Below are 57671 nucleotides of genomic sequence, written 5' to 3'. Positions count from 1 at the left end.
GTCGAGATGCACGTGGGCGTCGCTGAACGACGGCAGCAGGATCCGGCCGCGCCCGTCCACGATCTCGCCCGCGGCGCGCCCCTCTCCCGCGGGGCGGATCGCCGAGATCCGCCCCGCCGCGATCTCGACGTCGGCGAGCTCCCTGCCCCAGGGCCGGACGCCGGAGATGACCTGCGCGCTCACTCGGCGCTCGTCTCGCGGAACTCGAACAGTCCGTCGGCGCGCGGGGTGAAGTCGAGCGCCGGGTCGGCGGCGAAGCTGTTCATCGGGACGTACAGGGGCACGAAGTAGCCCATGTCGTTGCTGTACTGCAGCAGCTCCTGGAACACCGCCTCGCGCTCGTCGCCGACGACGGCGCGCTGCGCGACCGCCAGCTCGGCGGTGCGGGGATCCTGCGCGTAGTTGTTGTTGCCGTCGGGCTCGTAGAAGTCGGTCAGCGGCAGGTCGCCGTCGACCGTCGAGGGCGCCCACGTGTTGAGGTAGATGCCCTCGAACTCCCTGCCACGCACCTTGAGGGTGTGGCTCTCCTGATCGGCGCCGTTCATCCGCACGGCGATCCCCACCTCCTCGAGGGCACCCTGCACCGTCTGCGCGACCTCCGAGGAGAGGGGGATGCGCCCGTCGGTCGCGTAGTCGAAGTCGATCACCTCGCCGTCGTATCCGGCCTCGTCCAGGAGCTCCCGCGCGCGCTCGGGGTCGTAGCCCGTGTCCGTGACCTCCGCCGAGAATCCCTCGACCGCCGGCGCGAGCATCGCAGTGGCGGGCTCCGCGAGCCCCATGAGCAGCCCATCGGCGATCGCCTGCTTGTCGATCGCGAGCGACACGGCTTCGCGAACGGCGGGATCCGAGAGAGGCCCGGCCGTCGAGTTCACGCCGAGGAAGACGACGCCGTTCGAGAGCTCCGAGAAGACCTGGGCCTGGTCGCCGCCCTCGACGCTCGCCACCTGGGTCGGCCCGATCTGCGCGATGTCGAGGCTGCTCGACAGGACGCCGTTCACGCGCGACTCGTCGGATGCGACGGGTCGCAGCGAGATCGACTCGATCGCGGGAGCCTCCCCCCAGAAGTCGTCGTTTCGCACGAGGTCGTAGGCGACGCCCTTCTGGATGTCGTCGAACAGGTACGGGCCGGACCCGACCGGATCCTGGGCGAATGCGGCCGCCCCCATGTCCTGGTAGGTGTCCGCCGGCACGATCGAGATGAGCGATGTGTTGCGGGGAAACGCCGAGAACGGCGCCGAGAGGTGGAACCGGACGGTGAGGTCGTCGACGGCCTCGACCGACTCGACCGAGCTCAGGTAGGCGTGGTTCTCGCTCGTCGGATCGCCGAGGATCGTCTCGAAGGTGAACACGACGTCGTCGGCGGTGATCTCCTCGCCGTTGCTCGCCGTGACGCCCTCGTTCAGCACGAAGTCCCACTGCGTGACGTCGTCGTTGGGGATCCACTCCCGCGCGAGACGCGACGCGAGCTCTCCGTCCGGTGTGATCGTGACCAGCTGGTCGAAGGTGTGGAAGAACACCGACAGCACCACGAGTGCGCCCGACTGGATCGGGTCCATCGATGTCGGGTCGGTCGGCAGAGCGGCGACGATCGCGGTCGGGGTCGCCTCCGGCCCCGATCCCCCCGCCGAGTCGTCGTCGGAGAAGCCGCCGGCGCACCCGGCGAGTGCGACGCCTCCGAGGGCGATGAGGGATCCGGCCGCGAGGGTGCGGCGTCGTGTGCGGGGCATGAGGCCTCTTTCGTGAGCGGGGGCGTTGAGGGATTCGGCCGCGAGTGTGGGGGGGCATGGGTTCGCTTTCGTGAGATGGATCTGGGGTCAGGTGGATCACGTGCGTTCGGGGATGCGGGGAATCGCGTCGAGCAGCATGCGCGTGCACGCGTGCGCCGGGGCCTCGAAGATCTGCTCCACGGGGCCCTCCTCCACGACGCGCCCGTTCTGCATCACGACGACGCGGTCGGCCGCATTGCGCACGACGCCGAGGTCGTGGGAGATGAACAGGTAGCCGAGCCCGTGCTCGTCCTGGAGGTCGTCGAGCAGCTCGAGGACCTGCGCCTGGATCGAGACGTCGAGAGCCGACACCGGCTCGTCGAGGACGAGCAGGGCCGGGTGCAGGGCGAGCGCCCGCGCGATTCCGACGCGCTGGCGCTGTCCGCCCGACAGCTGCGACGGCGTGCGCGCCGCGAAGCTCTCGTCGAGCCCGACGTCGGCGAGGAGGCGCCGTACGCGATCCGGTCGGTACGAGCGCCGGATGCGCAGCGGCTCGGCGACGATCTGCTCGACGGTCAGGCGGGGATCCAGCGCCGAGTACGGGTCCTGGAACACGAGCTGGGCCCCCTCTCGCTGGCGCCCGCTGCGGCCTCGGAGCGACGGCGCCACGAGTTCGCCCCCGAGGCGCACCGTGCCCGACACCGCGGGCTGGATCCCGAGGATCGCCCGGGCGAGCGATGACTTGCCGCACCCCGACTCGCCCACGACGGCGACGGTCTCGCCGGCGCGGACGCGCACCGACACCCCGTCCACAGCGCGCATGCGGGCTCTCCCGACCCCCGGGTATTCGACGACGATGTCCTCGGCGCGCAGGGCGTCGGCGGAGCTGTCCGAGATCGCGGCGCGCGACGGCGCGATCGCCTCCGGCCGCGCCGCGAGCAGCCGACGCGTATACGGATCGGCCGGCTCGTGCAGCACCCGCAGGGCCGCCCCCTGCTCGACGATCCGCCCGCCGTTCATCACGGCGATCCGATCGGTGTGCTCGGCGACGAGCCCGAGGTCGTGCGTGATGAGCACGAGAGCGCTTCCGGTGCGCGCGCGGACCTCGTCGATGAGGTCCATGACCTGCGCCTGCACGGTGACGTCGAGAGCGGTGGTCGGCTCGTCGGCGATCAGCAGAAGCGGGTCGTGGGCGATGGCCATCGCGATCATCGCCCTCTGCCGCATGCCGCCCGACCACTGATGCGGCCGCGTCGCCGCGCGCTCGGCCGCGTCGCGCACGCCGACGGACTCCAGGAGCTCGACCGCGCGGATCCGCGCCCCGCGGCGCGACAGCCCCGGCCGATGCACCCGCACCGCGGAGGCGACCTGCGCGCCGATCGAGCGCAGCGGGTTGAGCGCCGACATCGGGTCCTGGAACACCATGGCCGCGGCGCGGCCGCGGATCCTGCGCATCTCGCGCGCGCCGAGGGCGGTGATGTCGCGCCCGTCGAGCAGGATCCGCCCCCCGGTTCGTCGGACGCCGAGGGGAAGCAGTCCCATCGACGCGAGCATCGTGAGGCTCTTGCCTGACCCGGACTCGCCGACCACGCCGAGCGCCTCTCCCGGCGCGACCTCGAGCGAGATCCCGTGTACGAGCGCCTGCGAGGCGCCGCGCCCGTCGGCCTCGATGACGAGGTCTTCGACGCTGAGCACGTGCGTCATGACATGCCTCCCCTGCGCAGGAGGGCACCGCGGCCGTCGGCGGTGAACTGATGGCTGAGGAACTGCGCGCCGGCGACGGCGAGGAACATCGCGAGGCCCGGGAGGATCGCGATCCAGGGGTTGGCGCCGAGGTACTTCTGGCCTTCGAAGATCATTCCGCCCCAGCTGGGGATCGGCGGCTGGACGCCGAGCCCCAGGTACTCGAGCGACGATTCGAGGAGGACGATCGTCGCGAGGTCTGTGACCGCGATGATGAGCGTGTGCGGCCACACGTTCGGCACGATGTGCCGGACGAGGACCCACGAGGTGTCGGCCCCCTGCGTGAGGGGCGAGATGACGAAGTCCTGCTGGCGCAGCGCGCCCGAGACGCTGCGGGTGACGCGTGCGTATCCGACCCACCACGTGCACCCGAGCACGATGATCGTGAGCGCCGCGCTGGGGCGCAGCACCGCGCAGATCGCGATCATCAGGAGCACGACGGGCATCGCGAGCGTGACGTTGCCCACGACCGAGGCGACGCTCTCGAACCGCCCGCCGACGTATCCGGAGAGGATCCCGATCGTCGTCCCGATGATCGCGTTCAGGCACACGATGGCGAGGGTGATCCCGAGGGTGACCGATGTCGCGAGCGAAAGCCTGTCGAGCAGATCGCGGCCGAGCGCATCGGTGCCGACCGGGTGACGGATGTCCGCGAACGGCGCGAGGAGGGCCGAGCCGAGATCCTGCCGGAACGGAGCGAAGTCGGGCGTCAACGGCGGTACGGCGGCGAGGAGCAGGACCGCGCCGATCATCGCGATCCCGATCGCCGCCGACGGCCGCAGGCGCGAGCGCGCCGGCCTGCCCGTGGATGCGGACGCTGTGGGAATCTGCACGGTCATGCGGCTGCCGTTCTCGGGTCGATGCGGAAGACGAGGACGTCGACGAGCGTGTTCACCACGATGAACATGAGCGCGACGAAGAGGAGTCCGGCCTGGACGATCGGGAAATCGCGCTGGCTCACCGCATCGGTGAGGAGCTGACCGAGCCCCGGCCATGCGAAGACGACCTCGACGACGACGGTGCCGCCGAGCAGGCCGCCGAGGTTCAGACCGGCCATGCCCAGCACGGGAAGGAGCGCGTTGGGGAGCATCTGCGTGAGCAGGATCGACTCGCGTCGATGTCCCTGCGCGAAGGCGGTGCGGACGTAGTCGAGGCCCGCCTGCTCGCTGAGCGCGGAGTCGAGAAGTCGCAGGTACATCACGAACTGGCCCGTCGTGAGCGTGATCACGGGGAGCACGAGGCTCTCGGGGCTCGTTCGACCCAGCGAGGGGAGCGCGCCGAGCAGCACGGAGAAGACGAGCACGAGCAGCAGCCCGAAGAAGAAGTCGGGGATCGACTGTCGGAGCGCCCCGCACCAGTTCGCGATCGATCGCAGCAGCCGGCTGCCGGTGAGCTGGATGAGCAGGGCGACGACGAGGGCGAGGGCGAAGCCGGCGACGAAGGACCAGATCGCGAGTTCGAACGTCGCGGGGAGCCGCTCGAGCACGAGGCCGAGCGCCGATTCCCGCAGACGGTAGGAGTCGCCGAAGTCGCCGATGAAGACGCCTCCGACGGTCGCGAGGTACTGGACGATCAGGGGCCGGTCGAACCCGAGTGCGCGATTGAACTCGGCGACGTCGTCCGCGGTCGCGTTGTCCGGCAGGAGCAGAGCTGCGGGCTCTCCCGTCGCACGCCCGAGCACGAAGGCGATCGTCACGACGAGGAAGAGCGTGACGAGGGCCAGCGCCAGGCGTCGGAGGAGGAAGGAGGTCACGAGAAGCGACGCTAGGCGACCGTGAAGGCCGATCGAGTGCGCGTAATCCGTTCGTCATGGAGTCCTTACCGCCACGTCACTTTGGAATACCAAACCTCGCCGTTTGTGTCAGCTTCGGCAACATTCACGCCCATTTGGCATGCCATACCGAGGATTCCACCCGGTGCTGAAAGGATGCGGACATGACCTCCGAGAGCGCCTCAGGGCTGCCGGCCCGCGTGGCCCATCACCTTCGAGAGCAGATCATCACGGGCGAGATCCCCATGGGGTCGAAGCTCAACGAGCGCGAGATCGCCGAGCGGCTCCAGGTCTCGCGCGTCCCCGTGCGCGAGGCCCTGCCCCTCCTCGAGGCCGAGGGGTTCGCGGTCTCGCGCCCGCGACGAGGCTCGATCGTGCACACCTTCACGCTCTCCGACGCGCGGGAGGTGTTCGATCTGCGCCGCCAGCTCGAACCGCTCGCGGCCGGGTTCGCCGCGGCGCGGTCTCGCGACGGTGCCGACACCTCCGCGATCCGCGATGCCCTGCAGAGCGCCCAGGTCGACGCGAGCGATCTGCCGCCGTCGACGCGCAACTCCGATCTGCACGACGAGATCATGTCGCTGTCCGGACACGCCCTGCTGCAGCGGATGAGCGGCCTCATGAGCGGCCGCGTGCGATGGCTGTTCCGCCTGACCCCCGAGCGCGACACGCCGTCGATGTGGCAGGAGCACAGCGACATCGTCGACGCGATCGTCGCCGGGGAGCGGGATCTCGCGACCATGCTCATGGCGGCGCACGTGGAGCGGGCCGCGATCGAGTCGCTCCCGCTGCTCGTGGGGCGGCTGCCTGAGGTCGAGCCGTCGCCGCGCCGCCGCGGCCCCCGCACGCCGACCCACTGACGCCGACCGACGCATCCCGACCTCACGGGCCCGTCGTAACCATCGTGAAACGGTGCGGGCCTAACGTGGCGACATGCGCATCGCGGACTTCGATCGAGCCCCCGACTCCGACGCGGAGACGACGGCCCGGCTCTGGGCGGACGTCCCCCAATGGGTCGGCGTCGTCGTCGACGAGCGGCCGTACGGATCCGTGGATGCTCTCGTCGACCGCGCGCGCCGCGCGTCCGCTCGATGGGGCGCCGCCGAGCTCGACGCCGCGCTCGGGCGGCACGCACGCATCGGCGAGGCGCCGCGCGGAGACTCCGCGGAAGCGGCGGCGTCACGCCGCGAGCAGAGCGCGGTGACGCGGGCCGGATCCGGCGTCGCGGCCCGCCTGGCCGACGCGAACGCCCGCTATGAGGCGCGCTTCGGGCGCGTATTCCTCATCCGCGCGGCCGGACGCTCGCCCAAGGAGATCCTCGGTGAGCTCGAGCGCCGACTGCGCAACGACGACGAGACCGAGGTCCGCGAGGCGTGCTCTCAGCTCGCCGAGATCGCGATCCTGCGGATCCGGTCGGCGTTCGAGAACGAGACGAGCGCGAACGAGACGAAGGAGTCCTGATGCCGCACCTCACCACCCACGTCCTCGACGCCGCAAGCGGTACGCCCGCCACCGGCATCGAGATCGCCCTCGCCGACGCTGCGGGATCCCCCGTCGCGACCGCCGTGACCGACGGCGACGGCCGCGCGGCGCTCGGCCCCGATCTGCTGGCGCCGGGCGACTACACGCTGCGCTTCGAGACGCGCGCGCATTTCGCCGCGCGCGGCGTCGACGCCTTCTATCCGTTCGTGACGGTCACCTTCACGGTGACGGACGACCGGCACTATCACGTGCCGATCCTCCTCAGTCCGTTCGCCTATTCCACCTACCGAGGGAGCTGACATGAGCGACGTATCCGTTCGCCTGGGCCCGAACAAGTACGGCAAGGCCGAGGTGCGCCTCGTGCGGATCACGCGCGACAGCCCGCGCCACGAGATCGAGGACCTGTGCGTCACGTCGCAGCTGCGCGGCGACGTCGACGGCTCGTTCCTGACGGGCGACAACTCGCGGATCGTCGCGACCGATACGCAGAAGAACACGGTCTTCGCCTTCGCCAAGACGCACGGCGTCCGCTCGCCCGAGCAGTTCCTGCAGGCCCTCGCGGGGCACTTCACGACGGAATTCGACTGGATAGACGGCGGCCTCTGGCAGGCGGAGCAGTACGCGTGGGATCGCATCGCCTCCGGCGGGCCGGGTGAGGACCACTCGTTCGTCCGCAGCGGGCGGGCGACCCGTCTCGCGGCCGTGCAGGTCTCAGGCGGCGAGACGCACGTGACGGGCGGGGTGAAGGATCTCACGGTGCTGAAGTCGACGGGATCCGAGTTCTGGGGTTACCCGAAGACCGAGTTCACGACGCTGCCCGAGACGACCGACCGCATCATGGCGACGAGCGTGACCGGTCGCTGGCGGTACCTGCCGGAGGCCGTCGAGGCCGGCATCGACTACAACGGCGTCTACGACGAGGTGTGCCGGGTCCTGCTCGACCGCTTCGCCGATGTGCACTCGCTCGCCCTTCAGCAGACGCTCTACGAGATGGGCAAGGCGGCGATCGCCGCCCGCCCCGAGCTCGCCGAGGTGCGCTTCGCGATGCCGAACAAGCACCACTTCATCTACGACCTCGCGCGCTTCGGCCTCGAGAACGACGGCGAGGTGTTCATCGCCGACGATCGCCCCTACGGCCTCATCGAGGGCAGCGTCATCCGCGACGGCGTCGCCGACGCACCGGGCGCCTGGCTCGAGCTGCCGAGCTTCGTATGACCGCTCCGGCGCCGCGGAGGCGCGCATGGACCTGAACACGGTCGCCGCGTACCGGGCCGCACGCACGCGGGCTGACCTCGCACTCGCCCCGGGCGAACGCCTGCTGGGCGGCGGCACGTGGCTCTACTCCGAGCCGCAGGTCGACACGACGGGGCTCGTCGACCTGACGACGATGGGCTGGCCGGCACTCGAACGCGTCGGAGACGGCCTGCGGATCGCGGCGACCTGCACGATCGCCGAGCTCGCGCGGATCCCGCCGGAGCCGGGCTGGGGCGCGCACGCGCTGTTCCTGCAGTGCGCGAACGCGCTGCTCGCCTCATTCAAGGTGTGGAACGTCGCGACGGTGGGCGGGAACGTGTGCCGTGCATTCGCCGCCGGCGCGATGGTGTCGCTGTGCACGGCACTCGATGCCGAAGCGGTCGTCTGGACGCCCGACGGGCGCGAGCGCCGCCGCGCCGTCGAGGAGCTCGTGACGGGAAACGGCACGACCTCGCTCCGCGACGGCGAGGTGCTGCGCGCCCTCGAGATCCCCGCGCACGCGCTGCGTGCGCGCACGGCCTTCCGGAAGATCGCGCTCGCCGAGCTCGGGCGCTCCGGGGCCGTCGTGATCGGTCGCGTCGACGCGGATGGGCGGGCCGTGTTCAGCGTCACCGCGGCGGTCGAGCGCCCGGCCGTCCTCCGCTACGAGACGCTCCCCGAGGCGGGCGCCCTCGCCGCAGACATCCGCGCACTCGAGGGCTGGTACTCGGATCCGTTCGGCGCGGCCGACTGGCGCCGTCACGTGAGCGGCGTGCTCGCCGCGCAGGTCCGAGAGGAGCTCGCCCGATGAGGTTCCGCATCAACGGCGCCGAGGTGGACGGCGAGCCCGCCCCCGGCCAGTGCCTGCGCACGCACCTGCGCGATCACGGCCGCACCGAGGTCAAGAGGGGGTGCGACGCCGGAGACTGCGGGGCGTGCGGCGTGCTCGTCGACGGCGAGCCCGTGCACTCGTGCATCTTCCCCGCGCAGCGGATCGCGGGGCGGGAGGTGACGACGGCCGCGGGCCTCGGCACCCCCGGCGATCTCTCGTCGATGCAGGCGGCGTTCGTCGACGGCTTCGGGTTCCAGTGCGGCTACTGCACCCCGGGGATGGTCGTCACGGCGTCGGCACTCGAGGACGATCCCGACGATCTCGCGCGCCTCATGAAGGGGAACCTGTGCCGCTGCACGGGCTACCGCGCGATCCGCGAGTCGATCCGCGACGGCCAGCGGCGCGGCGCGGCGAACCTCGGCAGTACGGGCGCCGAGGCGCGCATCGGGTGCTCGACCCGCCCTCCCGCGGCGGAGCGGGTCGTCTCGGGAACCGAGCCGTACACATTCGACCTCCCCGCGCCGGGCACGCAGGTGCTGCGGGTGCTCGGGTCTCCGCACGCACACGCCCGAGTCGTCTCGATCGACACGGCCGAGGCCGAGCGGGTGCCCGGGGTGACGCTCGTGCTGACACACCGCGACGTCGCCGACCTGCCCCGGTTCTCGACGGGGCGGCACGAGCACCGGGAGGACGACCCCGATGACACGCGCGTGCTCGACGACCGCGTGCGCTTCGTCGGTCAGCGCGTCGCGGCGGTCGTCGCGGAATCGGCGGTGGCCGCCGAAGAGGCGTGTCGGCTGATCCGCGTCGAATACGAGCCGCTGCCGGCCGTCTTCGATCCGGACGAGGCACGACGGCCGGGCGCGCCCCTGCTGCACGCCGATCGCACGACCGAGGACCGAGTGGACGAGGCCGAGCGGAACGTCATCCTCTCCGTGCACGACGGCGTCGGCGACGTCGACGCCGCGCTCGCGGAGGCGCACGCGCGCGTCTCGGGGACGTGGAGCACCTCGCGCGTCTCGCACGCCCAGCTCGAGACGCGCGGGGCCGTCGGGTGGATCGCCGACGACGGTCGCCTCACGATCCGGTCCAGCTCGCAGGTGCCGTTCCTCGTGCGCGACGAGCTCGCGCGGATCCTGTCCCTCCCCGGCGACCGCGTGCGCGTGCTGACGGCGCGCGTCGGCGGCGGATTCGGCGGCAAGCAGGAGCTGCTGTGCGAGGATCTCGTGGCGATCGCCGTCCTGCGCACGGGGCGACCTGTCGCGTACGAGCTGAGCCGCAACGAGGAGTTCGTCCGCACGACGGTGCGGCACCCGATGCGGGTGTCCGTCGACCTCGCGGCCGATTCGGGCGGCCTCCTCACGGCGATGCGGATCGACGTGCTGTCCGACACGGGCGCCTACGGCAACCACTCCCGCGGTGTGCTGTTCCACGCCTGCGCCGAGTCGATGAGCCTGTACCGCTGCCCCGCCAAGCGCGTCGATGCCGAGGCCGTGTACACGAACAACGTGCCGTCGGGCGCGTTCCGCGGCTACGGTCTCGGCCAGGTGATCTTCGCGCTCGAATCCGCGATGGACGAGCTCGCGATCGAGCTGGACATCGACCCGTTCGAGCTGCGCCGCATCAACGCCGTGACGCCCGCGGACCCGCTGCTTGCGCACGGCGCGGAGCCCGAGCCGGGCATCGTGTGGGGCAGCTACGGTCTCGACCAGTGCCTCGACCTCGCGCAGCGGGCGCTCGGCGAGGGCGCGGATCCCGCCCCCGAGGGCGACGGCTGGCGCATCGGCGAGGGGATGGCCGCATCGATGATCGCCACGATGGCGCCGTTCGGGCACGTCGCGCGCGTCACCGTGACGCTGCGACCGGACGGATCCGTCGACGTCGGCGTCGGGACGAGCGAGTTCGGCAACGGCACGACGACGGTCCACACGCAGATCGTCGCGACGGATCTGGCGACGACGGCCGATCGGATCCGCCTGCACCATTCCGACACCGACGCCGCCCCATACGACACGGGCGCGTTCGCCTCGGCGGGGACGACCGTCGCGGGCAAGGCCCTGCACGCCGCCTCCCTCGCCCTGCGCGAGGTGCTGCGCGAGGCGGCATCGCAGCTCACGGGCGCGGCTGTCGCCGACTGCGTGCTCGAGCGCGACGGCGTCCGCGCAGGCGCGGCGCTCGTGCCGTTCGCCGAGCTCATCGCGGCGGCGCCCGCCGCGTACCGTTTCGAGGACGGGCTGCGCGCCGACGGGAGCGAGCTCGGCGAGCAGCGCAGCCTCGCGTTCGACGTGCAGGCGTTCCGCGTCGCGGTCGACACCGAGACCGGCGCGGTGCGCATCCTCCGCTCGGTGCACGCCGCCGACGCCGGCACGGTCATGAATCCGGCGCAGTGCCGCGGGCAGATCGAGGGCGGCGTCGCCCAGGGAATCGGGGGCGCGCTCTACGAGGAGGTCATGACGGGCGACGACGGATCCGTCACGACGCCCGTGTTCCGCATGTACCGCGTTCCGCAGATGGCCGACATCCCCGACACCGAGGTGCTGTTCGCCGAGACGAGCGACGATGTGGGGCCGTTCGGGGCCAAGTCGATGAGCGAGTCGCCGTACAACCCCGTGGCACCGGCCCTCGCGAACGCGATCCGCCGCGCGATCGGCGTGCGCCCGCGGGAGACGCCCATGTCGCGGGACCGGATCTGGCGGATGCTGTCACGAGAGGAGTCGTCATGAGGGACGTGCTTCCGGTCGCCGCGCAGTGGGTGCGCGAGGGGCGCGAGTTCGCGATCGCGACGGTCGTCGGGATCCGCGGCAGCGCGCCGCGCGAGCTCGGTGCGAGCATGCTCATCGGCGGCGACGGCACCGTCTTCGGCAATGTGTCGGGCGGATGCGTCGACTCGGCCGTGGCCGCGGAGGGCGCGGAGGCGATCGGCGACGGGCTGGCGCGCCTGGGCCGTTACGGCGTGGACGACGACCCCCTGCACGGGATCGCCCTCACGTGCGGAGGCGAGATCGACGTGCTCGTGCGTCCGGTCGCCCCCGACGACGACGCCGCGCGGCAGCTGTGCGCCCTCGCGGCCGCCGATGGGGCGATCGGCTGCGCGCTCGAGATCACCGGCGACGAGATGGGACGCGCCTGGATCGTCGGCGACGGCGTCGCATCGGACGGCGCGGATCGCGCCACGGCGCGCATGCTGGCCGATGCGGGTGCGCTCGTCGGCGGTGACCGCGCCCGGCTGCTGTCCTACGACGCCGATGGCTGCCGGGCGGACGGCGAGGACCGGTCCGTGCTCGTCGTGCCCTTCGGATCCGCGCCGCGGCTGATCGTCGTCGGGGCCGTCGAGTTCGCCGTCCCCCTCACCCGCCTCGCCGCGGCGCTCGGCTTCCGCGGCACGATCGTCGATGCCCGCCCCGCGTTCTCGTCCCCCGAGCGCTTCCCGGATGCGGAGGTCGTGGTGTCGTGGCCGGACCGATACCTCGGCGCGACCGATGTCGACGCCCGTACGGCCATCTGCGTCCTCACCCACGACGACCGCTTCGACGTGCCCGCGCTGCGCGTCGCCCTCGGCGGCCCCGCCGGATACGTCGGCGCGATGGGAAGCCGCGTGACACACGATGATCGCCTGCGGCGGCTCGCCGAGTCGGGCGTCCCGACCGCGCAGATCACCCGCCTCCGCTCCCCCATCGGGCTGGACCTCGGCGGGCGCTCCGCCGAGGAGACTGCATTGTCGATCCTCGCCGAGATCGTCGCGCACCGGAACGGCGCGACCGGCCTCCCGTTGTCCGAACGGGCCGGGCCCGTGCATCTGATCGCCCCGTCGCCATGATCTCCGCCGGGCTCTGCGGGATCGTGCTGGCGGCCGGCGCCGGCACGCGGTACGGCGGGCCGAAGGCGCTCGCCCGCACGGCCGACGGGAGGCCGTGGCTCCGGCTGGCGGTCACGACGCTGGAGCGCGCCGGATGCGGCCAGGTCCTCGTCGCCGTCGGCGCCGCCGCCGACGCGGCCGAGCAGCTCGTCCCGCCGCGCGCGAGCGCCGTGTGGGTGCGAGAGTGGCGGACCGGGCTCGCGGCGAGCCTGCGCGACGCGCTCGACGCCGCCGCGCATACGGCGGCGCGCGCAGCCCTCGTGATCCCCGTCGACACCCCGGCGATGCCGGTGACGGTCTGCCGCCGCGTCCTCGACATCGTCCCACCCGAGCCCCGCTCCCTCGCGCGCGCCGTCTACGCGGGAGAACCCGGCCACCCCGTGCTCCTGGGGCGCGACCACTGGGATCCGATCAGCCGCGAGGCGTCGGGTGACCGCGGAGCCGGCGGTTATCTCCGCTCGCACGGCTCCGCCCGGATCGAGTGCTCCGACCTCTGGGACGGGACGGACATCGACGAGGTGACCTGAGGGTCAGCCGGCGACGTACTCGCGGCTCCAGCCCGCGCCATCGCGCGTGTAGCGCACGCGGCGGCTCGGGCCGCGCTCGGCGCCCTCCCAGAATGCGATCTCGTCCGGCAGGAGCCGGAATCCCGCCCAGGTCGGTGGCATCGGCGGATCGGCGTGCGCGGCGTCGAATCGCGCGAGCGCGGCCTCGCGCTCGGCGCGCGCCCGGACGGCCATGTCGTCGGAGTTGATCGACGCGAGCAGCTGCAGGTAGCGGCTCCGGCGCGCGAAGGCGGCCCGCTCGCCGTCCGCCGTGTCGCGGCGCACCGGGCCGCGCAGCACGATCTGCCGCGCCGTGTCCGGCCATCTCACCACCAGCGCCGCGACCGGGCGCGCGCGCATCTGCCTCGCTTTCCTGCTGTCGGCGTCGGTGTGGATCGCGACGGATGTGTCGTCGATCGCCGAGACGAGCACCGTGCGGGCGTCGGGCACGCCGTCGTCGTCGACTGTGGCGAGCGTCGCAAGAGGGCGATCGGGGTCGTCATCGGCGGGCATCCATGCTCGGAGCAGCGCGGCAGGTTCCGCGGGCGCGCGCCCATCCTGCACCGGGCGGTCCAGCTCGGCGGGCGGGACGTTGCCGGCCTCGACCGACGTCACCTGCGCGGTCACGCCGCGTGCCGGAATCGTGCGGTCTCCGCGAGCGCGGACGCGACGAACGCCACGCCCTCGTCCACGAGGATCCGGCCGTACTCCGCCGTCGCGCCGGTCGGGTCGCCGATCACGCCGCTCGCGCCGAAGTCGTCCGAGGTCCAGCCGAAGCTCACGGGGAACCCGTTGAACCCGATCGACGAGAACTCGGCGAGGTGCTCGGGCACGTTCCGCACCGCGCGGCTCATGTCGACGAGCTCGGGGCGCAGCGCCAGCATCACGCTCGTCTCGGAATGCCCCGCGTGGATGCCCATCCCGAACTCGTCCGGGCCCTGGGTCCCGCCGTCGCCCGCCCGCTGCGTGCCCGTTCCCATCGCGAAGGTCCGCAGCCCGAAGCGGCGTCGGATCTCGCGGTTCACGACCTGCAGGAGGGCCGAGTTGCCGCCGTGCCCGTTCAGGAAGACGAGCGTGCGCGCGGGTGTCGCGGCGACGGAACGACCGACATCGACGAGCGTGTTCCAGATCGTCGACGCCTCCATCCAGATCGTCCCCGGCGCCCAGTGGTGCTCGTCGCTCTTGCTCGCGGTGATCGGCGGCAGGAGCCACGCGTCGACGCCCTCTGCTCGAGCACGATCGACGGCGCGCGCGCCGATCTCCTCCGGGATCACGAGATCGGTGCTGAGGGGCAGGTGCGGGCCGTGCTGTTCGAGCGCGCCGATGGGCTGCACGATGATCGAGTCAGCGGTGAGCGCGTCGAGCGCCGCGGGCTGGGGCAGATCGGTGAGGAGCCTGCTCATCGGATGGATCCCTTCTGAGGCCCCGTGTAGTCGGGATTGAGCTTGCCGGGGTTGAGGAGGCCGAACGGGTCCGTCGTGCGCGCCCGCTCGATCGTGCGGCCCATCTCGAAGTCGACGTTCCACTGATGGCAGTTGTGGACGCCGACCCCGATGGCCGTGAGGCGCTCGATGGCGGCCTCGACGTCCTCGGGCCCCGTGTACTCCGATGCGAGCATGCCGATCGGCACCGTGTGTCCCGCCTCGATGTGGAGCAGGCCGTCGCCGATCGTCGCGTGCACGAGATCGATGTCGTCGGCGAGCACGTCGCCCGCGACCTCGAGGTGGTAGTAGTGGCCCGGACGAGACCGCTGCAGCCACTCGATCGGGTGGTTGTAGCTGAGCGATGAGAGCTTCGCGCCCTCGGTCGCGCCCTCCCGCACGGCTTCGATGCGGCCACCCGCCGCTTCGATGATGCGCGTCGCCTCCTCGACCGCCTCGGGATGCGCGATCGTGCGCAGGCTCGATCGTCCGGGCGGGATCGCGGGATCCTCGGGCAGAGCCGCCGACACCTCGATCGTGTCCGCGGAGACGAGCCGCGGCAGCGGATCGAGGCGCCCGAGCTCGCGGATCACGGACAGCGCCCCGGAGAAGGACGGGAACGACGCGTAGAGCGCGCGCCACGCGACGGCGGGCTCGAGCCGCACGGTCGCGCGGGCGATGATGCCGGCCGTGCCGTAGTTGTGCACGTACAGCTGCGCCTCCTCACCTTCGACGTGCGTCAGGCCCGAGCCGTCTGCGTGGACGACGTCGAGCGCGGCGACGAAGCCCATGTGGTTCGCACCGTGCGCGATCGTGCCGGTTCCGCCGGAGCCGCCCGCCAGGAATCCGCCGATCGACGAGTTCAGCGTCGACGGATACATCCACAGCTGCTGGCCCGACGCGCGCGCCGCCTGCTCGAGCTGCGCCAGGGGGGCGCCCGCGTCCGCCGTGATCGAGCCGTCCGAGACCTCGACGATGTTCCGTGCGCGGGACGTGTCGAGGACGAGCCCGCCGGCCGAGGGGATCGCCTGGCCGTAGTTCCCGGTCCCCTTCCCGCGCGGTGTCACGGGGATCCCGCGGGCGACCGCCTCCTGGACGACCCGCGCGATCTCGGACGCGGTGGTGGGGAACGCTACGATCTCCGCGACGCCCAGCGGCAGCATCTCGCTGATGACCGGCGACATGCGCGCGCCGTCGACGGACGCGCGTTCGAGCATCCGGCGGTCGGTCGATACGCCTCGTGGCCCGAGGAGGTCGATGAGCGCATCGTGCAGCTCGGCGACGGCGGCCCGCTCCGTGGTGACGGCGCTCATTCCGGCAGACCGATCGACGTGTCGAGGAACTCGTTCGTGTAGATGTCCTCCGCCTCGAGATCCGGGTCGACGTCGGCCGCGATCTGCTGGAACAGCTCCATGCCGGTGTCGAAGAATCCCTGCACGCGCTCGGGGTCGAAGTCGCCGATGTATCCGTTGTCGCCGTTCGAGACGATCCCGTCGTCGATCATCGCCTGGACCGCATACGCGGCGACGCCCTCCGAGTAGGTCCAGCCGTTGTTGAACTCCGTCACGGCCTCGAGGACGACGTCGATCGCGTCGGACGGGTCCGCGTAGAAGTCGACCTCTGCCTGCTGCAGGATCGGCACGAGCTCCTCGAGGCACGGCGCCAGGTCGTCCATGCGGTCGGCCCGCACCGAGAGCGCGGATCCGTAGATGTCCCAGCCGGCCTCCGCGATCAGGGCGTATTCGACGGGGCGACCCCAGGCGTCGATCTCGTTGGCGTAGATGTACGGTTCGGCGGAGGCGAAGCCCTGCTGCGCCGACAGGCCGTCGTCGGAGACGAACGCCGCGGGCGTCCCGTCGTATCCGCCGTCGACGACCGACTCGGGGACGATCCCCGCCGCCAGGAGGTATTCCATGTAGGCGGCGCCTCCGAAGTAGCGCCATGCTCCGCCGGATTCCTCGAGCGCCGCGGCGAGGTCCTCGATCGTCTCGACCTCGGGATAGGTCTCGGGATCCCACATCACCATCTGCGGGTTCACGTCCATCTGGGCCATCACGCCCACGACGGGAGTGATGGCCGACGACGAGATCGCCGCATCCGAGTGCACATAGCCGAGCGTGATGGCGTCATCCTGGTACATGACCGAGTTCACGGTCGAGTACCCGATGGCCGGCCCGCCGGAGCGCACCTCGAAGGCGACGCCCGTGTACTCGCCGTCGACGACGAGGGGCGAAGAGACGGACTTCGCGTCGGCGTCGATCGAGTAGCCGTCGCCGATCAGCTGGTAGAGGTGGCCGTGCTCGGCCTCCGGGTTCCAGTCGGTCTGCACGACGATGGTCGAGGGGCATACGGCGGACAGGTCGAGGGATCCGACCTCGAGGTCGCCCGCTGGCGCGGACGCGGTCGTTCCGGGAGCGCAGGCGGCGAGCGCGAGCGCGGCGGTTCCGATCAGTGAGGCGGACGCGAGCGCGCGCCGGCCGGTGGGGTGCAGCATGGGGTTCTCCTCCGGGTGTGGTGGGTCAGGCTCGATCGGCGTCGTACCAGCGGCCGACGACGATCCGGGAGAGCAGGCCGAAGCCCACGAAGATGGCGACGCCGAGAAGCGCGGCGACGACGACGGACGCATACAGCTCGGCGGCGAGCAGGCGCGAGGTGTAGGCGCTCATGAGGGATCCGAGGCCCGGCGTTCCTCGGCGGAAGAAGTAGTCTCCGACGATCGCACCGACGATCGACAGCCCCGCCGAGGTGCGCAGGCCGACGAACATGGACGGCAGCGCGGCGGGGAGCTGGAGCTTCCACAGCGTCGTCAGGCGGCCGGCCCGCTGGAGCTGGAACAGCTCCCGCTGCGATCTGTCGACGGACTGGAGGCCGAACAGCGTATTCGACACGAGCGGGAACAGGGCGATCAGGACGCAGACGATGATGCGCCCGGGCAGACCGTATCCGAACCAGAACCCGATGAGCGGCACGAGAGCGAGGATCGGGATGCACTGCAGGATCACGGCATAGGGATAGAGCGAGCGCTCCGCCCATTTCGCCTGCAGCATCACGACGGCCCATCCCACCCCCACGACGACGGCGATCGCGAGCCCGATGAAGGCGACCAGGGTCGTCTGGCCGAGCGCCTCCAGGATCTCGGGCCCCACGATCGGATCGAAGAGGCCGTCGGTGAAGATCCGATACGGGGCGGGGAGCAGGAAGCTGCGATCGCCGAGGACGGCGCTCGCGAGCGTCCAGGCGACCAGGATGGCGGCGAAGACGATCAGCGGCGGCCATGCGGTCGCCAGCCACGCCGGCGGCGTGCGCCGTCGGGCAGGGGATGCGGTGTCCGCCTGTGCGGTGGCCTCGGCGATCTGGGTCATGCGTGGGCCTCCTTCAGGGAATGGGAGACGCGTCCGACGAGCTCGCCGAATGCGGACGAGTACCGGATGTCGGGGTCCCGCGGCATGTCGAAGGGCACGTCGACGACGTCGACGATGCGCCCAGGGCGGCCGGACATCACGACGACGCGCGTCGAGAGATAGACGGCCTCGGCGACGGAGTGGGTGATGAACAGTCCGGCGAACCCGCGCTGATCGAAGAGGCGGAGGAGCTCGTCGTTCAGCCGCTGCCGCGTGATCTCGTCGAGGGCGCCGAACGGTTCGTCGAACAGGAACAGGTCGGGGTCGAGGGTGAGAGAGCGCGCGAGGGATGCGCGCATCCGCATGCCTCCTGAGAGCTGGCGGGGCATGGATCCTTCGAAGCCCGCCAGCCCGACGAGCTCGATGGCCTCCCTCGCGGCGAGCGCCCGGTCCGCCGCGGGCAGCCCGCCGAGCTCCGCGAGCAGCTCGACGTTCTTCTCGACGCTGCGCCACGGCAGCAGCGTCGCGTCCTGGAACACGAACCCGACGCGATCGGTCTGCGTCTCGCATTCCCCCGCCGTGTGCGATTCGAGCCCGGCGGCGATCCGCAGGAGCGTCGACTTCCCGCACCCGGACGGGCCGACGACGGTGACGAACTCGCCCCGCCGCACGGTGATGTCGACGTGTTCGAGTGCGACCGTGCCGTCGTCATAGGTCATGCCGACGTCGCGGAAGTCGACGAGGGCATCATCCACAGTCGTCGCCCGTGGGATCGTCGCAGTGCTCATGCGTCCTCCTTCTGTGAGCGCGGATGGATCCAGCGCGTGGTGTCGGCGCGGGCGACGACGCGCCCGCGCGAGATGACGATGCGGTCGGCGGGCGCCGAGGCGATGGCGTCTGCGAGCGATCCGCCACGCACCGCCAGCAGGTCCGCGCGCCGCCCCGTCTCGGGGCCGGCGGGCGGGAGCCCCATGACGGCGCGCGCTGACGCGGTCACGGCGTCCCATGCCTCCGCGATCGACACGTGCGCCGCCGTGACGAGCAGCATCGCCGTCTCGAAGGCGTCGGCGCGGCCGAGGGGGTTGAACGGATCGCGCACGTTGTCGCCGCCCGCCGCCGTGACCACGCCCGCCGCGCGGAGCTTCCGGATCGGGGCGATGCCGCGCGGTGTCGCGACGGGGTCGTCCCACCCCTGCAGGTAGAGGTTCGTCATGGGATTCGCGATCACGCCCACACCGGCTCTCGCCGCGTCCGCGAGAAGCGGCTCGAGCTCGGCGTCGTCGAGCATCGACAGCCGCACGCAGTGGCTGGCGGTGCGCGTGACGGACCAGTCGCTCGTGCGCCGCGCGAGATGTGCCAGGGTCGAGCCGCGCCGAAGCGCCTCGTCGGCGTGGAAGTCGACCCCCACACCGCGTCGCTCGGCGATCTGCAGCAGCCGCTCCAGGTCCGCCTCCTCGTCGACCGCGAGATGCGGCGCGCCGCCGACCAGGTCGGCGCCCGCCGCGAGCGCCTCCTCCACGCGGAGCGGGTCGATGTCACGACCCGCGAGGGCGACGATCTCGATGTCGACCAGACCGGCGAACGCCTCGCGCACCCGCACCACCGCGCGCACGGCGCGGGTCGGATCGCCCTCGGCCGGGACGTCGACGTGGGTCCGGATCGCGGTCGTCCCGTTCTGCAGGTAGCGCTCGACGGTCCGCATCGCGCGGGAGTGGATCTCGTCCTCGTCCGCCTGGCCGAAGTACGCCAACCACGACGCGATGGCGCGATCGAGGTCACCCGATGGGGGCTGGATCGCGTCCCACGAGAGCGCCTTGTCAAGGTGCGCATGCGGGTCGGCCGGCGCCGTCAGCAGGAGCCAGCCGTCGAGGTCCAGGTCGTCGGGCGCCATCGGCGCGTCCGACGCAGGGCGGACCGCGCCGACCGTGTCGGCGTCGAGCACGACGTCGACGACGCGGCCGTCGGCGAGTGCGGCGCGGCGGAGGCGGCGGGGGCGGTAGCTGTCCATGTGATACACCTGAGGTCGAGAGAATGTTGATGTGATCAACATCGTCGACGCTAGGCCCGCGATGTTTCCCCAGCGTTTCCATCTCGAACCGACATCCGCACCACCCAGGAGGACACCGATGAGCGAGCCCTCGGACCCCCGCGTCGGCCCCGCGATCCGCGCGCGGCGACGCGCGCTCGGGCTGACGATCGTGCAGCTCGCCGAACGCTCCCACCTCTCCCACCCGTTCGTCAGCCAGGTGGAGCGAGGGCGGGCGAACCCCAGCCTCGACTCCCTCGACCGGATCGCACGTGCGCTGGGGACGAGCCAGGTCGAGCTGATGAGCGGGACGGCCCTGCCGTCGACCCAGCAGGCGACGGGCACGTTCGGCGGCGCTGAGGCGCGGCTGTTGACGAGCGGCGACACCCGGTTCACCGTCATCGACGTCCAGAGCGACTCGACGGAACTCGGCGCGTACCACCGGCACCCCGAAGACGAATTCGTCACGGTGCTCGCCGGACAGGTCCTCATCGACCTCGGATCCGGCCGCCAGGACGTCGTGACGGCGGGCGGATCGCTGTACTACGCCGGCGGGACCCCGCACCGATGGACGAGCGCGGACGGCGCCCCGTTCCGCCTCATCGTCGTGAAGGAGCGCACCGCGGGCGCCCCCTCCGGCGGCACAGGGCGGGAGGACGCACGGTGAGCTTCTTCAGCGACGTCGAACGCGAGCTCGTCGTGCTCGACCGCGCGGTCGTCGCCGACGGGATCGTCGCTCTCGAGCTCGGCGCGGTGAACGGGCGCCCCCTGCCCGCGTGGGAACCCGGCGCGCACATCGATCTGCTCCCCGAGGCGGGTCTCGAGCGGCAGTACTCGCTGTGCGGCGACCCGGAGGACCGGACCCGCTGGCGCGTCGCCGTCCTCCGCGACGACGCCGGCCGCGGCGGCTCGATCGCGGCGCACAGGCTGCGCGCGGGCGCGTTCGTCCGGGCGCGCGGGCCCCGTTCGAACTTCGCCTTCGCCGAGCCGTCCCGCGGCGAGCGCGCCGTGTTCGTCGCGGGCGGGATCGGTATCACGCCGATCCTCCCGATGGTGCGCCGCGCGCGCGAGGCCGGCGCCGACTGGACGCTGCACGTGTGCGTGCGGACACGCACCGCGCTGCCGTTCGCCGACGAACTCGCCGAGTTCGGGGAGCGGGTGCACCTCCACGTGAGCGACGAGGGAACGCGCGCGGACATGGTCGAGATCACCGAGACGGCCGCGAGCGCGCCTGTCTGGGCGTGCGGGCCGGGGCCGATGCTCGACGCGCTGATCGCCGCCGCACCGGCCGCCCTGCACATCGAACAGTTCTCGGCCGCCGACACGGCGCCGGCCCCTCCCCCGGCGCCGTTCGAGATCGAGCTCCTCTCGACGGGGGCGGTGCTCGACATCCCCGCCGAACGCTCGATCCTCGACGTCCTCGAGGACAACGGCGTCTTCGCCGTGTCGTCCTGCCGCGAGGGCACCTGCGGAACGTGCGAGACGGTCGTCGTCGAGGGCGAGGTCGACCATCGCGATCGCGTGCTCAGCGCGGCCGAGCGGGTCACCAGCCCCGTCATGATGATCTGCGTATCGCGGGCGGCATGCCCCCGGCTCGTCCTCGACGTCTGACCGCAGCGCCTCAGCGGCCGACGCGCTCCCGGAGCGCCGCGACGATCTCCGCCTCGTCGGCCGCGACGAGGCGGTGATCGCGCACCACGACGCGACCTCCCACGATGACGTGGCGCGGACGCCGTCCCGGCGACATCCACAGCAGGCCCGCGACGGGATCCGCCGAGCCCGCGTCGGCCGCGCCGGAGACGTCCCAGACGCACAGATCGGCCGATCCGCCCTCGCGGATTCGGCCGAGGTCGTCGCGCCCGAGCCCGCGCGCGGATCCGGCCGTCGCCGCCGACAGCACCTCTCGCGCGGAGAGCTGCGGCCCCACGAGGCCCGAGACCTGCATCGCGAGGCGCGCGTCGGCGAGCAGATGCCCCGCATCGTTGCTCCCGCCTCCCGAGGTGCCGAGCCCGACGGCGATCCCCGCGTCGAGCAGGTCTCGCACGGGCGCGATCCCCCAGCCCATCGGCACATCGCAGCCGGGCGCGTGCGTCGCCGTGACGCCGCGTTCGGCGAGCAGCGCGATCTCCCGGTCGGTGACATCGCAGAGATGGGCGATCGTGACCCCCGGTTCGAGCCAGCCCCACTCGTCGAGCAGGTCGAGCGGCCGGCGGCCGTAGCGCTCGAGCGCGATCGTCGTATCGACCTGCTCGTTCGCCTGCGTGCGCCGACGCAGCCCGCGATCCCGCGCCACCTCCGCGAGCGCGTCGAACGTCGCCCTGCCGTCGCTGTGGACGCCCGCCGGCCCGACGGCGACCTGCGTCATCCCGTCGGCCGACACCCCGCCGGCGTCGGGCGCCACCGCCGCGGCGATCGCGTCGGCGCTCCGTGCCGCGCGATCGGGCGGATCTCCCGCCGTCCCGCGCACGAAGGCGAGCCGACCACCGAGCTCCGCCCTGGCGCGCTCGACGGCGAGCGCGATCTCGACGCCCCCGCCCTCCTCGGGCCAGTTCAGGTGGTGATCCGCGACCGTCGTGACGCCGGAGAGGAGCCCCTCGGCGATCCCGACGCGCGCCGCGGCGAACGCCAGGGTTCCGTCGATCCGCGCCGCTCGGTAAGCCGCGGCCATGGCGGGAAGCCAGTCGCGCATCGCGACACCGCGCGTGCCGGGCAGCGTACGGAAGGCCGACTGCATGAGGTGGTGGTGCGCGTTGACGAGGCCCGGCGTCACGACGCAGCCCGAGACGTCGATGCGCTCCGCACCGGCCTCGGCCTGCGCGGTGACGACGCCGTCCGAGACGTGCACATCGCCCGTCCCCTCGTCGGCCTCGGTCCAGACGGCGAGCGGGTCATGGAGCGTGAGAGCGTTCATCCGTCCACAGCTATCACGCCTCGTGCCGCGACCCGCCCGCCGTGACGAACCGGAAACATGCCGCGGATAGCCTCGCCGCCATGTCGCTCCTCGTCACGTCCGCGCGCCTCATCACGATCCCCGCGGGCACGGCGGATCCGGGGTTCATCGACGGCGGATGGATGCTCGTCGAGGATGGTCGCATCGCGGCGCTCGGCGCCGGCACACCCCCGGCGGGCACGACCGCGGACGAGACGCTCGATGTCGCCGGCGCCTTCGTGGCGCCAGGGTTCGTGTCGAGCCACTCGCACCTGTTCACGAGCGGGCTGCGCGGCCTCGGCGTCGCCGACACGCTCTACGGCTGGTGCGACTCCATGCTCGGCACGACGGCGCAGATGACCCCCGAGCAGATGTACTGGGCCACGGTGCACGGCGCCCTCGACTTCCTCGCGAACGGCGTGACGACCGCCTACAACTTCACCGACCCCCTGCAGGCGTGGGAGCCGATGGTCGCGGGGCGCCGCACGGGCACCGCGCGCCTGCGCGACCTCGAATACCACACGCGCCAGGCCGACGGGTGCCGCGATGCGGGGATCCGCTTCGTCGACGCGAGCGGCATGGACGTCACCTCCGGCGACGAAGACGAGGTCTTCGCGCGCTTCGCCGCCGAGGTCGCCCACGCGCGGGCGATGGACCCCGACCTCGCGCTCGGCAGCTCGATCATGGGCCAGGTGCAGTGGTCGCCCCACCCCGGCGCCGCAGAGTTCGAGGTCGAGGCCATGCGCCGCTACGGGGTCACGAACCAGGCCCACTTCCTCGAATCGCCCGAGGCCGTCGAGCACCAGCGGTCGAAGTTCGCGCTCTACCGCGACGCGGGGGCGCTCGGCCTCGGTCTCGTCTTCGGCCACTTCATCCAGACGACCCCCGAGATCATCGACGAGGCCGTGGCCGGCGGGGCCGCGATGTCATGGCAGCCCGCCTCCAACGGCCGCCTCGCCTCGGGAATCGCCCTCGTCCCCGAGATGATCGACGGGGGCATGCCGGTCGGCGTCGGGCTGGACGACCAGGCGTGCACGGACGTGTCCGATCCGTGGCAGAACATGCGGATCGGGATCTATGCGCAGCGCGCCCGGACACAGGATCCCCTCTCGATGATGCCGGAGCAGATGCTCCGACTGCACACCCTCGGCAGCGCGGAGATCATGGGCGTCGCCGATCGGGTCGGCAGCCTCGAGCCCGGCAAGCTCGCCGACTTCGTCGTCGTCGACCCGACGTCACCCGACGTCGGCCCGCTCTGGCATCCCGTGCGCAGCTACGTGCTCTCCATGACCACACGCAACCTCACCGCCGTCTACGTCGGCGGGCGGCTCGTGAACGCGGGAGGAGGCGCCTCCACGAACCCACTCGCATCCGAAGCCTCCGCGCGCGTGCACGAGCTGCCGGATCTCGTCGCGCATCCACGATGAACCTCGCCGCCGAAAGGGTGACGAGGTTCAGCCGATCGACGCGCGGATCCGGCTCCGCCGTCCGCGTGATCTCACCACCGAAACAGCTGGGAAACACCGTCCTCCTACCCTGAGAACATGGGTGACTCTCCCCGCCCAGGGCGCCCCGATCTCGACCTGCACACCATTCGGCTGCTGCGGGCGATCGAAGACGCCGGCTCGATCACCGCGGCCGCCCGGACCCTGGGATTCAGCCAGCCCGCGGTGAGCCAGAGCCTGCAGCGCGCGGAGGCACGACTGGGCGTCCCGCTCGTCCAGCGGCTCGGCCGACGCGTGCGATTGACCGAGGCGGGTGCGATCGTGAGCGCCGCGGCAACACCGGTCGAGTGCGCCCTCGCCGAGGCGTCCACCGCCCTGTCTCGGCTCATCGACGGACGGGTCGGTCACGTCGCGATCGCCGGGTTCCCCTCGGCATCCTCCACCATCGTTCCGACGCTCCTGTCGACGCTGCGCACCACGAATCCCGGGATCTCAATCGCCTATTCGGAGGCGGAGCCGCCCGACGCGCTCGCGCTCCTGCGGGACAGCGCCGTGCACGCGGCGATCACCTGTTCCTACCCAGGAGACGGATGGGAGGAGCAGATGCAGGCCCTCACGGAGTTGATGGCGCTGACGTTGTTCTACGACGAGATGCTCCTGATCCTGCCCGATGACCACCCGCTCGCCGACGAGGGGACGATCGACATCGCCGACCTCCAGGACGACGAGTGGGTGGCGGGCTGTCCGAGATGCCGAGGGCACGTCGTCACAGCGTGTCACGCGGCGGGGTTCGAGCCCGATATCGCGTTCGAGACCGACAACTTCACCGCCGTCCTCGGGCTCGTCGCCAGGAGCCTCGGCGTCGCCATCCTGCCTCGACTCGCCCTGGGAACGGCGGCGATCCCGCGCGGCGCCGTCGTGCGGCGAACGAGCCCCGGATCGGAGCGCGCGATCCACCTGGTGATGCCGGTCGACGCGCTGCGAACCCCCGCTGTGAACGCCACCGCCGAATCGCTCATGCACATCGACGGCGCACCCTGGAAGCTGCGACGCGCCGCGATCGGCCGGGCCGCCTGAGGATCGCGAGGTCCTCTCGGGTTCTCGGGACCTCGGTCAGCGCGCGACGGCAGGCAGCGCGACGTCGTGCAGTGCGCCCACCACCGGCGCCAGCTCGGGCCGCGTCGCTGCTTCCTCCAGCGCACGCTCGAGCGTCTCGTCGTGGATCGGGCGTGAGCGCTCGTACAGGTCGCGACCGGCGGGCGTGAGCTCGGTGTAGATGCCGCGACGGTCATCCGCGCACAGCACACGAGTGAGCAGCCCGCGGTCCTCCAGCCGCGTCACGAGCCGGGTCGTCGCGCTCGGGCTGAGCGCGGTGGCGCGGGCGAGCTGTTGCATCCGCATGTGCCACCCGTCCTGACGGTCGAGCGCGTCGAGCACCGTGTACTCCACGACGGAGAGCTCGACAGCGTCACTGAGACTGCGCTCCAGCGCCGACTCGATCAGACCGTGCAGCGCCGCGAGCGTGCGCCACCCCTGTGCGCGCACCTGGACGGCATCATCACCGATCCCCATGTTCATCACCTCTCCACATCTACTTGCTTGCGCGTTCTAATTGCGTGTGCAATGATCATTCTCGCTTGCGCAAAATCACGCGCCTGCAACTACTCAACAACTGTAACAGGAGAACCCTCATGCCTCCAGGACTGATCGCCCTCGCCCTCGGTGCGTTCGGCATCGGACTGACCGAGTTCGTCATCATGGGGCTGCTCCCCGAGGTGGCAGCAGACTTCGCCGTCTCAGAGGCCACCGCCGGCTGGCTGATCTCCGGCTATGCCCTCGCCGTCGTCCTCGGCGCTCTCGTGCTGACCGCAGCGACAACCCAGCTCCCCCGCAAGCCCGTGCTGCTGAGCCTCATCGTGCTGTTCATCATCGGCAACGTCCTCACCGCGATCGCCGAGGACTACGGCGTCGCGATGATCGGCCGCATCGTCGCCGCACTCTGCCATGGCGCGTTCTTCGGCATCGGGTCCGTCGTCGCAGCGAGCCTCGTCGCCCCCGAGAAGAAGGCCGGAGCCATCGCCATCATGTTCACCGGCCTCACCGCGGCCAACGTGTTCGGCGTGCCCTTCGGCACGTTCCTGGGCCAACAGCTCGGATGGCGCTCGACGTTCTGGGCGATCTCCGCCATCGGGGTGCTCGCATTCATCGGCATCGCCGCTCTCGTCCCGAAGCTGCACAGCCCCGAAGAGAAGGTCAGCGTCCGCCGCGAGCTCGCCGCCTTCCGATCCGGCCAGGTCTGGCTCTCCCTCACCGTCACGATCCTCGCCTACGGCGGCATGTTCGGCGCCTTCACCTACATCGCCTACACGCTCACCGAGGTCAGCGGGTTCGACACCAGCGCCGTACCGTGGCTGCTCGTGCTGTTCGGCGTCGGCCTCGTCATCGGCAACTGGCTCGGCGGACGTCTCGCCGATCGCTCCATCGATGGCACCCTGCTGCTCTTCATCACCGCCCTCGTCGTCATCCTCGCCCTCTTCGGCGTGTTCGCCGGCTCCGGCATCGCGACGATCATCGCCCTGTTCCTCATGGGCGGCTTCGGATTCGGCACCGTGCCCGGACTGCAGAGCCGCGTCATGAACTACGCCGGAAACGCCCCCACCCTCGCATCGGGTGCGAACATCGGCGCCTTCAACGTCGGCAACGCCCTCGGTGCCTGGGCAGGCGGCGTCGGCATCACCGCTGGCCTCGGATACACCTCACCGATCTGGATCGGCGCCCTCATCACCACCGCGGCGCTCTTCGTGATGGCCATCGCCGCCGCCAGCGCACGCCGCGACACCACCACCCGGCCCATCCCCGACACACTCGCCGCCAACTGATCCGACTCCGCACGCCGTCCAGCGAACTACGAACCGAACAGAGAGAACCCCGATGAGCGCCATTCCCACCATCACCCTGAACAACGGCGTCGAGATCCCCCAGCTCGGCTTCGGCGTCTTCCAGGTCCCCGACGATGAGACCACCGAAGCCGTCGCAGCGGCCCTCACAGCGGGCTACCGCAGCATCGACACCGCCGCGATCTACGGCAACGAGGCCGGCGTCGGACGCGCCATCGCCGGCGCCGGCATTCCCCGCAACGAGCTGTTCCTCACCTCGAAGGTATGGAACGCCGATCACGGATACGACAACACCCTCCGCGCCTACGACACCACCCTCACCAAGCTCGGCGTGGACGCCCTCGACCTCTACCTGATCCACTGGCCCACGCCCCGGCGCGACCTCTACATCGACACCTGGCGTGCCCTCGAGAAGCTCTATGCCGACGGACGTGTCCGCGCGATCGGCGTATCGAACTTCGAGCCCGAGCACCTCGATCGCCTCATCGACTCCTCCTCGGTCGTGCCGGTCGTCAACCAGGTGGAGCTGCACCCCACGCTTCAGAACCGGGCGGTCACCGCCGCGAACACCCGCCACGGGATCGCCACCGAAGCCTGGAGCCCGCTCGCGCAGGGCGCCGTCCTCGGCGATCCCGCGATCACCGTGATCGCCACGCGCCACGGCAAGACCCCCGCCCAGGTCGTGCTGCGCTGGCACCTCCAGCAGGATCGGATCGTCATCCCCAAGTCGGTCACCCCGCGCCGCATCGCTGAGAATCTCGACGTGTTCGACTTCACGCTCACCAGCGAGGAACTCGCCTCGATCGACGCACTCGATCGCGACGGACGCACCGGCCCGCACCCCGCGGAGTTCCACGGCTGACGACCGGCCCCGCCACAACAACGACGCCGCACGAGACTCCTGCACGGGGAGCCGGGCAGCTCAACTCGGTCAGGTGCGGCCGATTCGGTCGGCACGACACGTTCGCAGCATGCGAAGAGCGGTACGAAATCCAAGGGGATTCATCAGAGGCTGGCGACGGCCTCGCGAAGAACCTGCTCGACGTGAACGACCCCTTCGGTGCTCGGGCCTGGCCGCCATGCCAGATACAGGGTATTGATCGGAGGATCATCCGTCTCGCGCAGCACCACCAATCGCCCGTCAGCCAGCTCGCCCGCGATGAGGTAGGTGGGGAGCACAGTGACACCCGCTCCGGCGACCGCGGCGGCGATCAGCGCGCGCAGGTCCGGTGCGACGAGCGTGGGCGCGCGCTCGAGCCGGATCCCGAATACATGACGCCAGTAGCGGCGGAGGATCGGCACGTCCTGGGCGAACGCCAGGAGCGGGGTCGACGCCAGCGCCTCGGGCCGCATGTCGGCCGATCGGGAGAATCCAAGTGATGGCGACGCGACGAGGACGAACTCCTCATCGACAAGAGCGGCGAACCGGAACGCACGCCCTCGCGGTCGCACCGCCGAGATCACGAGATCGAGGCTCCCTGCCCTGATCTTGTCCAGCAGGTCTGCCGCCAGACCCGGCGTCATCTCGACACGGAGACCTCGCGCGACCGCCGGCGCCAGCGCCGGCACCACAACCGTCGCTAGGAAGTCGCCCGCACCCCCGATCCGGACGGGCGGCGCGTTGGCCGGCGGGGGCGACCCGAGCATGGTCGCGAGAGCGTCGAGCGGGCCGGCCAGACGAGTCGCGAGATCGTCGGCCCGCGCCGTCGGCCGGACGCCACGGGCGTGGCGTTCGAACAACGGCTCGCCGATGCGTCGTTCCAGTTCCTGCACCTGCGCCGTCACGCTTGATTGCGCCCGCCCCAGCATCCGCGCAGCCGACGACACCGATCCGGTCCGATACGCGGCAAGGAACGTCCGCCACAAGGCGATGTCCCGCAGGCCATCGGAATTCCGATCACTCACATCGTCAATCTATCGGAAGCAAGCCCACAAGGCGGCTGTTGTCCTGGACATCGACATCCATACGACACTCGTCGTCCACCTCAAGGAGCATTCATGTCCGTCGTCCTCTTCGTCGTCACCGCCGCCCGCAGCTGGACTCTCAGCGATGGCAGCGCCCACCCCACCGGATTCTGGGCCGAGGAACTCCTCACGCCGTATCGACTGCTGACCCGTGCCGGCCACGACATCGTGTTCACCACACCGGACGGAATGCCGCCGGTCGCCGATTCAGCAAGCCTCGGAGACGGCGACGCCGCGGCCATCGCCCGAATCCCCGGCCTCGCGTCGCCCCTCGTGCTCGCGGACGTGGACCCTGCTGCGTACGATGCTGTGTACTACCCGGGCGGCCACGGACCGATGCAGGATCTCGCCGTGGACCCGGACTCGGCGGCCCTCATCGCCGCAACCGTCGCCGCGCGGCGTCCCGTCGCCGCCGTGTGCCACGGCCTGGCAGCCCTCCTCCCTGCACGCACAACCTCCGGCGACCCGATCGTGGCCGGTCGCCGCGTGACGGGATTCTCCGACGAGGAAGAGCGCCTGGGTGGTCTTGCCGACCGCGCGCCGTTCCTGCTCGAAAGTGCGCTGCGTGATCTTGGCGCCGACGTCAGCGTCTCAACTGCGTGGAGCGACCACACGATCATCGACGGACTCCTGATCACCGGACAGAACCCGCAGTCATCGGAGTCCGCCGCCCGAGCCCTCGTGTCCGCTCTCGCCTGACGGATCGGCAACCCGGTGGGAGCGGTCGTCAGATCGCTCCCACTGAGGCGCCTGGAACCCCTGAACGCCGAGGGAGTGCCTCACGATGATCGAGGGGGCGGACCGGGCCCGGTGCGCGCGACCACCTGACGGGACGCCACCCAGCGGCCCCGGGCGGCGGCCGCAGCGGGTCAGTACGAGGGCTCGCCCAGCGACAGCATGAGCCGGTTCGCCCAATTGAAGAATGCGCCCGACATGATGACGTCCAGGATCTCGACGTCATCGAGACCGGCATCACGCAGACGCGCGAGTTCTTCCTCGCCGAACGAGGGCGGCGTTCGGGAGATCGCCACGGTCGCGCCGACGATCGCGTCCCATCGCGGATCGATGCGCGCGCTCACTCCCTCGTCGAGCAGGTGCTGCACGTCCGAGCGCCGCTTCGAGTGATGCGTGGCGAAGCCCGAGTGCACCGCGGCGCAGTACACGCAGCCGTTGAGGCGGGACGCCGCCGTCGCGGCGATCTCGCGATCGGCGCGCGGCAGGCCGCCCTTGCTGTAGAAGATGTCGAAGTCGGTCTTCGTGCGCTCACGGAGGATGGCGGGATCATGGGCGAGCAGGCGGAAGTACTCGTTCTTCACGCGAGAGCGCTGTACGAGCGCGTCGTACTGCGCCTCGGCGAAGTCCTCCTCCGCGACCGGCGTCAACCAGGTGCGCCAATTGAGCATCTCCTGGGTGAAGCGCGGCGGCTCGACGATCGCCGGAAGCGCGGCGAGGGCGGCGAAGGCGGCGGTCATGCGAGGGCCCCGTCCGTGCGGGTGGTCGCTGCGGCCAGAGCCGAGAGGCCGAGGACGACCCGGATCTGGAAGGTGAGGAAGGCCACGAGCTGCGACAACGTCACGATGCCCGGGGTGGTCCACCCGGCGTCGAGGAGCGCCTGCAGATGGGCGCGCGAGGCGTCGCGCGGATGCAGCACGAGCATGTGCGCGTGTTCGAGGGCCGCCGCGAGACGGTCATCGAGCACCATCGCGCCGTCCAGCGAGCTCATCACATACGTCGGACCCGGCTCGCTCTCGGGAGCGTTCTCGGCGCGGAACAGGCCGTACGGCCCGGATCCGGCCGCGCGCGCGGCCTCCTCGCCGACGACGTGGATGAGCGCGGGAGGCGTGTCGGGGTGCGCGGCCAGCGTTGCGGCATAGAAGTCGACGACGACCGGTACGCGGTGCAGGGCGGCGACGAACGCCGCGACCGCGTTGCGCTCGACAAGGCTCACGGCCGAGGTGTCGTTTGGCGAGAACAGCGCCTCGTACGCGCCCTGGGCGTGTGCGCGCGCCTCGGGGCGCAGGGCGCGCACCCGATCGAGCTGGCTGCCGGGCTGAATGCCGACGAGCGTGTCGATGACGTCTGGAACGGGTGTCATTCGTCCTCCTTCAGGGATGGGGTTGCGGCTGCTCGGGACCAGCCGCTCAGGCTGCGGTCGCGCCGAGATAGGCTTCGCGGATCTCGGGGTTGGCCAGCAGCTCGGCCGCGGTGCCCTGGAGTCGGACCACGCCGTTGACCAGAACGTAGCCACGGTGCGCGATCGACAGGGCCAGTTCGGCGGACTGCTCGACCATGAACACAGCGATGCCGAGCTCGCGGTTGATGCGCCGGATGGACTCCAGCACCTGGTCGACGACGATGGGCGCGAGGCCCATTGTCGGCTCGTCCATGCAGATAAGCTTCGGATGCGACATCAGGGCCCGGGCGAAGGCGAGCATCTGCTGCTCCCCACCCGACATCGTCCCGGCGAGCTGGCGCCGACGCTCTCCCAGCCGCGGGAACATCTCGTACTGCGCCGCGAGATCGGCTCGCAGCATCCGTGCCGACCCTCGCCGCGTGTGGGCGCCGACGAGGAGATTCTCCTCGATCGTCATCTCGGGGAACACCCGTCGCGCCTCGGGCACGCTCGCGACACCGTGCCGGACGACGCCGGCGGTCGTATCGGAAAGGATGCTCCGTCCCTCCAGCAGCACCTCCCCCGATCTCGGCTTCACCAGTCGCAGGATCGTCTTCATCGTCGTGGACTTGCCGCACGCGTTGCCGCCCAGCAGCGACACGATCTCGCCCCGCTCGATGCGATAGCTGACGTCCTGCAGGGCGTGGAACTCGCCGTAGTAGACGTTGACATCGCGGGTCTCCAGCAAAGCGGTCATCACTTCTCCTCCGCCTCGATGCCGGTTTCGGGGGACAGCGCGGGCTCGACGACGTCGTGCGTGCACGCCGCGACCTTGCCGCGCCGCTTGCCCAGGTACGCCTCGATCACCCGCGGATTCTGCTGCACGTCGGCCGGGCTGCCCTCGGCGATGATCTCGCCGTTGTCCATGACGATCACGCGGTCCGACACGGTCATGACGAGGTCGAGTTTGTGTTCGACGATCACCATCGTCTGCCCCTGCGCCTTGAGGTCGAGCAGCTGGTGCATGACCTCGTTGGTCTCGGACGTGTTCATGCCCGCCGTCGGCTCGTCCAGCAGCAGCACGGCCGGCTCGGACACGAGGGCACGAGCGATCTCGGTGCGCCGACGGTTCGCGTACGACAGGGTCCAGGAAGCGTGGTCGCGTCGCGCCACGAGCCGGCTCGAGAATCTCTGGAGCTGCGTCTCGACGCGTTCCCGCACCGCCGCCTGCTCGCGGCGCACCGCGGACGTGCCGATCATGGCCAGGACCGTCTCGGCCACGAGGGCGAACCACCGCAGCACCGGGATGCCGCGCAGCGACGCGAAGGGCAGCGCGGCGCGCATCAGCGGCGCGGCACCGACGAGCACATTCTCCTCTACTGATGCGTTGCCGAGCACTCGGCCATTCTGGAACGTGCGCCGCATGCCGCGGCGGGCGATCTCGTCGGGACTTCGCCCCGCGACGTCCGCACCGCGCAGGAGGATTCGGCCCTCGTCAGGGCGCAGCTCTCCGCTCAGCAGGTTGATCGTGGTGGTCTTGCCGGAGCCGTTCGGCCCGATGACGCTCACCACCTCGCCGTCGGCGACGCGGAACGAGCTGTCGGCGACGGCCTTCAGCGATCCGAACGACCGCGTGAGCGAGGTCACTTCCAGGAGCAGGGTCATGATGTCACCTTCGATGAGGCCGGGGAGGCGGTGGGCGGAAGCGAGCCGGCGAGCGTGGTCGTCGGGAGCACGCCGGTCAGTGGGTCGACCGGCGGCGACTCGCCCCGGCCTGTGATCCGGCGGACCAGTTTCACGAACGGCAGAGGCAGGGTCCACAGGCCCTGTGGACGGAAGCGCACCAGCAGCAGCAGGACGATTCCGTAGACCAGAAGCCGGGTCTCGGCGGCGGCACGGAACAACTCGAGCCCGCCCATCAGCACGACCGCGCCCAGGATCGCGCCGAAGGGCCGGAGCATGCTCCCCAGCACCGCGATGATGACGATCTGGAAAGACAGGTTGGGGCTGAAGATCTTCGGGTCGAGGTAGCCGAACTGCGCCGCCCAGTAGGCGCCTCCGATGCCGGCGATGAAGGCGCCGACGCCGAAGGCGAGCGACTTGTACTGCGGGGTGGTGATGCCAGCCGCCCGTGCCGCGATCTCGTCGTCGCGGATCGCACGCCACCACAGGCCGATGTGAGAGCGGCCGAGCAGGTGGACGATCGAGATGAGCAGAAGCAGCAGCACGAGCCCGAGGGCGTAGAGGGAGCTCGGCGTGCTCACCACGACTCCGAACACATCGGGCAGCGGGATGAGCGAGAGTCCGCTTCCGCCGCCCGTGATGGGCGTCGCGATGAGCAGGACCGCGGCGATCGCCGCGCCCGTCGCGAGTGTCGCGATCGCGGGATAGTGCCCCGACAGCCGCCACGATGGCGCCGCAAGAACCGCGACGATGACGGCCGCCACCACGCCCGCGATGAGCGCCGCGGGCAGAAACGGCATCCCGTGGTTCTTCATCAGCAGCGCGGCGGCATACGCGCCGAGCGCAACCGGGCCGGCCTGGCCGAGCGAGAGCTGCCCTGCCGAGCCGCCGATGACGGTCATCGACAGGGCGATCATGGCGAACGCGAGCACCTGGATGCCCACCTGCACGATGTAGCCGTTGAATGCTCCGGGGATCGCCGGCACGAGCGCCAGCGCGATGAGCACGGCGATCTGCCAGCGCTTCATCACAATGGGGCGGGCCTGCGAGAAGAACGTCCCGGTCAGCGGCTCACGCTTGATCGTGCGCTTGCCGAGAAGGCCCTCGGGGCGGATCCACAGCACCGCGAGGAGCACGCCGAACGTGATGAGGGAGCGCACCGAGTCCCCCGCGAGCCCGACAGCGAACGACTCGATGACGCCGAGCGCGAGGCCGCCGAGGACGGCGCCCAGGAGCGACCCCAGCCCGCCGAGGGTCGCGGCCGCGATGCCGGCCAGGCCGATCTGGAACCCCTGGGTCGGCGCAATCGTGGTGAAGTACGCCGCGACGAGCACGCCCGCGAGGCCGCCGAGCCCGGAGGCCGCCATGAAGGCGATCGACTGGACGCGGTGGACCGGCACACCCATCTGCGCCGCGGCGTCCCGGTCCTGCGAGGTCGCGCGGATCGCGCGCCCGATCTTTGTGATTCTCAACGCGAGGGCGAGGGCTGACATGAGGGTGATGCTGGCGGACAGGATGATGATGTCGATGAGGCCGAACGTCAGGCCGCCGGCAGTGAAGGTCACCGGCGGCAGCCCCGAGTCGAAGCGGCGCACCTCAGGACCGAACACCATCTGGTTGAGGTTGTCGAGGATGATCATGATCGCGATCGTGGAGAGCACGGCCGCGATGGGGGCGCGGCCGACGAACGGCCGGACCGCGACGAGATTGATGAGGTAGCCGAGCGCCGCCGTGACCAGGACCGCGGCGAGCGCCCCGAGCCACAGCGGCATACCCAACTGCGAGGTCACGAGCCAGCCGACCATCGCCCCGACGGCGAAGAGGGATCCGTGGGCGAAGTTGACGACGTTCGCGACGCCGATGACGAGCGAGAGGCCGAGCGCGACCAGTGCATAGGCGTTCCCGTTGATCAGGCCGGAGATCAGGAGATCGAGCATGGTGTGTCCTTTCGGAAGGAGGTCCGGGCGGCGCGCAGCACCTCCCGAACCCGGCTCTCAGTCGAATGCCGGCGCTTCGACGAACGCGCCGTCCTGGACGTGCAGCCACAGGAAGCGCGGGCCGTCGATCCGGCGCTCGTCGTTGTAGGAGGCCTCGCCGTAGATCACCGACGGGATGTCCTCCCCGTCACGCAGCGCGTCGCGGATGCCTGCGCGGTCGAGCGTCTCGGCGTTCTCGGCGGCCCACGCCAGCTGCTTGAGTCCTTCGTACGCGAAGGCGTTGAACATATTGGGGGCAGTGCCATGCGTGTCCTCGAACGCGGTCACGAACGCCTCGACCTGCGGTTCCTCCGACCCCGGATAGAAGTACGTGTCGACGTATACGCCCTCTCCGGCGTCCTGCGCGAGGTCGAGGAACTGGTCGGAGTAGTTGGAGCCCACCGCCAGGAAGGGGACGTCGGCGAAGCCGACCTGCTGAGCCTGCTGGACCAGGAGCGCCGTCGTGGCGTAGTAGGTGAAGAAGACCGCGACGTCCGCACCCGCGTCGCGGGCCTGGATGAGCTGAGGCTTGAAGTCTGTGGAGATCTCCTCGACGGGGGTAGAGTACACGATCTCGTCGCCGTTCTCATCGGCCTGATCCTGGAAGACGTCGAAGGCCGTGTTGCCCCAGTCGGTGTTGAGGTAGAACGCCGCGATCTTGTCGCCGACGGCGTGTGCGGAGTTCTCGATGTAGCGACCCTCGACCTCTTGCGTCACACTGGGGCTGAAGATGAAGTCGCCCGCCTTGGTGAAGTCCGGGTGCGAGTTCGTGATGCCGAGCTGCAGGAGGCCGCCCCGCTGGTAGAGGGGGCTCGCGACCATCGACGTCGCCGAAGAGAAATCGCCCATGACGGCGAGCACGTTCGGGTCGCTGACGAACCGCTGCGCGATCGTCGTCGCCTGACTGGCCTCCCCCTGGCTGTCCTGGAAGTCGATCTCGATCGGCCGGCCGTCGACCCCGCCGGCGCCGTTGATCTCTTCGAGTGCGACCTCGAAGCCGTCCTGCCAGTTCTTGGCGTACTCGGCCTGATTGCCCGTCAACGGGCCCGAGACGCCGATCACGATCGGCTCGGAGCTGCCTTCGGCGGGTGCCGACGAACCCGCGGTGGCGCAGGAGGAGACAACGAAGGCTGTGGCGAGGGCGCCGGTCATGCCCAAGAATGTTCTGCGGCGGATCATCAGGTTCCTGTCTGTAGGGGATGTTCGGGTGTGCTGCCGTGATGTGGTTCGACCCGGGTGTACCCGAGGCGCCTGCGCGCACTGTCATGGTGACAAGCCGTTGTTACGGCGAAACGTCGTGTTCGAGCCGACGGCGATGACCGCGATAAGCCCCCGTTATGCACTTCGCGCCGACCGGGAGCGGGGTCCTATACAAGGAGAGTGCACAACGAGATCCGAGCCGAAATCGCCGTCATCGGGGGCGGGCCGCGTGGGGTATCGCTGCTCGAGCGCATCACTGCCGCCATCCGCGACGGCTGCGTGGACGCCCCGCACCCGCTGACCGTCCACATCGTCGACGACGTCCAGGTGGGCGCCGGCCGCATCTGGCGAACTGATCAGACCCGCGAGCTCTGCATGAACACCCTCGCCGGCGCCGTGACGCTCTTCACCGACGCGTCGGTGACGATGAAGGGGTCGGTGGTGCCCGGCCCCACCCTCTACGAATGGGCGGTGCTGGCTTATGGTGCCCAGGGCGGAACGGAGCGGGAGGACGAGGCCGCGGAGGTGGCGGCATCCCATTGCGAAGCCTTCCTCACGACGCCGGTGCGGACCGGATTCGCGTCGGACTACGACACGGAGCTGCGCACGCTGCGGCCGGAGTCGCATCCGAGCCGCGCCCTCTACGGCGAGTACATCTCGTGGGCGTTCGACCATGCGGTCGCCTTGCGGCCGGCCGGAGTCGAGGTCGTCAGCCACATCGCACGCGCGATCGACATCACCACCGAGCACGGCCGCCAGGTCGTCTCGCTCGATACCGGCGCGAAGATCGAAGCGGATGCCGTGATCCTCGCGACCGGCTGGATGCCCCGGCGTCGCACGCCGGCCGAGGGGGAGATCGCGCGGGCCGTCGCCCTGCACCCCGGCCTCGTCTGGGTGCGACCTGACAGCCCCGTCGACCAGGAGCTGCACCACGTACCAGGCGGCGTCCACGCGATCGTGAGAGGACTCGGCATGGGGTTCTTCGACGCGATGGCCCTCCTCACGCTGGGCCGTGGCGGGCGATTCGATGAGAGCCCATCCGATCCCGGCGGATTGCGATACATCGCCTCCGGGCGAGAGCCGATCCTGCACGTCACCTCGCACCGAGGCCTGCCGTACCGGGCGAAGTCGCTCTACGGTGGCCTTCCGCCCCGCGCGGGCCACCCCCACCTGCGCGGCGTCGACTGGGATGCCGTCGCCCGGCCGATCGACGTCGACAGCGCGCTGTGGCCGCTCGTCGTCAAGGATGCCTTCGCCGCCTACTACGAAACGCTCCACCGCGTGCGGCCCGCCGCGTTCACCGCTGAACTCGATGACGTGCTGGAGGCGATCGGGCGGGCGCCCGGCGAACCGGGAGCGCTCGATGCCGTGGTCGAGTCCCTCGTCCCCGATGTGTCCGACCGTCTCGATCTCGCGGCTGCCGTGGATCCGACGGGTGACACGCGATTCGACTCGCCCGGTGCCTTCGGCGAGTACGTCGCTCGCTACCTTGCCGAGGATCTGGCGGAGTCTGCGACCGGCACCGAGAGCCCGCTGAAGGCCGCGCTGTGGTCGATCAGCTCCGCCCGCCAACCCGTGAGCGTCATCGGCGCGTTCGGGGGCTTCGACGCGGAATCGCGCGCCTCCGGCTTCCGGCGCATCCTCGCGGTGGGTGGCATGGTCGGCTCGGGCCCGCCCGCGTTCCGCAACCGGCAGCTCCTCGCGCTCGTCGCGGCGGGGCTCGTTCGCTTCATCGGACCAGCGGCGCAGGTGACGATCGAGAACGGCCGCTTCCGCGCGAGCTCGCCGGTCGTCGAGGGCTCGGCGGTGGAGGCCCCTGTGCTCATCGACGCATGGATGCGATTCCACGACCTGTCTGCCAGCGCCGATCCGCTCGTCGCCTCGCTGCTGTCGCAGGGACGAGTGCGATCCTTCGACGTCCGGTCGCGCACAGGACATGTCGTCGCGACCGGGGCGATGGACATCGATCCGGCCACCGGTCTGCTGATCGGGGCCGACGGCACGCCCGATGCGGCGATCCACGTCTCGGGGATCCCGATCGAAGAAGCCATGCACGACAGCATCATCAGCCCGATGCCCGGCGCCGACGCGACGATGCTGCGCGAAACGGATCGTGTGGCGCGCAGCGCCGTCCGCATCGCGCTGGGCGCGTTCCGGCCCACCGATGTCCCGCAATGAGGAGGAACACGTGAACGAAGAGCGACCCTGCGCCATCGTGACGGGCGCGTCCGGCGGCATCGGAGGAGCCTGCGTCCGCGAGCTGTCGGCCACCCACCTCGTGCTCGCCGTCGGCAGGAACCGCGAGGCTCTCGAAGCACTGTCGGCCGAGACGGGATGTCGGGTCCATCCGCTGGACCTGGCCGACGTCGACGACCTGGCCGACGTGGCCGATGCCGTCGGCCGCGTGGATGTACTCGTGCACGCCGCCGCGGTCGCCCAGGCCCTGGGCGTCGCCGACGCCAGCGCGGAGGATTGGCGGCGTCACCTCGACACCGACGTCGTCGCCCCGGCGCTGCTGACCCGCGCGCTCCTGCCGATGCTGCGCGCGGCATCCGGAACCGTCGTGTTCATCGGATCGGGCGCGTCGACGCGACCGGTGCCTGGCAGCGCTGTCTACACCGCGGCCAAGCACGCTCTGAAGGGTGTGGCAGACGTTCTCCGGATCGACGAGGAACCGTCGCGCGTGCGCGTCGTGACCGTCAGCCCCGGACAGACAGACACGCCGATGCTCCGTGCCTCCGTGGCCGCCGGCGGTGGAACCTACGAGCCGGATCGCTACATCCGCGCCGAGTCGATCGCGCAGACGGTGCGGTTCGCCGTCGACGCGCCGCCTGACGTCCACCTGACCGATATCGCGGCGCGCCCACGCGTCGAGATCGCGAGGATCTGATGAGTGCGTCCTCGAGGCCGACGTGGCACCGCAAGAAGTGGGACATCGCGCCGGGCAAGATCGGCGCCTGGGTGGCCGAGACCGACTATGGCACCTCGCCGGCAGTCCGCTCGGCGCTCCACCGAGCCGTTGACGAGGGGTTCCTGACGTACCTGCCCACTTCTCTCGCCCGCGAGGCGGAGGGTGCGTGCGCCGACTACCTGGCCACCGCACTCGGCTGGACCGTGCCGCCGCCCTGGGTGCACCTCGTGCCCGACGTGCTCACGGCGCTGCGACTGACCATCACGCATTTCACGCGGCCTGAAAGCGCCGTGGTGGTCCCGACGCCCGCGTATATGCCATTCCTCACCGTGCCGCGAGGCCTCGGACGCGACATCATCCAGATCCCAGCCGTGCGCTCAGCCGACGGACGCAGCACCATCGACCTCGTCGCCCTGGACGCGGCGTTCGCCGCGGGCGGAGGGCTGCTGGTCCTCTGCGACCCGCACAACCCGCTTGGCCAGGTCCTGACCGAGGAGGAGACTCAGGGGATCGCCGAGATCGTCGATCGGCACGGCGGTCAGGTCTTCAGCGACGCCATCCACTCCCCGATCGTGTTCGGCCCGGATCGGTACCGGCCCTACGCGGCGCATTCCGTCACAACCGCCGCCCACACAGTGTCGGCTATCGCGACGTCCAAGGGCTGGAACCTCCCCGGCCTCAAGACGGCGCAGCTGATCCTCTCGAACTCCCGCGACCAGGAGCGCTGGGAAGCACAGGACCCGTGGCCCGCTGAGGACGGCTCCATCCTGGGCGCGGTCGCCGCGATCGCCGCCTACCGCGACAGCGCCGACTGGCTCGCCGACATGGTCGAGCGACTCGATGGAAATCGCCGTCTGCTGCGCGACCTGCTGACCGAGCATGTCCCGCTCGCTGAGTTTCGCATGCCGGACGCCACCTACCTTGCGTGGGTCGACTTCTCGGCATATGCCCTCGCGGACTCCCCAGCCCGTGTGCTGGCCGACGTCGCTCATGTCGTCACCACCGACGGCGCCGAGTGCGGCCGCGGATTCGAGCACCACATCAGGTTGAACTTCGCGATGGAGCCCGAGACCCTCGACGAGGCGATCCGACGGATCGGCCGAGCAGCGGCAGAAGCAGCACCGTTCGCGGCCTCTACTTTCCCTCGTCGTCCGGAACGATGACGTGGGCGTCGATCGGCTGGCCGTCCGCGTCGACCGTCTCGAGCACGGCCCCGTCCCGGCCGAGCACCGTCACGGGGATGAGGCCGGTGCCCGTCGCGTCGGGGTGCACGAGGGCGGCCGCCGCGGGGCCGCGCATGCCGTCGTAGGTCGGAAGCGCGGGATCCTTCCCATAGCGGCGTGAGGATCCACCGAGCAGCAGGTTGAGGAGAATCGCCGCGATGGCGCCCGCCGAGATCCCCGAGTCGAAGATCAGCTGGAACCACGTCGGCATCTGGTGATAGATGTTCGGAGACACGGTCGGCAGCAGGGCGATGCCGACCGACAGGGCGATGGTGAGGACGTTGCGGTTGTCGAGCTTCGCCTTCGCGAGGGTGCGGATGCCGCTCGCTGCGACCATGCCGAACAGCGCGATGCCCGCGCCGCCGAGCACCGCCCGGGGGACACCCTCGACGAGCGCGGACACCTTCGGCAGCAGGCCGAGGATCACGAGGATCGCGCCGGCGGCCGTCGCGACGAACCGCGAGCGCACGCCCGTCAGGGAGACGAGGCCCACATTCTGCGCGAACGCCGTGTACGGGAAGGTGTTGAAGATGCCGCCGAGCATCGTGCCGAGCCCATCGGCCCGCAGGCCGTCGGCGAGCTGCCGGCGCGTGACGGGCTTGTCGACGATCTCGCCGACGGCGATCATGTCGCCCGTCGTCTCGGTCATGATGACGATGCCGACGATGAGCATCGACAGGATCGGCACGATCTCGAACGTCGGCAGGCCGAAGTGGAAGGGCGTGACGACGCCGAACCACGCGGCGTCGGAGACGCCTGACCAATCGGCCATCCCCGGGACGAAGGCGGCGACCGCGGTGCCGATCACGAGCCCGAGCAGCACCGAGACGCGGGCGAGGCCGCGCGGGGCGAACCGCTCGATGATGACGATGAGCGCGAGCGTGCCCGCCGCGAACGCGAGCGACAGCCCCGATCCGGATCCGTCTTCCGATCCCGTGACGATCCACCCCGCGGCGACGCCCATGAGCGAGAGGCCGATGATGAGGATCACGGTCCCCGTCACGATCGGCGGGAAGAACCGCAGCAGCTGCGAGAAGAACGGCGCGATGAGGATCATGAACAGCCCGCACGCGATCGTCGCGCCGAACACGGCCGTGATCGGATAGCTCTGCCCGATCGCGATCATCGGGCCGACGGCCGCGAAGGTGACGCCCTGCATGATCGGCAGGCGCACGCCGAAGCGCCAGAATCCGACGGACTGCAGGATCGTCGCGATCCCCGCGATGAGCAGGTCGGCGCTGATGAGGTACGCGAGGTCGGCGCCCTCGAAGCCGAACGCGCCGCCCACGATGAGCGGCACCGCGACCGCACCCGCGTACATCGCGAGCACGTGCTGCAGGCCGAGCGGGAACAGCCTCGCGAGCGGCGGGATCGAATCGACGGCGTTGCCGTCGCGTCGAGTCTGAGTGCGGATGCTCGTCGTCATGCCGCGACGATATTCATGCGCGTTTGCGCGCGTGTTTCGGGCAGGAGACAGGTCTGTGCGGCGCGTCGAAGGATCGCCTCGTCGAGAGCGAGAACGGACACCCCGCGGTCGCGATCTCGACTCCGCGGATCACCCCCGCAGCGCCCCGAGGCGCCCAGGCCGCACGATCAGCCAGAGGGCGAGGATCCCGACGACGGCGCAGACGATCATGATCGACGCCATGGAGAGCGGCGTCGCGTCTCCCGACACCGATACGAGGCCGGCGAGTGGTGCGACGAGGCCCGCCACACCGTTGTTCGCGGCGCCGAGCACGCTCGCGGCCGTACCGGCCGCGTCCGGGTGACGATCGAGTGCGAGCACCTGGGCGCACGGGAAGATCAGACCGCACGAGGTCATGAACAGGAACACCGGCACGATCACTCCCCAGACGGTGGGGATGAGCGCCGCGCAGACCGGAATCGCCACCGCCGTGACGAGCAGCGCCGCGGTCGAGAACGCGAGCACCCGATGCGGACCGGATCGGATCGCGACACGACCCGCGATCTGATTCCCGACGATGACGCCGATCGAGTTCGCCGCGAACACGACGCCGTACTGGATCGGTGTGAGGCCGTACTGCACCTGGAAGACGAACGACGACGATGAGAGATACGAGAGCACCCCCGAGAACGTCATCGCGCCGATGACGAGGACGCCGACGTACACGCGATCCGAGAACACCACGCGATAACGGTGTCGGACGGACACCGAGCCGGCGGACACGCGATCATCGAACGGCCGCGTCTCCGGCAGGACGAAGATCGCACAGCCGAGGATCGTGATCCCATATCCGGCGAGCACCGCGAAGAGTCCCCGCCACGCGATCATCTCCAGCAGCAGCGAACCGACGAGCGGGGCGACCACGGGCGCCAGTCCCGTGACGAGAGCGAGGCGCGTCAGCATCACCACGAGCCGTCTCCCGCCGAACAGGTCGCGAACCATGGCCATGGCGATGACGCCGCTCCCGGCCGCGCCGATTCCCATCAGCACGCGCGCGATCCCGAGCGACTCCAGGGACGGAGCGAAGATGGCGACGGTGCTCGCAAGGATATGCACTCCCGTCGAGACCAGCAGCGGGACCCGGCGACCCCACCTGTCGCTCAGCGGCCCGATGACCAGCTGCCCCACGGCGAATCCGACCATCGTCCCTGTCAGGGTGAGCTGCACGACGGCCTCCGTCGTGTCGAAGTCGGCCTCGAGCGCCGGGAAGGCGGGCAGGTACATGTCGATCGTGAACGGGCCGAGCGCTGTGAGCGCCCCCAGGAGGATCACGTAGACGAGACGCCGCGTCCGGGAGAAGCGATCCCCGATCTGGATCGTCGTCGTCTCATGCGACGCGGCGCGAACGCGATCCGACACCGGCACGAGGCCTGTGGGGATCGGGATCAGCCCCGTCGCGGTGGGGATCGTGCCGGTCATCGGCTGCGCGCGTTCGTCGTCCGTCAAGGTGTCGCCTCCGCTCGGGCTCCTGGGAGAGTTCCCGGCGACGCTACGACACACGTCCCGGGGCGCGCCGAGACCGAACATGGAATTTACGCACGCGTCATCGTGTGACGGGCGCTGCCCGGTGCGGCCCTCTGCGCGTCGGAGCGGAGCGTCAGGCGCCGGGAGCCGGAAGCGTGCCCGTGCCGAGCGCGAGCACGCCGTCGAGCTCGCCCTCGTCGTCGTCCGCGAGCACCTCGCGCCCGAGGTGCGCCGTGACACCCGTGTCGCGAGAGAACACGCGCTCGCCGCGCAGGAACGTCGACACGACGGATCCGTCGGCCGGGTCGATGACGATGAGGTGCGCCGGTGCGCCGCGGCTGATCTCGCCGCGCGAGATCCCGAGCACGGCGGCGGGGCGCTCGGCGAGCAACGGGAGGACGTCCTCGAGCGCGAGGCCGTGCCCGCGCGCGATCGCCCATGCGGAGGCGAACGCAGACGGACCGATGTCCCCTGCGATCGCGTCGATGGTGCCGTCGGCGAGCGCATCCCAGAGGCCATCCGCGTCGTCGGCGCCGGCCGCCGCCGTGATGTTCGCGCCATCGGCCTTGGCCCAGCGCAGCGCCTCCACACCCTCGGCCGTCGCGAGTCGCACGATGTGGGCGCGCCCGCCGGTGCGCCGCGCCGCGTCCGCCACGGCGCGCACGCCGTCCGCCTCGCTCGGCCCGCCGAGGCTCACGGCGAGGGCGCTGTCATGCGCGGCGACCTCGGAGAGGGCCCGCTCCAAGCCGGCCGCATCGAGCGCGCCATCCGCGCCGCCGGCCGCGAATCCACACGAGAGTCCGATGGCGCCGGCGTCGAGGAGCGCCGCGATGTCGCCCAGCGTCTCGGGCACGACGGCGACGCGGCGCGCGACGTCGACGGACGTCTCCTCGGACGCCGCCTGGCGCTGCGCCGCGGGCGACTCGGATGTCGTCGCGAGGGTCGTCACCCCGCCCTGCGCCGCGGCCGACGTCCCGGCTGCGGATCCGTCGCCCGCCAGGTCGACGAGGCCGGGAATGAGGACGTGCGTGTCGTCGACGACCGTGTCCGCCTGCGCGTCGAAGCGGCCGATGCCGCTGACGCGGCCGTCGGTGATCCGCACGGTCGCGGGCCGGAACGACTCGCCGACGAAGGTGCGGCGCGCCGCGATGGAGGTGGAGGTGGGAAGGTCAGCTGTCACGGGTTCCACGGTAGTCGCGCCGAGCGCGGACGAGGGCCCCGCGTCTCTCGAACGGAGACGAGGGGCCCTGTATCGGGCCGACGGCTCAGCGCGTGGCGCCGGCGCGACGCTTGTTGTAGACGTCGAACGCGACGGCGAGCAGAAGCACGAGGCCCTTGACGATCTGCTGGCTCGACTGCGGGACGCCCAGCAGCTGCATGCCGTTGGTCATGACCGCCATCACGAGGCCGCCGACGAGGGCGCCGCCGACGCGGCCGACACCGCCCATCGTCGAGGCGCCGCCGATGAAGCACGCCGCAATCACGTCGAGCTCGAACATGTTGCCCATGCCGGGCTGGGCGCCGTTCGACCGCGACGAGAACACCGCCGCCGCGATGCCCGTGAGCATGCCCATGTTGACGAAGATCCAGAAGTTCACGCTCTTGACGTTCACGCCCGAGAGGCGCGCGGCCGAGAGGTTGCCGCCCACCGAATACACGTGACGGCCGAACACCGTGCGGTTCGTGACCACCTGGTAGATCAGGATGAGCACGGCGACGATGATGAGCACGATGGGGAAGCCGCGGTTGTAGGCGAGCGCCCACGCGAAGGCGAGCAGGACCGCGCCGACGGCGACGAGCTTCACGACGAACAGCGTCATCGACTCGACCGGCTGGTTGTAGCCGATGCGCGTGCGGCGGTTGCGCCACGAGCTCACGACGAGACCGACGACTGCGAGCACGCCGATCAGCAGCGTGAAGACGTCGACCGTCTGCGCGACCGACTTCAGGCCCGTGCCCTCGCCGATGACGATCTCTCCGAAGACCGGATCGATGAATCCACTCGCCACCTCGCGGTAGTCGGAGGGGAACGGCGAGAGAGACACGTTGTCGAGAACGAGCCAGGTGAGGCCGCGGAACAGCAGCATGCCCGCGAGCGTCACGATGAACGCCGGGATCCCGACGAACGCGACCCAGAAGCCCTGCCAGACACCCACGACGATGCCCGTGATGATGGCGGCGATGACACCGACCCACCAGGGCATGCCCATGCGGATGACGAGCACGGCCGAGACAGCCGACGCGAACGCCAGCACGGATCCGACCGAGAGGTCGATGTGCCCGCCGACGATCACGAGGATCATGCCGAGCGCCATGATGAGGATGTGCGCGTTCTGCAGGACGATGTTCGTCACGTTCTCGGGGCTGAGAAGCGTACCCTGCGTCGCCACGGCGAACACGAGGATGATGCCGATGAACGCGATGTAGATGCCGGACGTGCGCAGGTTATGCGTGAGGAGGTTCCAGACCTCTGACGCCACATTGTTCATGCTGCGGCCTCCTTCGGGGAAGAGCTTTCGATAGTCATGAGGCCCATGAGCTTCTCCTGCGTCGCCTCGGCGACGGGAAGCTGGCCGGTGATCCGCCCGTAGGCGAGGGTGTAGACGCGGTCCGACAGGCCGAGCAGCTCGGGCAGCTCGCTCGAGACGACGATCACGGCCTTGCCGGCGGCGGCGAGGGCGCCCACGATCTCGTAGATCTCGTACTTCGCCCCCACGTCGATCCCTCGGGTGGGCTCGTCGAGGATCAGCACCTCGGGGTCGGTGTACAGCCACTTCGAGAGGACGACCTTCTGCTGGTTTCCCCCCGAGAGGTTGCCCACCACCTGCGCCACGGTCGGCGACTTGATGTTGAGATCGCGCCGGTACTGCTCGGCGATCTTGATCTCCTCGTTGCCGTTGACGAAGATCGAGGCCGTCGAAAGCTTGCCGAGCGCCGACGACGAGACGTTCGTCTTGATGTCGCTGATGAGGTTCAGACCATAGGTCTTGCGGTCCTCCGACACATAGGCGATCTTGTTCGCGATCGCGTCCTTCACGGTGCGCGTCGAGATCTCCTGCCCGTGCAGGAACACCTTGCCGGACGCGTCGCGGCCGTAGGTGCGGCCGAAGACGCTCATCATGAACTCGGTGCGGCCCGCTCCCATGAGGCCCGCGATCCCGACGATCTCACCGGCGCGCACGGAGATCGACGCATCGTCGACGACGACGCGGCCCGGCTGCGTCGGGTGCATCACGCGCCAGTTCTCGACGCGGAATATCTCCTCGCCGATGCTCGGCGTGCGCTCGGGGAATCGGCTCTCGAGCGCGCGCCCGACCATGCCGCGGATGATGCGATCCTGCGTTGCGTCGGGTCCGTGCATGTCGATCGTCTCGATCGTCTCGCCGTCGCGGATGATCGTCGTCGAGTCGGCGATGTCGACGATCTCGCCCAGCTTGTGGCTGATGATGATGCACGTGATCCCCTGCTCGCGCAGGTCGCGCAGCAGGCCGAGCAGGTGCTCCGAGTCGGTGTCGTTGAGCGCCGCGGTCGGCTCGTCGAGGATGAGGAGCTTGACGTCCTTCGTGAGCGCCTTCGCGATCTCGACGAGCTGCTGCTTGCCGACGCCGAGCTGGCCGATGGGCGTCGTCGGGTTCTCTCGGAGGCCGACGCGCTCGAGCAGCTTCGCCGCCTCCGCGTTCGCCTCGTGCCAGTCGATCAGGCCGCGGCTCGTGATCTCGTTGCCGAGGAAGATGTTCTCCGTCACCGACAGCGCCGGCACGAGCGCCAGCTCCTGGTGGATGATGACGATGCCCGCGCGCTCGGAGTCCTTGATCGCGTGGAACTTCTGGGGCGCGCCGTCGAAGTAGATCTGGCCGTCGAAGGATCCGTGCGGGTAGACCCCGGACAGCACCTTCATGAGGGTCGACTTGCCCGCGCCGTTCTCGCCGCAGATGGCGTGGATCTCGCCGCGCGCAACGCTCAGGCTCACGTCCTTGAGCACCTTGACGCCGGGGAAGTTCTTGGTGATGTTGCGCATCTCGAGGATCGCGTCAGACATCGCTGCTCCTGTCGTTCATGTCGCTGAACACGGGTGGGACCGCGTCCGCCGGGCCGCCGCGCAGGCGGCCCGGCGGACGCGGGACCGCGGGGTTACTCCGCGACGCCCGCCTCGATCTCGTCCTCGGTCCAGTAGCCCGAGTCGACGAGCAGCTCGCCGATGTTGTCGGCGACGACGATGTCCGACTCGAGCAGGAACGCCGGGACGACCTTCTCGCCGTTGTCGTACGTCTCGGTGTCGTTCGCCTCGGGCTCCTCGCCCTCGGCGTACGAGGTGGCGGCGGCGACCGCCTGCGATGCGAGCTTGCGCGTGTCCTTGAAGATGGTCGCGTACTGCACGCCGTCGCGGATCAGCTTGACCGACGCGATCTCGGCGTCCTGGCCCGAGAGGATCGGCAGGCCCTCCTCGATCGTCGAGCCGTAGCCCGCGTTCTCGAGCGCCGTGATGATGCCGCGCGAGATGCCGTCGTAGGGCGCGAGCACGCCGTCGAGCGCCTTGGATCCGCCGTCATAGGTGCTCGTGAGCAGGTCCTCCATGCGGCGCTGCGCCGTGGCCTGGTCCCAGCGGAGCGTCGAGACGGTGTCCATGTCCATCTGCCCCGACGGCACGGTCAGACGGCCGTCGTCGAGGAACGGCTGCAGGGTGTCGATCGCGCCCTGGTAGAAGAACTTCGTGTTGTTGTCGTCGGGCGAGCCGGCGAACAGCTCGATGACCTTCTCCTCATCGAGCCCGGTCTCCTCGTTGTTCTCGTCGAGGTAGCCGAGGCCGCGCAGGAGCGACTGCGCCTGCTGGATGCCGACGGTGTAGTTGTCGAACGTCACGTAGAAGTCGACGTCCTCCGTGCCGTTGATGAGGCGGTCGTACGCGATGACCGGGATCCCCTTGTCAGCGGCGTTCTCGAGCTGCGTCGCGAGCGCCGTGCCGTCGATCGACGCGACGATGAGGATGTCGGCGCCGTTCGTGATCATCTGGTCGATCTGCTGCTGCTGACGGGGGATGTCGTCGTTCGCGAACTGCAGGTCGACCTCGTAGCCGGCCTCCTCCAGCTGCGACTCGACGGCCTCGCCGTCGGCGATCCACCGCTCCGACGTCTCCGTCGGCATCGCGACGCCGACCGTGATGTCCTCCGCGGCGCCGTCTCCGCCGTCGCCCGAGCCGCCGTCGCTCGCGCATCCGGCGAGTCCGATTCCGAGGGCCACGACGCCCGTGACGCCGATCATCCGCAGGCCATTTCGCATCATTGCTGTGTCTCTCTCCATCGAAAGGGAGCGCTCCCACACCGCGTGGGACCACCTGGACTTCAGATCCGGCGCACCCTTCGCGCCGGACCACTGCATGGCACAATACATATTGCGGAGCCTGCGGACAAATTACTTTCGCATAACATACGGTGACGCCAGGCGGCTCAGAGAGGAACGCGGATCGACCGACATGTCTGACCCCATCCTGCGCACCGCCGGCATCACCAAGCGGTTCCACGGCGTGACGGCCCTCTCGGAGGTCTCGCTCGACGTGATGCCCGGGGAGGTGCACGCGATCTGCGGCGAGAACGGCGCGGGCAAGTCGACCCTCATGAAGGTGCTGAGCGGGGTCCACCCCGCGGGCACCTACGAGGGGCGCATCGAGCTCGACGGACGCGAGGTCTCCTTCCGCTCCATCAACGACAGCGAAGAGCGCGGCATCGTCATCATCCACCAGGAGCTCGCGCTCGTCCCCCAGCTCTCGATCGCCGAGAACATCCACCTCGGCAACGAGGTCGTGCGGCACGGGCTCATCGACTGGAAGCGCACGAACGAGCGTGCCGCCGAGCTGATGGCGCGCGTGGGTCTCGACGAGGCGCCGACGACGAAGGCCGTCGAGCTGGGCATCGGCGGGCAGCAGCTCGTCGAGATCGCGAAGGCGCTCGCGAAGGATGTGCGGATCCTGATCCTCGACGAGCCGACCGCGGCACTGGGCGAGGCCGACTCCGATCGCCTGCTCGCGCTGATCGAACAGCTCCGTGCGCAGGGGATCACCTGCATCGTCATCTCCCACCGGCTGCGCGAGGTGCTCGGCATCGCCGACCGGATCACGGTGATCCGCGACGGCGCGACGGTCGAGACGATGCGGACAGACGAACCCGCGACCGACGAGAACCGGATCATCCGGGCCATGGTCGGCCGCGACCTCGACAGCTTCTTCCCACCTCGCGAGCCCGACATCGGCGAGGAGCTGTTCCGCGTCGAGAACTGGACGGTCCACCACGCCGCCGATCCCGAGCGGGTCGTCGTCGACGACGCGAGCTTCTCCGTCCGCGCCGGCGAGATCGTGGGGTTCGCGGGCCTCATGGGCGCGGGCCGCACAGAGCTCGCGATGAGCATCTTCGGCCGCTCCTACGGATCCCGGATCACCGGATCCGCCTTCCTGCGCGGCGAGGAGATCTCGCTGCGCACCGTCGAGCAGGCGATCTCACACGGCATCGCCTACGTCACGGAGGATCGGGGGCGGTACGGCCTGAACCTCATCGGCGACATCCAGGCGAATGTGTCGGCGGCGGCGCTGTCGCGGCTCGCGCGGCTCGGCATCGTCGACCGGTTCCGCGAGCACAAGGTCGCCGACGCCTACCGCTACAAGATGAACATCAAGGCACCGAGCGTGAGCGCCGTGACGGGGAACCTGTCCGGCGGGAACCAGCAGAAGGTCGTGCTGTCGAAGTGGATGTTCACGAACCCCGACGTGCTCATCCTCGACGAACCGACCCGAGGCATCGACGTCGGCGCCAAGTACGAGATCTACGGCATCATCGGCGAGCTCGCGGCACAGGGCAAGGCCGTCGTCGTCATCTCGTCGGAGCTGCCCGAGATCCTGGGCCTCTCCGACCGGATCTATGCCATCTCGGCGGGGCGTGTCACGGGCGAGGTGTCCCGCGAGGACGCGACGCAGGAACTCCTCATGCGATACATGACGGCCGAGACCTGATGGGCGACGTGGTGACGATGCGCGAAGAGGAGACGGCGGGAGGGCGCGGGCCCGCGTCGTGGGGCGGCGTGCCCCCGCGTACGGTCGGCGCGCGCACGACGAACGAGGAGGTCCGGCAGCAGAATCTGTCGGCCGTCCTTCGGCTCGTCCACGGATCGGGGCCGCAGTCGCGATCGCACATCGGATCCGTCACGGGACTGAATCGTTCGACCGTGACGGCGCTCGTGACGGACCTGCTCGAGGCCGGCCTCGTGCGCGAGGCCGAGGCGGCGCCGACGGGTCGCCGGGGACGCCCGTCGCTCAGCGTCGCCGCCGACGACGCCGTGGCCGCGCTCGGGATCCGCGTCGAGCCCGACGCGGTCTCCGTCGCGCTCGTCGGGCTCGGCGGCGCCGTGCACTCGCGCGTGCGGCACGACCTCGCGAGCCCGCCGAACCCGAAGCGCTTCGCCCAGATCACGGCGTCGCTCGTCGACGGCATGCGCGCCGACATCGACCGCCACTACCGCCTCGTCGGGGCGGGCGTCGCCATCCCCGGCCTCGTGGACGAGTCGGGATCCGTGCTCATCGCGCCGCCGCTCGGGTGGCGGCGCGAACAGGTCGCGACACGGCTCGAGAGCGCGCTCGGGCTGCGCGTCACCGCCGGCAACGACGCGAGCGTCGGCGCCATGGCCGAGGCGCGGTTCGGGGTCGGCCGCGGCAGCGACAACCTGCTGTATCTCGGCGGCTCGCCGTACGGCATCGGCGGCGGACTCATCTTCGACGGCACGCTGCTGCGCGGCACGTCGGGCTTCGCGGGCGAGCTGGGCCACACGGTCATCGACCCCCGGGGCGCGAGATGCCCGTGTGGTCGCCGCGGCTGCCTGTCGGCCGAGGTCAATCCCGGCCCGCTGCTGAAGCTGCTCGGGCGTCGCAAGCTCGACGAGGACGAGCTCGACATCGAACTCGGCGTCGCGCGCGACCCCGCGATCCGGGCCGAGCTCGAGCGCCAGGTCGACCTGCTGTCGCTCGCTCTGACGAACTTCGTGAACGCATTCGCACCCGAGGCGGTGATCCTGTCCGGCTACCTCGGCGTGCTTCTCGCGACGAGCCGCGAACGCCTCTCCGACGCGGTCCGGATCGACCCGGTCGGGGCGGAGGGCCGCCAGGTGCGGCTCGAGCGCGCACACATGCGCTCGCGCCTCATGCAGCTCGCCCCCGCCGAGATGGCGTTCGCGCCGCTGCTCCTCGACCCCATCGCCCTCGCACCCCCGCGGTGAGGGGCGACGGTCACGCCGTGAAGACGGTGTGGACGTCGCCGGCGTGGGCGCGGCCGCCGAGGCCCTCGAGCTCGAGGATCACGGCGGATCCGATCGTCGTCGCGCCGAGCTGCGCGATGATCTCCTGCGCGGCCGCGATCGTCCCGCCCGTCGCGAGCACGTCGTCGACGAGCAGGACGCGCGCGCCCGCCTCGAGCACGCCGGGCGCCTCGATCGTCGCGGTGCCGTACTCGAGTTCGTACGACACGACGGCCGCCGGCTTCGGCAGCTTGCCGGCCTTGCGGATCGGAAGCGCTCCGACGCCCTCCGCCGCGGCGATGAAGCCGGCCAGCAGGAAGCCGCGCGCCTCGATGCCGCCGACGATGTCGAACTGCCCGCGGAAGGGCCGGGCCATCGCGGCGCACACGTCGCGCAGCGCGTGGGCGTCGGCGAGGAGCGGCGAGATGTCGCGGAACAGCACCCCGGGCTCGGGATAGTCGGGCGTCAGGGCGATCAGCGATTCGGCGCGAGCGAGCGCAGGAGTGGTCACGGCGACGAGCGTACCGGCGATGACTGACAGGATCCGCGCGGCGACGCGCGGCGCCCGCGCCGCGGATCCGCCATCTATGCGGGAGAATGGGCGCATGGACATCTCAGCGCACGCGTACGAGGTCGCCGCGGAGCTGGCCGCGACCGGCGGGCAGATCTCCGGCATCATCATCGCCATCGCGGCCGTGCTCATCGTCGCCGGCGGGGCGCTGTTCTTCTTCCTGCGGCGCCGCGGCCGCGACTGATCCGGGACCGTCCCGAGGTCCCGCGCCGCCCGGAGCGCCGTACCCTGGACGCATGACGTCCCATCTGCAGGCCGACGCCGACCTCGACCGCTGGGTGCCGCTCAGGGGCAGAGGCTTCGGCGGCGGGCGCCACCGCAAGGCCGCGATCCGGATGCTCCTGTCGACGGCGGGCGTCACGCAGGGCCAGCCGGGATCGGGCGTGATGAGCTTCCTCGCCACGCGCGTCATCAAGGCGGGGCTGCGGAACGCGAACGGTCGATTCCTCGCCTGGTCGTGGAAAGAGGATCCGTCCGCCCTCGCCGCGCTCGCGCAGGTTCAGGACCTGACGCCGCACCTCCGCGCCGCCCGTGCGTCGATGCCGATGGAGTACGACGACACCGAGAACTTCTCGAACCCGCACCTCGGCGTCGGTGAGAGGCTCGTGATGGATCAGCCGCAGAACGGCCGCACTCCGTTTGCGACATACACGTGGGATACGGGAACGCAGCTGGTCTCGCTGCACGCCGTGTGCCCTGACCGCGAGCGGTTCCTCATCTTCGTCCCCCACCTCGACGAGCTCGCACGGACGCTGCGCTGGGTCGAGGATCTCGAGGTCGGCGAGTCGAACGTTCTGAAGCTGCCGCCCGCCTGATTCGCGCGCGCCCTGGCGGGTGGCGCCGAGTTGCGGCAGACTCTGCGCATACCCGGGTACCCGCGTCGGCCCGACGACGCGGAATGTCGGCCCTTCGGACCATGCGTGCGAATGGCGCCGTGTGGACGCGCAGGAAGGGGTGCGCGATGTCGTCCTCCGAGAGCGGCTCGGCACGTCCCCGGCTGCTCGCGCTCATGAACGGGATCCATCCAGGGGAGACCGTGCTCGTCCGCGCCCCGGACGGCTCCGGCATCAGCACTGTCCTCACGCGGTGGCTCGACGCGGCAGGGCGCTCCGCCGCCTGGCGCTCCCGCCACGTCCCACCCGACGACATCGGGGGCGACATCGTCATCGTCACCCTCGCGGACACCTCCGACGAGGACGCGGATCTCGTCGTCACGTGCCGCAACCGCGCTCCGGACGCGATCCTCGTCGTCGTCTCGCCGCTCGGCTGGCCGCCGGGCGCGTCGGCGCGAGGCGTGCGGCCGGGTGTCCAGATCGGTGGTTCGCTGCTCGCGTTCACACGCGACGAGGCTCTCGCGCTCGCCGAATCGGTCGGCGTGCGGATGTCGGCCGTGCAGGCGATGAGGATGGTCGAGGCGACGGCGGGCTACCCACCCGCGGTCGACGCGATCGTGACCGAGGCCTCGGCGCGCGGCGCGCTGAGCGATTCGCACATCCGCCGCGGTTGCGATGCGACCGTCGCGGCCCTCGCGAGCAGGACCGAGGGCGACGAGAACCGGATGCAGGAGTGGAGGGCGGCCGTCGCGACCGCCCACCTGTCTCCCCTCTCGCGAGCCGCCGTCGACGCGCTCTGGTCCCATAGTCGCCGCACTGCAGCCTTCAAGACGACGCTCCTCGAGGCCGGTTTCCTCCGCGCCGATTCCGACGGCCTCCTCGCGTTCGCCCCCGGAATGACGGCCGCGTTCCGGCGCGGCGCGGCGCTGCATGATGACCACGAGACGCGCACCCTCGCCTCCGAGGCGATCGGCGCGCTCGACCTCCCCGCGCAGGTCGGCGACGCCGTGCGGATCTCGTCGATCTCGCCGCACATCCGCGCCCGCCTCCTGTCCGTCCGCTGGCGCGATCTCGCACGGATCCCGGTCGAGCAGGTCCGCGGCGCCCTCGTGTCCGCGCTCCGGGTGAGCGAGGACCCTCGCCTCCGCCTGGCGCTCGCGCGCGTGCTCATCGACATCTCACACGCCGGACACAGTGGACGCGTGCCTGACGCCGACCTCGCACAGGCCGAGGACCTGCTCGCGCACGTCGCGTCGCGATCCGCGGGGATGGCGCCCGAGGACGCCGCGATCCTCCTCGCGATGCGCGCGGCGGCACAGCGACTCCGCGGGGAGCAGGTGGCGTCCCTCGAGCGCCTGCACGCTCTCTCGTCGGTCCTGCCCGTGGACGAGGACCGGGCGATGATCGCCTTCCATACGGGGCTGAGCGCGATCGAATCGAGCCGGGTCGACGAGGCGCTGCGCTCTTTCGAGTCGGCCGCGACCTGGGCGACGGCCCATGGGCTCGACGAGCTCGCGGCGATGTCGGGCGAGCTGGCGGCCGTCGCCGCGTATCTGTCGCACGACACAACGGCGCATCTGTCGATCCGCGCACCCGCGAGGCCGTCGCGGCGTCGACTCGCGTCCGCGGCGAAGAACCTCGGCTACGCCCTGAACAGGCTCGAGGTCGCCGACGTGCGCCGGAGGCTCGCGGTCCCTGCACACTATGAGATCGACGACCCGCGCACCGTCCCGCTCATCGAGGCGGGCCTGCGCGCCCTCGCATTCGGCGTGCTCGGGGCGCCCCGCGCGGCGGTCAGCGAGATCGACCTCTTCGCCTCACAGGTGCAGGTCGCCCGGATGTCGACAGGTCAGCGGCGCTGGCTTCGGGCGATCCGCGCAGAATCGCTGCTCGCGTCCGGTCGACCGCGCGAGGCGCTCGAGCAGCTGGATGAGGGAGACCTCGACGCCGACTCCTTCCCGCACGCCGAGCTCCAGCGCGCGGTCGCTCACCTCCAGCTCGATGACGCCGAAGACGCCATCTCGCGCACCGAACGGATCCTCGAGCGCGTGCACGGCGTCTCGATCCGGCTGACGATGCGCGCCCAGGTGATCCTGCACGCGGCCCGTCGCCGCGCGGGAGACGCCACGGCCGCGCGCGAGGCGCTGGACGACGCCCTGCACATCGCCGCGCAGACGGGCAGGCTGCTCCCCTTCGCACAGCAGGGGCCCGCCTGGCTCGCCGCTGTGTTCGAGGACGCCGCTCTCCTCCGCCTCGACCGCGCCGCATCGGACGTCGTGCGCGCGCTCCGGGCGGTCGCGTCCGAGATCGCGAGCGATGCGGACATTCCGCCGTCGCTCACGGCGCGCGAGCATGCCGTGCTCGATCTCCTCGTCGAGGGCGGCACGATCCGCGAGATCGCCGATCGGCTCGGGGTGTCGTCGAACACGATCAAGTCGCAGGTCAGCGGCATCTATCGCAAGCTCAGGGTGTCGTCGCGCGCCGATGCGGTCCATGCCGCGCAGCGCGCCGGCCTCGTGCGCTGACGGTCGTCACCCACTCCATCACCCGTTCGAGACCCCCGGCATCACCCCCCTCCGTTCGCGTACTCGCTCCGCCGCCCGAGCGGACGCTGAACCGCATGGATCCGCCGACTCTGAACACCAGGTCGCTCGCCGCGATCCACCGGTCCCGCTGGGAACGGCTCGCGGCGCGCTGGGCATCGTGACATCCGCGCAACGGTCCCCCGCGCCCCCTGTCCGCGGGCAGTCCCCCGGGCATAGCGTTCGGACGTCTCCCGACCCCGTATGCAAGGACTCTGCCCATGTCGCGCACACGCACCCGCCTCGGAGCCATCGCGGCCGCCGCCGCTCTCGCGGCAGCCGGTCTGGCCACACCTCCCGCGTTCGCTGCGGACATCCCGACGACGGTCGGCAATGTGAACACCCTGTTCGAGATCGACGGGGACATGGCCGGCGCGAACGACTGGGACGGGGTGCTCGCGGGGACCGCCTACGGCCCGTACACGACGACCGAGGGGGACCCGTCGACCGGGATCCTCGGATACACCTCGGGCGAGGAGTACTGCGCGACCGATGGCCTCCCGCCGCAGCAGGATCCGTCGATGTTCCCGGGCAGTCAGACGATCGACTCGGATCCGTGGACGATCGGCACCGGAAACGTCAACGGCAAGAGCGACCTCTGCTCGGCGGGATCCGCGTACGAGATCGTGGACGTCGACGGCGAGGCGCACATCATCCTCTACCAGTTCTGGAATCGCTCGGCCGATGGCACGGGCGACCTCACCGTGTACCAGGAGTTCACCGGCCCCCTCGCGGGGCGCGACGACGACCTCCTGATCGAGTTCAACTACGACGCCAACGGAGGCGGGGCCGTCGACATCCAGGTGCTCCGCTGGGACGGAGCCCAGTGGGTCGCAGGAACCGCCGCCTACGAGGCCGACTACGGCACGAACGGCGTCGACGGCAACGTCGGCACGTTCGGCGAGATGGCCGTCGACCTCACGGACTCGGGAATCTTCACCCACGACCAGTGCGACACCTTCACGAGCGGCCAGGTGATGTCCCGCACGGGCAACAGCCAGCAGGCGCAGCTGCAGGACACGATGTCGCCGCCGCCGCTCGTCATCAGCGACTGCAACGGCCTCACCGTCACGAAGGAGACGAACGGCCCCGTGCCGGACGACCTCCTGTTCCGGTATGTGATCGAGCAGGCGGACGGCATGCCGGTGCACGCCGGCGACCTCGTCGGCCCCGTCCTGGACGAGGACGGCGACGTCGCCTCCATCACCGCCTCGATCGGTGCGGGCGAGAGCCACACCTGGCAGAACCTGTTCGCCGACCCCGACTACCTCGTGCGCGAGCTCACCGACGAGCTGCCGACGGGCGTCAGCCTCGACACCGTCGTCTGCACGTACACGAATCTGTTCGTCGCGGGTGCGCCCGTCGAATCCGTCACCCTCTACGAGAACGGCGCGTCGACCGGCGCGGTCTTCCCGATGTTCCCCGCCACCGTGGCGGAGGCGCCGTCGTGTGTCATCACCAACGCCGTCACGTCGCTCACGCTCGAGAAGGTCGTCACGAACGACCACGGCGGCACCCTCACCGTCGACGACTTCACCCTGACGGCCGAGGACGGCAGCGGAGAGGTCGTCCTGCAGGGCACGGATCCGGATCCCGCGCAGGGCGTCGGGCTGACGGGTCTCGTCGCCGCCGGCGACTACACGCTGTCCGAGCAGACGGCCGGAGGCTATGACGCGAGCGATTGGGTGTGCACGGGTGGCGAACTGAACGGGAACGTCGTCACGGTCGCCGAACAGACGTCCGTGACCTGCACGATCACGAACGACGATCAGCCCGCGCACCTCACGCTCGTGAAGGAGGTCGTGAACGACGACGGCGGCACCGCCGCTCCCGAGGACTTCACCCTCGATGCCGACGGGCCTGTCTACATCAGCGGGCCGAGCGGATCCGACGCCGTCACCGACGTCGCAGTCCCCGCCGGAACCTACGGTCTCTCCGAGAGCGTCGTCGACGGGTACGAACTCACGAGCACGCGCTGCTGGGAGACGAGCGACCGCGAGGTCGAACTCGAGATCGTCGACGGCCACGACGTGACCCTCGCCAATGGCGAAAGCGCCTACTGCGTGCTGGTCAACGACGACATCGCCCCGCGGCTGACCCTCGTCAAGGAGGTCGTCAACGACCACGGCGGCACCGCGACGGTCGAGAACTTCCCGCTCACCGCGGAGGGACCCGCCACCGTCACCG

The 57671-nt window shown here is 70.5% G+C and carries 52 protein-coding genes (1 of these 52 running past the window's edge); 24 read left to right on the top strand and 28 right to left on the bottom strand.

Annotated features, from left to right (window positions below):
* The 5 genes from GB932_RS00420 to GB932_RS00400 all read right to left on the bottom strand — a co-directional run.
* Positions 1-183: the beginning of an amidohydrolase family protein gene (locus GB932_RS00420; protein WP_156758830.1), read on the bottom strand. Its footprint begins 1032 nt before the window's first position; 183 of the gene's 1215 nt are visible here — the first part of the coding sequence; it begins with the start codon at positions 181-183; its stop codon lies off the left edge, out of view.
* On the bottom strand, positions 180-1727 hold the full coding sequence (locus GB932_RS00415) for an ABC transporter substrate-binding protein (RefSeq protein ID WP_156758829.1): 1548 nt from the start codon (positions 1725-1727) through the stop codon (positions 180-182). The genes GB932_RS00420 and GB932_RS00415 overlap by 4 nt, the downstream gene beginning before the upstream one ends.
* A 96-nt stretch (positions 1728-1823) precedes the next feature.
* Positions 1824-3410, bottom strand: coding sequence for a dipeptide ABC transporter ATP-binding protein (locus tag GB932_RS00410; protein ID WP_156758828.1), 1587 nt, complete (start codon positions 3408-3410; stop codon positions 1824-1826).
* Positions 3407-4288 carry an ABC transporter permease gene (locus GB932_RS00405; protein ID WP_156758827.1) on the bottom strand — a complete coding sequence of 294 codons (882 nt, stop codon included), beginning with the start codon at positions 4286-4288 and terminating at the stop codon, positions 3407-3409. Before GB932_RS00405 ends, GB932_RS00410 begins: the two co-directional genes overlap by 4 nt.
* The gene (locus GB932_RS00400) at positions 4285-5202 is read right to left on the bottom strand and encodes an ABC transporter permease (protein ID WP_197517178.1); all 918 of its coding nucleotides are present in this window, start codon (positions 5200-5202) and stop codon (positions 4285-4287) included. The genes GB932_RS00405 and GB932_RS00400 overlap by 4 nt, the downstream gene beginning before the upstream one ends.
* 182 nt (positions 5203-5384) lie before the next feature.
* Between GB932_RS00400 and GB932_RS00395 the strand changes: the two genes are divergently transcribed.
* From GB932_RS00395 to GB932_RS00360, 8 genes are all read left to right on the top strand, one after another.
* A complete protein-coding gene (locus GB932_RS00395) occupies positions 5385-6080 on the top strand; it encodes a GntR family transcriptional regulator (protein WP_156758825.1) in 696 nt (231 codons plus the stop codon).
* 73 nt (positions 6081-6153) lie between these two features.
* Positions 6154-6681, top strand: coding sequence for a 2-oxo-4-hydroxy-4-carboxy-5-ureidoimidazoline decarboxylase (uraD, locus tag GB932_RS00390; RefSeq protein WP_156758824.1), 528 nt, complete (start codon positions 6154-6156; stop codon positions 6679-6681).
* The gene (uraH, locus tag GB932_RS00385; protein WP_156758823.1) at positions 6681-7001 is read left to right on the top strand and encodes a hydroxyisourate hydrolase; all 321 of its coding nucleotides are present in this window, start codon (positions 6681-6683) and stop codon (positions 6999-7001) included. The genes uraD and uraH overlap by 1 nt, the downstream gene beginning before the upstream one ends.
* Before the next feature lies 1 nt (position 7002).
* Entirely contained in the window at positions 7003-7917 is a 915-nt protein-coding gene (pucL, locus tag GB932_RS00380; RefSeq protein WP_156758822.1) for a factor-independent urate hydroxylase, read from the top strand.
* 25 nt (positions 7918-7942) lie between these two features.
* Positions 7943-8746, top strand: a complete 804-nt coding sequence (locus GB932_RS00375; RefSeq protein WP_156758821.1) for an FAD binding domain-containing protein — start codon at positions 7943-7945, stop codon at positions 8744-8746.
* Complete coding sequence (locus GB932_RS00370; RefSeq protein ID WP_156758820.1) at positions 8743-11490, top strand: molybdopterin-dependent oxidoreductase; 2748 nt, start codon at positions 8743-8745, stop codon at positions 11488-11490. Before GB932_RS00375 ends, GB932_RS00370 begins: the two co-directional genes overlap by 4 nt.
* Positions 11487-12584: an XdhC family protein gene (locus GB932_RS00365; RefSeq protein WP_156758819.1), complete on the top strand. Its 1098-nt coding sequence runs from the start codon at positions 11487-11489 to the stop codon at positions 12582-12584. Before GB932_RS00370 ends, GB932_RS00365 begins: the two co-directional genes overlap by 4 nt.
* Positions 12581-13150, top strand: a complete 570-nt coding sequence (locus GB932_RS00360; RefSeq protein WP_156758818.1) for a nucleotidyltransferase family protein — start codon at positions 12581-12583, stop codon at positions 13148-13150. Before GB932_RS00365 ends, GB932_RS00360 begins: the two co-directional genes overlap by 4 nt.
* Before the next feature lie 3 nt (positions 13151-13153).
* Here GB932_RS00360 and GB932_RS00355 read toward each other — a convergent pair whose 3' ends face one another.
* From GB932_RS00355 to GB932_RS00325, 7 genes are read right to left on the bottom strand one after another with little or no spacing between them, the layout of a single operon-like run.
* A complete protein-coding gene (locus tag GB932_RS00355; RefSeq protein ID WP_156758817.1) occupies positions 13154-13795 on the bottom strand; it encodes a pyridoxine/pyridoxamine 5'-phosphate oxidase in 642 nt (213 codons plus the stop codon).
* The gene (locus tag GB932_RS00350; protein ID WP_156758816.1) at positions 13792-14571 is read right to left on the bottom strand and encodes a creatininase family protein; all 780 of its coding nucleotides are present in this window, start codon (positions 14569-14571) and stop codon (positions 13792-13794) included. Before GB932_RS00350 ends, GB932_RS00355 begins: the two co-directional genes overlap by 4 nt.
* The gene (locus GB932_RS00345) at positions 14568-15902 is read right to left on the bottom strand and encodes an FAD-binding oxidoreductase (RefSeq protein ID WP_156758815.1); all 1335 of its coding nucleotides are present in this window, start codon (positions 15900-15902) and stop codon (positions 14568-14570) included. The genes GB932_RS00350 and GB932_RS00345 overlap by 4 nt, the downstream gene beginning before the upstream one ends.
* Complete coding sequence (locus GB932_RS00340; protein WP_156758814.1) at positions 15899-17083, bottom strand: substrate-binding domain-containing protein; 1185 nt, start codon at positions 17081-17083, stop codon at positions 15899-15901. Before GB932_RS00340 ends, GB932_RS00345 begins: the two co-directional genes overlap by 4 nt.
* Before the next feature lie 25 nt (positions 17084-17108).
* Positions 17109-17951 (bottom strand): ABC transporter permease, encoded by an 843-nt coding sequence (locus GB932_RS00335; RefSeq protein ID WP_156758813.1) that lies wholly within the window; start codon positions 17949-17951, stop codon positions 17109-17111.
* Positions 17948-18718 carry an ABC transporter ATP-binding protein gene (locus GB932_RS00330; RefSeq protein ID WP_156758812.1) on the bottom strand — a complete coding sequence of 257 codons (771 nt, stop codon included), beginning with the start codon at positions 18716-18718 and terminating at the stop codon, positions 17948-17950. The genes GB932_RS00335 and GB932_RS00330 overlap by 4 nt, the downstream gene beginning before the upstream one ends.
* Entirely contained in the window at positions 18715-19938 is a 1224-nt protein-coding gene (locus tag GB932_RS00325; protein ID WP_156758811.1) for an amidohydrolase family protein, read from the bottom strand. The genes GB932_RS00330 and GB932_RS00325 overlap by 4 nt, the downstream gene beginning before the upstream one ends.
* Before the next feature lie 118 nt (positions 19939-20056).
* Here GB932_RS00325 and GB932_RS00320 point away from each other — a divergent pair, with 118 nt between their 5' ends.
* Together GB932_RS00320 and GB932_RS00315 are read left to right on the top strand one after the other, a co-directional pair.
* Positions 20057-20623: a helix-turn-helix domain-containing protein gene (locus GB932_RS00320; protein ID WP_156758810.1), complete on the top strand. Its 567-nt coding sequence runs from the start codon at positions 20057-20059 to the stop codon at positions 20621-20623.
* Complete coding sequence (locus GB932_RS00315) at positions 20620-21567, top strand: PDR/VanB family oxidoreductase (protein WP_197517177.1); 948 nt, start codon at positions 20620-20622, stop codon at positions 21565-21567. The genes GB932_RS00320 and GB932_RS00315 overlap by 4 nt, the downstream gene beginning before the upstream one ends.
* Positions 21568-21577: 10 nt before the next feature.
* Here GB932_RS00315 and GB932_RS00310 read toward each other — a convergent pair whose 3' ends face one another.
* On the bottom strand, positions 21578-22867 hold the full coding sequence (locus tag GB932_RS00310) for an amidohydrolase family protein (protein WP_156758808.1): 1290 nt from the start codon (positions 22865-22867) through the stop codon (positions 21578-21580).
* A gap of 80 nt (positions 22868-22947) precedes the next feature.
* Between GB932_RS00310 and GB932_RS00305 the strand changes: the two genes are divergently transcribed.
* Together GB932_RS00305 and GB932_RS00300 are read left to right on the top strand one after the other, a co-directional pair.
* Complete coding sequence (locus GB932_RS00305; protein WP_156758807.1) at positions 22948-24312, top strand: amidohydrolase family protein; 1365 nt, start codon at positions 22948-22950, stop codon at positions 24310-24312.
* Positions 24313-24429: 117 nt separating this feature from the next.
* Complete coding sequence (locus GB932_RS00300; protein WP_156758806.1) at positions 24430-25407, top strand: LysR family transcriptional regulator; 978 nt, start codon at positions 24430-24432, stop codon at positions 25405-25407.
* A 36-nt stretch (positions 25408-25443) separates the two neighbouring features.
* Here GB932_RS00300 and GB932_RS00295 read toward each other — a convergent pair whose 3' ends face one another.
* On the bottom strand, positions 25444-25902 hold the full coding sequence (locus GB932_RS00295) for a MarR family winged helix-turn-helix transcriptional regulator (protein ID WP_156758805.1): 459 nt from the start codon (positions 25900-25902) through the stop codon (positions 25444-25446).
* Between the two features lie 119 nt (positions 25903-26021).
* Between GB932_RS00295 and GB932_RS00290 the strand changes: the two genes are divergently transcribed.
* Positions 26022-27209, top strand: a complete 1188-nt coding sequence (locus tag GB932_RS00290; protein ID WP_156758804.1) for an MFS transporter — start codon at positions 26022-26024, stop codon at positions 27207-27209.
* Between the two features lie 52 nt (positions 27210-27261).
* Positions 27262-28089, top strand: a complete 828-nt coding sequence (locus GB932_RS00285; RefSeq protein WP_156758803.1) for an aldo/keto reductase — start codon at positions 27262-27264, stop codon at positions 28087-28089.
* Between the two features lie 143 nt (positions 28090-28232).
* On the opposite strand, the gene GB932_RS00280 is transcribed toward GB932_RS00285, so the two are convergent.
* Positions 28233-29132, bottom strand: a complete 900-nt coding sequence (locus GB932_RS00280; RefSeq protein ID WP_156758802.1) for a LysR family transcriptional regulator — start codon at positions 29130-29132, stop codon at positions 28233-28235.
* 93 nt (positions 29133-29225) lie between these two features.
* On the opposite strand from GB932_RS00280, the gene GB932_RS00275 reads away from it, so the two are divergent.
* Complete coding sequence (locus GB932_RS00275; protein WP_156758801.1) at positions 29226-29891, top strand: type 1 glutamine amidotransferase domain-containing protein; 666 nt, start codon at positions 29226-29228, stop codon at positions 29889-29891.
* Between the two features lie 170 nt (positions 29892-30061).
* Here the strand turns inward: GB932_RS00275 and GB932_RS00270 are convergent, their stop codons facing one another.
* From GB932_RS00270 to GB932_RS00245, 6 genes are read right to left on the bottom strand one after another with little or no spacing between them, the layout of a single operon-like run.
* Positions 30062-30664: an alkylhydroperoxidase domain protein gene (locus GB932_RS00270; RefSeq protein WP_156758800.1), complete on the bottom strand. Its 603-nt coding sequence runs from the start codon at positions 30662-30664 to the stop codon at positions 30062-30064.
* Complete coding sequence (locus GB932_RS00265) at positions 30661-31287, bottom strand: CMD domain protein (protein ID WP_156758799.1); 627 nt, start codon at positions 31285-31287, stop codon at positions 30661-30663. The genes GB932_RS00270 and GB932_RS00265 overlap by 4 nt, the downstream gene beginning before the upstream one ends.
* Positions 31288-31333: 46 nt before the next feature.
* Positions 31334-32062 (bottom strand): ABC transporter ATP-binding protein, encoded by a 729-nt coding sequence (locus GB932_RS00260; protein WP_156758798.1) that lies wholly within the window; start codon positions 32060-32062, stop codon positions 31334-31336.
* Positions 32062-32970, bottom strand: coding sequence for an ABC transporter ATP-binding protein (locus tag GB932_RS00255; RefSeq protein ID WP_156758797.1), 909 nt, complete (start codon positions 32968-32970; stop codon positions 32062-32064). The genes GB932_RS00260 and GB932_RS00255 overlap by 1 nt, the downstream gene beginning before the upstream one ends.
* Positions 32967-34925 carry an ABC transporter permease gene (locus GB932_RS00250; RefSeq protein WP_156758796.1) on the bottom strand — a complete coding sequence of 653 codons (1959 nt, stop codon included), beginning with the start codon at positions 34923-34925 and terminating at the stop codon, positions 32967-32969. The genes GB932_RS00255 and GB932_RS00250 overlap by 4 nt, the downstream gene beginning before the upstream one ends.
* 57 nt (positions 34926-34982) lie before the next feature.
* Positions 34983-36116 (bottom strand): ABC transporter substrate-binding protein, encoded by a 1134-nt coding sequence (locus GB932_RS00245; RefSeq protein ID WP_197517176.1) that lies wholly within the window; start codon positions 36114-36116, stop codon positions 34983-34985.
* A gap of 228 nt (positions 36117-36344) precedes the next feature.
* On the opposite strand from GB932_RS00245, the gene GB932_RS00240 reads away from it, so the two are divergent.
* From GB932_RS00240 to GB932_RS00230, 3 genes are read left to right on the top strand one after another with little or no spacing between them, the layout of a single operon-like run.
* Positions 36345-38342 carry an FAD/NAD(P)-binding protein gene (locus GB932_RS00240; protein ID WP_156758794.1) on the top strand — a complete coding sequence of 666 codons (1998 nt, stop codon included), beginning with the start codon at positions 36345-36347 and terminating at the stop codon, positions 38340-38342.
* 10 nt (positions 38343-38352) lie between these two features.
* Positions 38353-39054, top strand: a complete 702-nt coding sequence (locus tag GB932_RS00235; RefSeq protein ID WP_231915932.1) for an SDR family oxidoreductase — start codon at positions 38353-38355, stop codon at positions 39052-39054.
* The gene (locus GB932_RS00230; protein WP_156758792.1) at positions 39054-40238 is read left to right on the top strand and encodes a MalY/PatB family protein; all 1185 of its coding nucleotides are present in this window, start codon (positions 39054-39056) and stop codon (positions 40236-40238) included. Before GB932_RS00235 ends, GB932_RS00230 begins: the two co-directional genes overlap by 1 nt.
* On the opposite strand, the gene GB932_RS00225 is transcribed toward GB932_RS00230, so the two are convergent.
* The 6 genes from GB932_RS00225 to chvE form a co-directional block, all read right to left on the bottom strand.
* Complete coding sequence (locus GB932_RS00225; protein ID WP_156758791.1) at positions 40210-41724, bottom strand: nucleobase:cation symporter-2 family protein; 1515 nt, start codon at positions 41722-41724, stop codon at positions 40210-40212. The two genes, GB932_RS00230 and GB932_RS00225, sit on opposite strands and share 29 nt — an antisense overlap.
* A 129-nt stretch (positions 41725-41853) precedes the next feature.
* A complete protein-coding gene (locus GB932_RS00220; protein ID WP_231915931.1) occupies positions 41854-43209 on the bottom strand; it encodes a multidrug effflux MFS transporter in 1356 nt (451 codons plus the stop codon).
* A 151-nt stretch (positions 43210-43360) separates the two neighbouring features.
* On the bottom strand, positions 43361-44407 hold the full coding sequence (locus GB932_RS00215) for an amidohydrolase family protein (RefSeq protein ID WP_156758790.1): 1047 nt from the start codon (positions 44405-44407) through the stop codon (positions 43361-43363).
* 85 nt (positions 44408-44492) lie between these two features.
* Positions 44493-45716 carry a multiple monosaccharide ABC transporter permease gene (mmsB, locus tag GB932_RS00210; RefSeq protein ID WP_156758789.1) on the bottom strand — a complete coding sequence of 408 codons (1224 nt, stop codon included), beginning with the start codon at positions 45714-45716 and terminating at the stop codon, positions 44493-44495.
* Entirely contained in the window at positions 45713-47266 is a 1554-nt protein-coding gene (gene mmsA / locus GB932_RS00205) for a multiple monosaccharide ABC transporter ATP-binding protein (RefSeq protein ID WP_156758788.1), read from the bottom strand. The genes mmsB and mmsA (GB932_RS00205) overlap by 4 nt, the downstream gene beginning before the upstream one ends.
* 92 nt (positions 47267-47358) lie before the next feature.
* A complete protein-coding gene (gene chvE, locus GB932_RS00200; protein ID WP_156758887.1) occupies positions 47359-48504 on the bottom strand; it encodes a multiple monosaccharide ABC transporter substrate-binding protein in 1146 nt (381 codons plus the stop codon).
* Between the two features lie 193 nt (positions 48505-48697).
* On the opposite strand from chvE, the gene mmsA (GB932_RS00195) reads away from it, so the two are divergent.
* The gene (mmsA, locus tag GB932_RS00195) at positions 48698-50224 is read left to right on the top strand and encodes a multiple monosaccharide ABC transporter ATP-binding protein (RefSeq protein ID WP_156758787.1); all 1527 of its coding nucleotides are present in this window, start codon (positions 48698-48700) and stop codon (positions 50222-50224) included.
* Positions 50224-51480: an ROK family transcriptional regulator gene (locus tag GB932_RS00190; RefSeq protein ID WP_156758786.1), complete on the top strand. Its 1257-nt coding sequence runs from the start codon at positions 50224-50226 to the stop codon at positions 51478-51480. The genes mmsA (GB932_RS00195) and GB932_RS00190 overlap by 1 nt, the downstream gene beginning before the upstream one ends.
* Before the next feature lie 10 nt (positions 51481-51490).
* Here the strand turns inward: GB932_RS00190 and GB932_RS00185 are convergent, their stop codons facing one another.
* Positions 51491-52009, bottom strand: a complete 519-nt coding sequence (locus GB932_RS00185; protein WP_156758785.1) for an adenine phosphoribosyltransferase — start codon at positions 52007-52009, stop codon at positions 51491-51493.
* Positions 52010-52028: 19 nt separating this feature from the next.
* Here GB932_RS00185 and GB932_RS00180 point away from each other — a divergent pair, with 19 nt between their 5' ends.
* The 4 genes from GB932_RS00180 to GB932_RS00165 all read left to right on the top strand — a co-directional run.
* Positions 52029-52253 (top strand): LAVTG motif-containing sortase-dependent surface protein, encoded by a 225-nt coding sequence (locus GB932_RS00180; RefSeq protein WP_156758784.1) that lies wholly within the window; start codon positions 52029-52031, stop codon positions 52251-52253.
* Between the two features lie 52 nt (positions 52254-52305).
* Positions 52306-52884, top strand: coding sequence for a hypothetical protein (locus GB932_RS00175; protein ID WP_156758783.1), 579 nt, complete (start codon positions 52306-52308; stop codon positions 52882-52884).
* A gap of 146 nt (positions 52885-53030) precedes the next feature.
* The gene (locus tag GB932_RS19315) at positions 53031-55427 is read left to right on the top strand and encodes a helix-turn-helix transcriptional regulator (RefSeq protein WP_156758782.1); all 2397 of its coding nucleotides are present in this window, start codon (positions 53031-53033) and stop codon (positions 55425-55427) included.
* A 278-nt stretch (positions 55428-55705) separates the two neighbouring features.
* On the top strand, positions 55706-57671 hold a 1966-nt coding region (locus tag GB932_RS00165), incomplete at its 3' end, for a hypothetical protein (RefSeq protein ID WP_197517175.1).

Source organism: Microbacterium karelineae, assembly GCF_009745985.1.
Classification (GTDB): Bacteria; Actinomycetota; Actinomycetes; order Actinomycetales; family Microbacteriaceae; genus Microbacterium; species Microbacterium karelineae.
This window is presented reverse-complemented; position numbering and strand designations above follow the sequence as displayed.

Excerpts from the sequence above, each read along its gene's own strand:
- GB932_RS00415 (WP_156758829.1), bottom strand. The coding sequence starts at position 1,727 with ATGCCCCGCACACGACGCCGCACCCTCGCGGCCGGATCCCTCATCGCC.
- GB932_RS00410 (WP_156758828.1), bottom strand. The coding sequence starts at position 3,410 with ATGACGCACGTGCTCAGCGTCGAAGACCTCGTCATCGAGGCCGACGGG.
- GB932_RS00405 (WP_156758827.1), bottom strand. The coding sequence starts at position 4,288 with ATGACCGTGCAGATTCCCACAGCGTCCGCATCCACGGGCAGGCCGGCG.
- GB932_RS00395 (WP_156758825.1), top strand. The coding sequence starts at position 5,385 with ATGACCTCCGAGAGCGCCTCAGGGCTGCCGGCCCGCGTGGCCCATCAC.
- uraD (WP_156758824.1), top strand. The coding sequence starts at position 6,154 with ATGCGCATCGCGGACTTCGATCGAGCCCCCGACTCCGACGCGGAGACG.
- uraH (WP_156758823.1), top strand. The coding sequence starts at position 6,681 with ATGCCGCACCTCACCACCCACGTCCTCGACGCCGCAAGCGGTACGCCC.
- pucL (WP_156758822.1), top strand. The coding sequence starts at position 7,003 with ATGAGCGACGTATCCGTTCGCCTGGGCCCGAACAAGTACGGCAAGGCC.
- GB932_RS00375 (WP_156758821.1), top strand. The coding sequence starts at position 7,943 with ATGGACCTGAACACGGTCGCCGCGTACCGGGCCGCACGCACGCGGGCT.
- GB932_RS00370 (WP_156758820.1), top strand. The coding sequence starts at position 8,743 with ATGAGGTTCCGCATCAACGGCGCCGAGGTGGACGGCGAGCCCGCCCCC.
- GB932_RS00365 (WP_156758819.1), top strand. The coding sequence starts at position 11,487 with ATGAGGGACGTGCTTCCGGTCGCCGCGCAGTGGGTGCGCGAGGGGCGC.
- GB932_RS00360 (WP_156758818.1), top strand. The coding sequence starts at position 12,581 with ATGATCTCCGCCGGGCTCTGCGGGATCGTGCTGGCGGCCGGCGCCGGC.
- GB932_RS00350 (WP_156758816.1), bottom strand. The coding sequence starts at position 14,571 with ATGAGCAGGCTCCTCACCGATCTGCCCCAGCCCGCGGCGCTCGACGCG.
- GB932_RS00345 (WP_156758815.1), bottom strand. The coding sequence starts at position 15,902 with ATGAGCGCCGTCACCACGGAGCGGGCCGCCGTCGCCGAGCTGCACGAT.
- GB932_RS00340 (WP_156758814.1), bottom strand. The coding sequence starts at position 17,083 with ATGCTGCACCCCACCGGCCGGCGCGCGCTCGCGTCCGCCTCACTGATC.
- GB932_RS00335 (WP_156758813.1), bottom strand. The coding sequence starts at position 17,951 with ATGACCCAGATCGCCGAGGCCACCGCACAGGCGGACACCGCATCCCCT.
- GB932_RS00330 (WP_156758812.1), bottom strand. The coding sequence starts at position 18,718 with ATGAGCACTGCGACGATCCCACGGGCGACGACTGTGGATGATGCCCTC.
- GB932_RS00325 (WP_156758811.1), bottom strand. The coding sequence starts at position 19,938 with ATGGACAGCTACCGCCCCCGCCGCCTCCGCCGCGCCGCACTCGCCGAC.
- GB932_RS00320 (WP_156758810.1), top strand. The coding sequence starts at position 20,057 with ATGAGCGAGCCCTCGGACCCCCGCGTCGGCCCCGCGATCCGCGCGCGG.
- GB932_RS00310 (WP_156758808.1), bottom strand. The coding sequence starts at position 22,867 with ATGAACGCTCTCACGCTCCATGACCCGCTCGCCGTCTGGACCGAGGCC.
- GB932_RS00305 (WP_156758807.1), top strand. The coding sequence starts at position 22,948 with ATGTCGCTCCTCGTCACGTCCGCGCGCCTCATCACGATCCCCGCGGGC.
- GB932_RS00300 (WP_156758806.1), top strand. The coding sequence starts at position 24,430 with ATGGGTGACTCTCCCCGCCCAGGGCGCCCCGATCTCGACCTGCACACC.
- GB932_RS00295 (WP_156758805.1), bottom strand. The coding sequence starts at position 25,902 with ATGGGGATCGGTGATGATGCCGTCCAGGTGCGCGCACAGGGGTGGCGC.
- GB932_RS00290 (WP_156758804.1), top strand. The coding sequence starts at position 26,022 with ATGCCTCCAGGACTGATCGCCCTCGCCCTCGGTGCGTTCGGCATCGGA.
- GB932_RS00285 (WP_156758803.1), top strand. The coding sequence starts at position 27,262 with ATGAGCGCCATTCCCACCATCACCCTGAACAACGGCGTCGAGATCCCC.
- GB932_RS00275 (WP_156758801.1), top strand. The coding sequence starts at position 29,226 with ATGTCCGTCGTCCTCTTCGTCGTCACCGCCGCCCGCAGCTGGACTCTC.
- GB932_RS00270 (WP_156758800.1), bottom strand. The coding sequence starts at position 30,664 with ATGACCGCCGCCTTCGCCGCCCTCGCCGCGCTTCCGGCGATCGTCGAG.
- GB932_RS00265 (WP_156758799.1), bottom strand. The coding sequence starts at position 31,287 with ATGACACCCGTTCCAGACGTCATCGACACGCTCGTCGGCATTCAGCCC.
- GB932_RS00260 (WP_156758798.1), bottom strand. The coding sequence starts at position 32,062 with ATGACCGCTTTGCTGGAGACCCGCGATGTCAACGTCTACTACGGCGAG.
- GB932_RS00255 (WP_156758797.1), bottom strand. The coding sequence starts at position 32,970 with ATGACCCTGCTCCTGGAAGTGACCTCGCTCACGCGGTCGTTCGGATCG.
- GB932_RS00250 (WP_156758796.1), bottom strand. The coding sequence starts at position 34,925 with ATGCTCGATCTCCTGATCTCCGGCCTGATCAACGGGAACGCCTATGCA.
- GB932_RS00245 (WP_197517176.1), bottom strand. The coding sequence starts at position 36,116 with ATGACCGGCGCCCTCGCCACAGCCTTCGTTGTCTCCTCCTGCGCCACC.
- GB932_RS00230 (WP_156758792.1), top strand. The coding sequence starts at position 39,054 with ATGAGTGCGTCCTCGAGGCCGACGTGGCACCGCAAGAAGTGGGACATC.
- GB932_RS00225 (WP_156758791.1), bottom strand. The coding sequence starts at position 41,724 with ATGACGACGAGCATCCGCACTCAGACTCGACGCGACGGCAACGCCGTC.
- mmsB (WP_156758789.1), bottom strand. The coding sequence starts at position 45,716 with ATGAACAATGTGGCGTCAGAGGTCTGGAACCTCCTCACGCATAACCTG.
- mmsA (WP_156758788.1), bottom strand. The coding sequence starts at position 47,266 with ATGTCTGACGCGATCCTCGAGATGCGCAACATCACCAAGAACTTCCCC.
- chvE (WP_156758887.1), bottom strand. The coding sequence starts at position 48,504 with ATGCGAAATGGCCTGCGGATGATCGGCGTCACGGGCGTCGTGGCCCTC.
- mmsA (WP_156758787.1), top strand. The coding sequence starts at position 48,698 with ATGTCTGACCCCATCCTGCGCACCGCCGGCATCACCAAGCGGTTCCAC.
- GB932_RS00190 (WP_156758786.1), top strand. The coding sequence starts at position 50,224 with ATGGGCGACGTGGTGACGATGCGCGAAGAGGAGACGGCGGGAGGGCGC.
- GB932_RS00180 (WP_156758784.1), top strand. The coding sequence starts at position 52,029 with ATGACTGACAGGATCCGCGCGGCGACGCGCGGCGCCCGCGCCGCGGAT.
- GB932_RS00175 (WP_156758783.1), top strand. The coding sequence starts at position 52,306 with ATGACGTCCCATCTGCAGGCCGACGCCGACCTCGACCGCTGGGTGCCG.
- GB932_RS19315 (WP_156758782.1), top strand. The coding sequence starts at position 53,031 with ATGTCGTCCTCCGAGAGCGGCTCGGCACGTCCCCGGCTGCTCGCGCTC.